The following is a 51,002-nucleotide window of genomic DNA, read 5'->3' as shown; positions in this document are numbered from 1 at the left end:
GAGCGGCGGTTCGCCGCTGCGACTTGCCCGCGAAGAGGCCAGCCTCATCCCAAGCGGAAATGCCCCACCATCCCCTTCAACTCATCTCCCAACTGCGCCAGCTCCACACTCGACCGCGCATTGTCCTGCATCGCCAACGCCGCCTGATCCGCACTGCCGCGAATCTGTGTGACGCTGCGGCTGATCTCCTCGGCCACCGAGCTCTGCTGCTCCGCTGCCGCAGCGATCTGCTGGTTCATCTGCTGGATCAGCGACACCGCCGAGGCGATGCTGCCCAGGGCGCTTTCGGTATGCAGCGCATCGGCCACGGCCATGCGCACCAGCTCGGTACTGCCACGAATCTGCGCCACCGACTGCTGGGCATTGCCGCGCAGGCTGGCCACCAGGCGCTCGATCTCCTCGGTCGACTGCCGGGTACGCCGCGCCAAGGCCCGCACTTCATCAGCCACCACAGCAAAACCACGGCCCTGCTCACCGGCGCGCGCGGCCTCGATCGCCGCGTTGAGCGCCAGCAGGTTGGTCTGCTCGGCGACGCTCTTGATCACTTCCAGTACATCGCCGATGGTGTGGATCTCGGCACTCAGGCTGTCGATGCCGGCGCTGGCGGTTTCCGCAGCCTCGGCCAGCTGTTCGATGCGCTGCATGCTCTGGCGCACCACCTGCTGACCGGACTCGACCTTGTCGTCGGCATCCTGTGCCGCCTGCGCTGCCTCCTCGGCATTGCGCGCCACATCGTGCACGGTCGCGGTCATCTGCTGCATCGCGGTGGCGACCTGTTCGGTCTCCTCCTTCTGGCTGCCCACCTCGCGGTTGGTCTGCTCGGTCACCGCCGACAGCGCCTGGGCGTTGCCGGCCAACTGTTCGATGCCCTGCTGCAATCCGCTGACGATACCTGACAGCCCCGCGGCCATCTGCTGCATGGCCAGGGTGAGTTGCCCCACCTCATCGCGCCCCGCCACTTGCGCCTCGACCACCAGATCGCCGGCCGCGATGCGCTGGGCGCTGTCGATCACCCGTTTGAGCGGCCCTACCACGGCGCGCGTGATCAGCCAGGCGGCAACGATGCCCACCAGCAACGCCAGGGCCGTGGCGATGGCGATGGCCAGCGCGTTGTGCAGCAGCTCCTGGCGCATGGCTTCCTGCTGCGCCGCATAGGCCTGGTCAACCCGGCTGGTGACCTGTTCGGCGCTGGCCTGCAACTGGGTCTTGGTGCCCTGCTCCTTGGCCAGTTCATCGGTGTATTCGTTGAGTTTGTCGGAGAAGGTGGCGATATGCCCGGCCACTTCACCCAGCACGCTCTGGTAACCGGAATCGGTGACGGAGGTCTTGAGCTGATCGACCAGATTCGCCGCCTCGACCGTCTGTGCGATGCGCCCGGCGGACACCGCCTCTTCCCCCTTGCGCCCCTGCTCCAGACGCACCCGCGCCTCGTCCATCGCCTGCAGCATCAGGCGCGAGACCTGGGCCACCTGCGCGGCCTGATCGAGAAACTCGCTGCCCTGCTGGCCCTGAGACTGCTTGAGGGTGTAGGCGCCATCGTCCGCCAGCCCGGCCTGCAGCACATCGAGATTGTTGGCGACGCTGGAAACCGACCAGCCAGCCGTATCCAGCGCCAGCTCCTTGGCCTGCACGGCCTCGACAAAGGCATCGAAGGCCTGGCCATAGGCATTGAGATCCGCCTCGCTCGCCGCCAGTGCCGGCAGGCCACGTACGCGCTCGAGCAACGTCTGCAAGCCCGCACGCAGCGCCTCGGCCTCCTTGATGTCGGAACGCAGGGCGAAGGCCTGCTCATGCTGGCGCAGGCGCAGCAGGTCGGTATTGACCTCGCCCATCTGCCGCAGCCCATCGAAGCGCTGGCCGACATTGTTCAGGGCGTACACTCCGATGGCCGCCACCGCCAGGGTCAACAGCAGCACCAGGGCGAAGCCCAGGCCGAGTTTACGTGCCATGCCCAGATTGGACAGACTACCGCGCTTGGTCGCCCCCATCGCCGCTCCCCCTTGCCCATTCAGGTGTTCCCGAATACCAAGAGTGACAACCGTGCCGGCCGGCTCACAAGGGCTTGACGTCAGAATGGTGTCAAATAGCTATGCCCCTGTCGTTTTCAGCTATCTGCAGGTCGCCCTGCATGTGAGAAGAAGGCCTGGGCGCGGATGTCCTGCCCGTACGCGACATTGATGCGCAGCCAGTCGCTGTCGGCGCCCAGATGATCGAAAGCGCTGCCCGGGGTCAGCAGCACCGAATGCTCCAGCGCCAGGCGATCGAGCCAGGCGAAATCCCGGCCCGGCACCCGCGCCCAGACGAACATGCCGCCATAGGGCTCGCAGAACACCTCCCACCCGAACGCTTCCAGTTGCCCCAGCAACTTGGCCATGTGCTGGGCCAGGCGCAGCCGCAAACGCTGCACGCTCTTGCGGTAGCTGCCGTTGGCTAGCATCTGCCCGACCACTTGCTCGACGAAGCGTGAAGTGCCGATACCGGTCACCATCTTCAACTGTGCCAGTTGACCGATCAGCTCGGCGTCGGCGGCGATGTAGCCGACTCGCAGAGCACTGCTCAGGGTCTTGGAAAAGCTGCCCAGGTAGATCACCCGCTGTTCGCTGTCCAGCGTCGCCAGCCGCGTGGCCGGGCCGTCCTGGAAGTCTGCGTAGATGTCATCCTCGACGATCCGCAGGTCATGCTCGCGTGCCAGCTCCAGCAAGCGATAGGCGGTCTTGGGGCTGAGGCTGGTGCCAGTCGGGTTCTGGTACAGACTGTTGACGAACAGGCAACGCGGGCGATGCTCGACCAGCAGCCGCTCGAGCGCCTGCACATCAGGGCCCGAAGGCGTGCGCGGCAACGGCAGCATGTGCACTTGATGCTGACGCAGCAGGGTGAACAGGTTGTAGTAGCCGGGGCTTTCGACCACCACCGTATCGCCGGGCTTGAGCAGGGTCCGCACCAGCAGGTCAAGGCCATGGCTGCCGCCTTGCGTGGTGAGAATGCGTTCAGGAGCGGTGGGGATATCCAGCTGCGACAGGCGCTTGTGCAACTGCTGGCGCAGGCTGGCCAACCCCAGCGGCGAGCAATAGCGGAACAGGTCTTCGGGGTCGCCACGGCTGACCAGACGTATCGCCTGGGCCAGGGCCTCACGCGCATGCCAGGCGGTGGGCAGCCAGCCACAACCGAGCTTGAGCATGGCATCGTGGCCGTCGCTGAACTGCCGCCAACTGCCATCGATGGCATCGCCCCAGGCCATGGCATCCTCCTGGGCCACCCCCGGCTTGCGCTCGGCGACGAAGAAGCCGGCACCATGGCGCGCCTCGAGCCAGCCAATGGCCACCAGACGGTCATAAGCGTCGATCACACAGGATTGGCTGACGTCTAGAGTGCTGGCCAAGGTGCGAATCGACGGCAGCCGCGCACCGGGGCGCAGACGCTGTGTCTCGATCCAGGCTTGCAGATGCTCGGTAAGTTGTTGCACCAGAGGTGTGCGGCTGAGGCGATCCAGAGGAATGTGCATGGTGAAGTGTTTGTTGTTTTCAAGGGAACAGTTAAGCATAAATCGCGTAAATGTGTGCCTTGTCGCTGCATCGTGATCACGCCAATGTGGCTGCACCACCCTCTTGCCTATGGACTCTCCATGCCCGCCCGCCTGGCCTTCGCCCTGTGCCTGATCACCCTCGCCGTGAATCTGCAGGCACCGCTCTACACCACCTACGCCGACCTGTCCGGATACGGCGCCGCTGCCACTGCCCTGGCATTCTCCAGCTATGTACTGGGTGTGCTTCCCGTGCTGCTGGCCTTCGGCGGCTTGGCGGACCGGATCGGCCGCCGCCCCCTGATCATGGCCGCATTGCTACTGTCGATGCTGGCCACAACCCTCGTCCTGCTCGCACCCGGCCTCGAAACCCTCGCCATGACCCGCCTGCTGATGGGCGTCGGTACGGCCTTGGCGACGACCACCGCGACCGCCTACATGGGAGAACTGCTGGGCGGCGATGACAGTACCCGGGCTGCCAACTGGGTAACCGCCAGCACCTCGTTGGGCTTCGGGCTGGGTGCGGCACTGACCAGTCTGTTCCTGTTGCTTGGCCCGAGCCTGAGCCCGGGTAGCTTCTACCTGCAACTGCTGCTGGCCGCCGTCGCCCTATTGCTGGTGTGGCGCCTGCCTGACCGTCGTCCGACACAACACGGCGCCATGCTGCGCCTGCCCTGCTATCCACCCGGCAGCCTGCCTTTCGGCCTGGCGATCCTGCTGGCCTGGGCCTGCACCGGGCTGGTCATCGCGCTGCTGCCCGGTGTACTGCGCCAGCACGGGCTGAGCGAGTGGTCGGGCTTTTCCACCTTCTGCGTAATCAGTTGCGGCCTGCTGTTCCAGCCGCTGGCTCGGCGCCTGGCAAGCGTGCGCGCCACGCTGCTCGGCCTGGCGATCCTGCCACTGAGCTACGCCCTGTTGGCCTGGGGTGCCGAAAACGGCAGGCTGGCAGCGGTACTGGCAGGCGCAGTGGCCGCCAGCAGCGCCTGCTATGGCTTCATCTATCTTGGTGGGCTGGCGGCGGTAAACACTCTCGCAGGGAACCAGAAGACCCGCGCCAGCGCCGGTTTTTTCCTGCTCGCCTACCTGGGTTTCAGCCTGCCGGTGATCTTCACCGGGCTGCTCAGTGATCGCCTCGGCTCGCGCATGGCGCTGATGCTGTTCGGCGCAGCCCTGCTGCTGGGCTGCGTCGCGGTGGCGCTGGCGTTGCTGATCTCGGCACGCGTCTCGATCAGATGGCCGTGGCACCGCCATCCACGGTCAGGCTATGGCCGGTGGTGAACTTCGCCCCATCGCTGCACAGATAAAGCACCGCGCTGGCGATCTCCTCGACCTTGCCGATGCGCCCGACCGGGTGCATCGCTGCGGCGAACTCGGCCTTGCGCGGATCGGCCTCGTAGGCGCGGCGGAACATGTCGGTGTCGATCACTGCCGGGCACACCGCATTGACCCGAATCCCTTTCTTCGCATACTCGATGGCCGCCGACTTGGTCAGGCCGATCACCGCGTGCTTGGACGCAGCATAGATGCTCATCTTGGGTGCTGCGCCCAGCCCGGCCACCGACGCGGTGTTGACGATCGCGCCACCGCCCTGGGCCAGCAGCAGCGGCAACTGGTATTTCATGCACAACCAGACGCCCTTGACGTTGACCCCCATGATCGCGTCGAACTCGGCCTCGCTACCCTCGGCCAGACGCCCCTTCTCGATCTCGATGCCGGCGTTGTTGTACGCGTAGTCCAGGCGGCCATAGACGTCGATGATCTTCTCGTGCAACTGGCGCACATCGCTGTCGCGGGTCACATCGCAGGTCACGAACAGCGCGTCACCACCGGCTTCGCGAATCAGTGCGACGGTTGCCTCGCCACCGGCCACGTCGAGGTCTGCCACCACCACCTTCAGCCCTTCGGCGGCGAACGCCTGGGCCGTGGCTCGGCCGATACCTGCCGCACCGCCGGTGACCAGGGCGACCTGGCCAGAAAAAGTCATGCTCATCACAGGCTCCTGTTTCACAGAGATCGAGTAGAGACCGAGTCTAGTCAGAGCACCGCCCGGCTGGGCAGCATCATCAGGAGCACGGTTGGACTACCATCGTTTGCAGTGATTGTGCGCTGTCGGCCAGATCATCGAGGTGGATTACCGGGCATTCGCCAACCCGGTCAACCTTGCCTGGCCAGGCTCGACGGTCTATCAACAGGCTTTGCCATCTACAGGGAGAGATACCATGACCCAGACCAACCGCCGCTTCCTGCTCGCCAAACGCCCCGTCGGTGCCGTGCGCCGCGAAGATTTCGACTACCAGCAGGGCCCCGCCGCCGAACCTGCCGACGGCCAGATCCAGGTGCGCAACCTCTACCTGTCGCTGGACCCCGCCATGCGTGGCTGGATGAACGAAGGCAAGTCCTACATCCCGCCGGTGGGCCTGGGTGAGGTGATGCGCGCGCTGGGCGTCGGCGAAGTCGTCGCCTCCAAACATCCGGACTACAAGCCCGGCGACCATGTCAGCGGCGCCCTTGGCGTACAGGACTACTTCACCGGCACGCCCCAGGGCCTGCACAAGATCGACCCGCGCCTGGCACCCCTGCCCCGCTATTTGTCTGCGCTGGGCATGACCGGCATGACCGCCTACTTCGCCCTGCTCGACGTCGGCCAGCCCAAGGCCGGCGAAACCGTTGTCATTTCCGGCGCTGCCGGCGCGGTTGGCAGCATCGCCGGGCAGATTGCCAAGCTCAAGGGCTGCCACGTCGTGGGGATCGCCGGCGGCACGCAGAAATGCCAGTACCTCAAGGATGAACTGGGCTTCGATGGTGTCATCGACTACAAGGCCGAAGACGTGCTCGCCGGCCTCAAGCGCGAATGCCCCAAAGGCGTGGATGTGTATTTCGACAACGTCGGTGGCGACATCCTCGACGCGGTGTTGAGCCGCCTGAATTTCAAGGCCCGGGTGGTGATCTGCGGCGCCATCAGCCAGTACAACAACAAGGAGGCGGTGAAAGGACCAGCCAACTACCTGTCGCTGCTGGTGAACCGCGCGCGCATGGAAGGCTTCGTGGTGATGGACCACGTCAAGGAGTACGGCAAGGCTGCGCAGGAAATGGCTGGCTGGTTGGCCAGTGGCAAGGTCAAGAGCAAGGAGGATGTGGTCGAAGGCCTGGAGACCTTCCCGGAAACGCTGCTCAAGCTGTTCAGCGGGGAGAACTTCGGCAAGCTGGTGCTGAAGGTCTAAAACGGATACAGCTGGCCGCTCCGTGCGGGAGCGGCCTTGTACCGTGATGGGCTGCATGGCAGCCCCTGGATCGAATCAACCGCGAATCTCGGCCACCACCGACGCCAGCGCCTTTGCCGGATCCGCCGCTTGGCTGATCGGGCGGCCGATTACCAAGTAGTCGGAGCCAGCATCCAGCGCCTGGCGCGGCGTAAGGATACGGCGCTGGTCATCCTGGGCGCTGCCCGCCGGCCGAATACCCGGAGTCACCAATTGCAGCGCCGGATGCGCAGCTTTCAATGCCGGCGCTTCCAGCGCCGAGCACACCAGGCCATCCATACCGGCCTTCTGCGCCAACGCCGCCAGACGCAACACCTGCTCCTGTGGATCGATATCCAGGCCGATACCTGCCAGGTCCTCGCGCTCCATGCTGGTCAGCACGGTGACGCCGATCAGCAGCGGCTGCGGCCCGCTGCGCTTGGCCAGCTCTTCACGGCAGGCCGACATCATGCGCAGGCCGCCGGAGCAGTGCACGTTGACCATCCACACGCCCATCTCGGCGGCAGCCTTGACCGCCATTGCCGTGGTGTTGGGGATGTCATGGAATTTCAGGTCGAGGAAGACTTCGAAGCCCTTGGCGCAGAGGGTCTCGACGATGCCCGAGGCGCTGCTGGTGAACAGCTCCTTGCCGACCTTGACCCGGCACAGCGCCGGATCGAGCTGGTCAGCCAGCTTCAGGGCGGCCTCACGGGTAGGGAAATCGAGGGCGACGATCAGGGGCGTCTGGCAGGCGGACATGGTCAGGTCTCTTGGCAAGTCGTAAACGGCGCGCATTGTAAACGAAGTGGGCCACGGTTTGGGGGCCGCAGATCCACTGGCTGGGCAGGCGATGGCCGAAGGCTATAATTGAACGTACAGACTGGGTTGTCGGTCGAATGAAATGACACGCGGCACATTAACGATCACAGGAGAACGACAATGCCCTGGTATGCCTGGCTGATACTCATCATAGCCCTCGGCTCGATCGTCGGTGGGTTGATGATGTTGCGCGATACGGCGAAGAAACTGCCCTTGACCGAGGAGCAATTGCGCAAGGTCCATGAGCGGAATGCGGAAATGGATGCCAAGGAGGCGCAGGACAAATAACCAGGCCAAGCAGCCAGAGCCGACCAGCGCAATGCCGGTCGGCTCTTCATGCTGGCTTACTCCACTTTCAACTTGTCGCGATTGCGCTCCAGCAGCGCGTTGCCGATGCCCTTGATTTCAAGCAACTCATCAACGGATGTGAAAGGCCCATTGGCCTCCCGATAGGCCACGATGGCTTCGGCCTTGGCTTTGCCAATACCGCTTAACCCGGCCTCCAGAACCTGCACATCGGCTTTGTTCAGGTCGAGCCTGGCCGATTGCGCCTGAACGGCGCCAGTAGCCATTGCTGCACGGGGCATCTGCTCTACCGTTTGTGTCACGGCGTGAGCGGACACCGACAGGCAGGCGAACAGAGGAAGGAAAAGATAAGACAGAACACTGTTGCGCATGATGTACATCTCCTTGTGGGTTTATCTTCGGCAGTATTTCCCTCACTGCCGAGGTGACATTACCCGCCGGCCGTTATGCCGTAAAGCAGACGAATCAGGAAAATAGTAACTTGCGCGAAACAATGAAATAGAACATTCAATACATTCAGACGACTCCTACATCAACTCGTCCGAATTAAAACTTGCGATTACACAATAACGATAAAAACAGAAAGGGCTCATGTGAAACACCGACAGTGTTCCACATGAGCCCCTTCCAAGCCTCATGGCTCCAGGCGACGCTGCTGGTACATCAGGTCGACTATATCGCCATCGGGAGCGTAGCCACTCACCGTCTCTCTGAGCAATTGGCGTACCCGTGCGTAATCGTCGTTCTCGACAGCCTTCAGCAGGGCCTCCAGACGCTCCTTGAGTGTGTCCCACGGAAGGTAGTCTTCGCTGGCGCTCATGATCATCGGATGGCGGGTCGCCTCGACGTTGTCGCCTATCAGCAGCTCCTCGTAGAGCTTCTCGCCTGGACGCAACCCCGAGAACTCGATGGCGATATCACCCAGTGGGTTGCGCTCCGAGCGAATACTCAACCCTGACAGGTGAATCATTTTCTCTGCCAGCTCAACGATTTTCACCGGCTCGCCCATATCAAGCACGAACACATCGCCGCCTTGCCCCATGGAGCCAGCCTGAATCACCAACTGGGCGGCTTCGGGAATGGTCATGAAATAGCGCGTGATCTTGGGATGGGTAACGGTCAGTGGCCCACCTGCCTGGATCTGCTTGTGGAACAGCGGAATGACCGAGCCCGAAGAGCCGAGGACGTTACCGAAGCGCACCATGGTGAAACGGGTCTTGTTGACCTGGGCAACATTGCCTGTTTCACCCAGCAGGACAGGCGCCAGCTCCCGGCTCAGCGCCTGCAGGGTCATCTCGGCCAGGCGCTTGGTGCTGCCCATCACGTTGGTCGGCCTGACCGCCTTGTCCGTCGAGATCAGGACAAAATTCGAAACACCTGCCTGGAGCGCCGCCTGGGCGGTGTACAGCGTACCCATCGCGTTGTTCAACACACCTTCGGCAATGTTGTGCTCGACCATGGGCACATGCTTGTAGGCCGCAGCGTGATAGAGCGTATCTACCCGCCAGGCACGCATGATATCGATCAGCTTGCTCTGGTTACGCACCGAACCCAGTATCGGCAACAGCCTGATCGACAGCGATTCACGCGCAATGCGCTTTTCCAGTTCGCTAAGCACGCTGTACAGGTTGAATTCGCTGTGCTCGAAGAGCAGCAGTACTTTCGGCCCCAGGCCCAGAATCTGTCGGCATAGCTCGGAGCCGATGGAACCGCCCGCCCCCGTCACCATGACTACCTGGCCAGAAATGCAGCGCTCCAGCAGGTCAGCCTGTGCCGGTACAGCGTCACGGCCCAGCAGGTCTGCGATATCGACCTCCTGGATGTCATCGACCTTCACCCTGCCACTGGCCAGATCCATGAACCCCGGGATACTGCGAACATGAAGCGGGTAGCCTTCGAGCAGCCCGAGAATTTCCCGACGGCGCGCCCGTGTCGCCGAAGGAATGGCCAGGAGCACCTCCTGCGCACCGGTCCTGTCGATCATGCGTTGCAGATGCTTGGGCTTGAAGACCTGCAGCCCGGAAATCACCCTGTCTGCAATGCTGTCGTCGTCATCGACGAACGCAACGGGCCGCATGACCTTACCCAGACGCAACGCAGCAACCAACTGGTTACCGGCCGAGCCCGCGCCGTAGATCGCGACCTTGGTCAGTCCATCCTCCCGATTGGTGAACGGCACATGCTGCACCGCTGCGAACCAGTCCCCCAGGAAGTATTGACGCATGGCCAGGCGCAGCCCGCCGACCATGATCAGACTCAACCACCAGTAGTTGAAGATGATCGAGCGCGGCACGACGTTCTGATGATTGCTGTACCAGTAGACGATCACACCCAGAATCAGCGAGGACAGGCTGACAGCCTTGATGATAGCGATCAGGGCATCATTGCCGAAATAACGCATGACCGCCCGGTACAGGCCGAAGCGGATGAACAACGGAATCGCCACGGCAGGCGCAGCGGCAAACAGCCAAGGGTGATCCTTGACGGGGTTGGACACCTCGTCGATACCCAGCCGGACGACGAACGCCATCCACAGGGCTACCCAAACCAGCACTATATCGGTAGCGACCTGAAGGAGGCGCTTGTAACGGCGAGGCAATCCCAGCAGAAAGGTCCGCAATCTATCCATAACCCCTTCGAACACCTTTACCGCTCCCCTACGAAGCCTGTCTTGAATGACCACGGCCCGCCGCAGGTGCAGCAGGCCTTTACAACTCACTATTATTCGAGATCGCCAGCTCGGTAACGTACCGCGAGCACGACCAGCGGCACATAGGCGACAACGAGCGCCAACGCACTCTCGAGTTTCAGCAGCATGACGCACAAGGCAATGGGTAACAACCAGAACAGATTGATTGCACCGACCGCGAGCGTGACGGGCAAATGCCGCCCATATTGCCGAGAGGCAAATTGATAAGCGTGGCTGCGATGAGCCTCATAGACCTTGTCACCCCTTGCCAGGCGGCGAATCAGGGTGAAAGTGGCATCGACGATGAACACGCCGAGCAGGATCAGCCAGCACCAGAACAGCGATGGGTCTGTCCAGGCTGCCTGCAGCGAAAGAACGCCCAATGCGATGCCAAGGAAGCCACTGCCGGCATCCCCCATGAATATCCTTGCAGGTGGAAAATTCCAGCAGAGGAAACCCAGCACGGCAGCACTGAGCAGCAAAGGCAGGATCATCAAGTGCTCGAAGCCACCCACCCAATAGACCAGGCAAGCGCCCAGGCAGGCACAGAGTGCTTCGACACTGGCAATGCCGTCGATACCGTCCATGAAGTTGTAAAGGTTCAGCAACCAGACCAGGTAAAACGCCCCGAGCACGGCCCCCACCCATCCCAGATCGATGTCCAGGCCCAATACCCGCACGGCAGGAAACCCGCCAAGCCAGAACAACGCCCAGGCAGCGGCGGCGAAGTGCCCCAAGAGGCGCCAGCGTGCCGCGATATGCCCATGGTCATCCATGAAACCGATGACTGCGATGGCAGCACCTGCGCCCCCCAATGCCACGAGCATCGGATAGTCGGCCAATTGACCAAGTGCCACGGCGGCCAACGACAGCAGGAATGCCACTACGATGGCAACACCTCCGCCACGCGGCGTGGGAACCGCATGGGAACTGCGCGCATTGGGAATGTCGATGATGCTCTTGGCCAGTGCATAGCGGCGCAACACTGCCGTCAACGAAAACGACAGCACCAACACCAGCGGAAGCAACCACGCTTGATTCATTTTCTTGTAGTTTCCTGAAAATCACGCGCTGCTTGGCGCAACGCGTTGTCTACGCTCACCGGGGGAGTCCAGCCCAGCAACGAACGGGTTTTCTCGATATCGACCTGCAACGACCCGCACAGACGTTGAGACAACGCACGCTTGCCCAGCAAGGTCGCCGCCAGCTCCAACAGCGCCGAAGGCACTGGCAGAAGCCGCGCCGGGCGCCCGAGTGCTGCAGCCATGCGCCGCAACAAACCGGTGGTGGAGAGGTCTTCACCATCGCTGACCAGGAAGGTCTGATTGACCGCTGCTGGATGATCCATGCAGGTGGTGATCAGATCGACCAGATTGTCCAGGGCCACCAGGCTGCGCCGGTTGTCGATGGCACCGAAAGGCAGCGGAACGCCTTTGTCGAGCCAACGCATCATGGCCTGGAAGTTGGCCTTCACGCCTGGCCCATAGACCAGCACAGGGCGGATGACCACAACCTCAAGGCCGGTTTCCCGGGCAAGTTGATGCAGTGCATCTTCCGCCTCGCGCTTGGACACACCATAGGGGTCGGCAGGTGCAGGTATGTCGTCGGCCGTGTACGGGCGTCCCTTGGCCGTCCCTTCACCGTTGACCTTGATCGAGCTGACGAAGACAAAGCGGCGCACGCCTGCTGCTGCAGCCTGGCGTGCCAGATTGAGGGTACCTTCGACGTTGATACGTCGAAAGGCGGCCAAAGGATCATGCTCGGTATCGTTCATCACATGGACACGAGCGGCACAGTGAATGACGGTGCCGACATCACGCAGTGCCGGAGTCCAATCCGCTTCGCCATCGAGCTGGGCACAATGGAACGCCTCAACCCCCGAAGCGGGTTCGAAACCTGGCTGGCGAACCGCGATGACAACCGAATCGCCACGTTGGCGCAGCTTCTCCAGCACCGCCTTGCCTACAAAACCGGTTGCACCGGTCAACAGAATCCTGCTCGACATCACTTGCCCGCCTTGCGCTGCGTTGCTGTACGGAAATGAGACACCAGGCGCTCCATGAGCCTGGCCTTGGAGTAATGCGTGAGGTAGTAGTCACGCCCCGCCTTGCCCATGTCAGCACGCTGCTCGGCCGTCAGCCCGGCAAGCTCGGTAATGATTCGTGCAAGGCCTTTTCCATCGCTCGAATCGCACGCAAGCCCGGCACCGGACTCACGGATGACGCGAGCAGCCTCACCATTGATCATGCCCAGCAGCGGTCGACCGGAGGCCAGGTAGGCCTGGACCTTGCCCGGAATGGTCTTCTCGAAGACATCGTTGGTTTTCAACGACACCAGCAAGGCATCCGAACAGGCAAACAGCCCTGGCATTTCCTCCAGCGGATGACGTCCGAGCAGATGGACATTCTCGAGCCCACGCTCGCGCACCTGCTCGGCCACCCATTCGCCCATCCGGCCGTCACCGGCGATGACCCAGCGCACCGCAACTTTGTCGCGCAACAATCGCGCGGCCTCGAGGATCGAGGGGAAGTCCTGGGATTCACCCAGGTTGCCGGCGAACGCAACGGTAAACACCGTCGGATCCGCTTCGATCAGCCGAGTCGGCGGGGCTTCGACGGAAAAGTCATCTTCGGCCCAGCTGGGAAAATACACGAGGCGATCCGAATCGATTGGCCTGGTGCAGTAGTGTCTGACGTTGTCAAAGAAACCATGGGATTGCAGCAACAGGTAATCAGTCCGATTGTAGATCCAGGACACCATGCGGCCGACCAATGACAGCAGCCCCGCATGCTTGATCACACCCACAGCCCGAAGCGTTTCAGGCCAAAGATCGAGCACCCAGACGAATACCGGGGCACGCTTGAGCCGACCAATCACGATCGCCGGTATGGCTGACATGATGGGAGACACGGCGTACACAAACAACGCGTCGAATGCGCGCCCACGCAGTTTGTAGGCTCCGATTGTCGAGGCACTGGTAAAAAACGCCGCATAGTTGATTATCAAGCCCAGGGTGCCTTTACCACGCGCTCGCATGGGCACTCGAACGACCTGCGCGCCATGATAGTTACTGAAACGCGCGGGATCCTTCCGATAAGCCTCGAAGACCACGCCTTCAGGATAATTGGGAAGGCCTGTCAAAACGGTCACGTCGTGGCCCTTCTCGACCAAATCGCGGACCATATCATTGATCCGCATGTTTTCCGGCCAGAAATACTGCGTGACCACCAGCACTTTTAATGGTTTCTCTGACATGCAGGCCACGAATCAGTATCTTTTCCAGACTGTGCGATTCACATAATCCGTGTAGCTGTGGACGATGCGCACGACCTTGTCCGAGACGTTCGGCATACTGTAATCGGCAACCAGGCGCAGGCTGCGATCGGCACCACGGGATTGTTCCTCCAGGATCGCCAGTGCCTGCAGCACTCGCTCGACTTCCAAGCCGACCATCATAGCGGCCGCTTCTTCCATGCCCTCCGGGCGCTCGTGCGCTTCACGGATGTTGAGTGCCGGGAAGTTGAGGATCGACGACTCTTCATTGATCGTGCCGCTGTCCGAAAGCACAGCCTTGGCGGTCAGTTGCAGCTTGTTGTAGTCGGTGAAGCCCAGTGGCTTGAGCAGACGTACGTTGGCGTGGAACTTGACACCCAGCGCATCAACGCGTTTTTGGGTGCGTGGGTGAGTCGACACGATCACCGGCAAGTCGTATTGCTCGGCAACGGTGTTGAGCACCGCAACCAGCTTCATGAAGTTCTTTTCAGAGTCAATGTTCTCTTCGCGGTGCGCGCTGACCACGAAGAACTTCCCGAACGCCAGACCCAGGCGATCAAGCACATCCGACTTTTCGATCGCCGGAAGATAGTGATTGATGACCTCGAACATCGGGCTGCCGGTCTTGATCACGCGGTCCGCAGGCAGGCCTTCCTGCAACAGATAGTCGCGGGCAATGGTGCTGTAAGTCAGGTTGATGTCGGCAGTATGATCGACAATCCGGCGGTTGATCTCTTCAGGCACACGCATGTCGAAACACCGATTACCCGCTTCCATGTGGAATGTCGGGATCTTACGGCGCTTGGCTGGCAATACCGCCATGCAACTGTTGGTATCCCCCAGCACCAGCAGCGCTTCAGGCTGGACTTCGGCCAATACACGATCGACCGCGATGATCACGTTACCGATCGTCTCGGCACCTGTTGCACCAGCCGCATTGAGAAAGTGATCCGGCTTACGAATACCGAGATCATTGAAAAAGATCTCGTTCAATTCATAATCGTAGTTCTGCCCTGTGTGAACAAGCACGTGATCGCAGTGGCGATCCAGCGCTGACATGACGCGAGCCAAGCGGATGATTTCCGGACGCGTACCAACGACAGTGACTATTTTCAGCTTTTTCATATTCTTTATACCCTAAACAAGAATTCAGGCTTGTGTACCCACAGGGCGCGCGTAAGTGTCAGGAAGCTCCCGATCAAAGATCTCGTTGGCCCACAGCATGACGATCATTTCTTCGTCGCCGACATTGGTAATGTCATGGGTCCATCCGGGAACGGTTTCGACGATCTCAGGCTTTTCGCCAGTGGTGAAAAGCTCGTAAAACGAGCCCGATATCACATGACGGAAGCGGAAGCAGGCATGCCCTTTGATGACTAGGAACTTTTCCGTCTTAGAGTGGTGATAATGCCCGCCACGCGTGATTCCTGGATGCGCCGTGAAGTAGGAGAACTGTCCTGAATCCTTGGTTTTGAGCATTTCCACGAAGACACCCCGAGGATCGCCATACTTGGGAACCTCGTAGCTAAACTTTTCGGCAGGAACATAACTCAGATAGGTCGAGTACAGTGCACGCACCAGCCCCGTACCTACCGGCTCGGTGACCATGGTCTGACGACTGTCGCGGAAAGCCCGCAACTGTTCCGCCAACTTGCCAACCGTGATTTGATACTGGGGCTGGACATCTCCGAAAACAGCACCGCTGCCCTTTGCATCCATCACTTCGATGAAGCGATGCACCACATCGTCGACGTAAACCAAGTTGATCCTGGCCTCTGGGTCGTTGATGGTGATCGGCAAATCACGGACGATGTTATGGCAGAACGTGGCGACGGCCGAATTATAATTCGGACGCGCCCACTTACCGAACACGTTAGGCAAGCGGAAGATCTGGACAGGCACGCCCTCGTCGTTGGCAAGCGACCTGAGCGCATCCTCGGCATCACGCTTGCTCTTGCCGTAGGCGTTATCGAGTTCAGCCTGGGTCGAGGAAGTGTAAAGAACCGGAACCTTGCGCCCACTGGCGATGATCGCATCACACAGAAGACGGGTAAGGTCCGCATTCCCGGTATTGAACTCAGCAGGGTCCTGTGGTCGATTGACGCCGGCCAGGTGGAACACGAAGTCAGCGTTCGCTACCTTGCCTTTGAGCGACTCAGGCGCATCGGCTCGAGTGAAGCGATCCACTTCGACATCACTGCGTTCAGCCAGATGCACCAGCAGGTTCTGACCGACAAAGCCATTCGCCCCAGTAATCAAAACACGCATGGATCATTCCTCTGGCGCTGCGTGGTCACCACGCTGGATCGCACGCATGAAGTCGAGCTTCAACAGAAGCTTCTGCATACCTTCAATATTAAGACGCTCGGTATTATGCGAGTTATAATCTTCAGTACGGGAAATCTTGGTCTCGCCCTCCTCAACAAACTTCGCGTAATTAAGATCACGCAAGTCGGGCGGAACACGGAAATAGTCCCCCATATCTTCAGCACAGGCCATTTCTTCACGGCTAAGCAACGCTTCGTAAAGTTTCTCTCCGTGGCGGGTGCCAATAACCTGGATCGGATGCTCGGGTTTACCAACCAGTGCGGTGAGTGCCTGAGCCAAAACCTCCACTGTCGCCGCCGGCGCCTTCTGAACGAACAGATCACCATTGTTACCATGCTCGAACGCATAAAGCACAAGATCAACTGCGTCAGCCAATGTCATCATGAACCGGGTCATGTTCGGATCGGTCAGGGTCAGCGGCTTGTCGTTGCGAATCTGCTCGATGAACAGAGGAATTACTGAACCGCGGGAAGCCATGACATTACCATATCGGGTGCCACAGATGACCGTCTTTGATTCATCGACATTGCGCGACTTGGCAACCATCACCTTTTCCATCATTGCCTTCGAGATACCCATGGCATTGATCGGATACACCGCTTTGTCAGTACTCAAGCAAACGACACGCTTGACTTCGTTCTGTATAGCTGCCTCAAGCACATTTTCTGTACCGAGCACATTAGTTTTAACAGCCTCCAACGGGTGGAACTCGCAAGACGGAACTTGCTTGAGAGCAGCTGCATGGAAAATATAATCGACGCCGCGGGTCGCAACCAAGATACTCTGATAATCGCGCACGTCGCCAATATAAAACTTCAGTTTTTCACTGGCGTATCGCTTACGCATATCATCCTGCTTCTTCTCATCTCGACTGAAGATACGGATTTCACCAATATCAGTATCGAGGAAGCCTTTGAGCACGGCATTACCAAACGAACCAGTACCACCAGTGATCAGGAGGGTTTTTCCTTTAAAATTCATACTTCCTCGCATGCTGCAATAATATTTTGAGTCGCCAACTCTACTTTCATTTCATTCTCATAGTAGCGACGACCATTTGACGCGCAGTCGGACAAAAATACGCTATCTTGACGCATTTCTTCAAGCACTTGTCCCAGCGAGACAGGATCACCCGCCTCAACCCACCGACCTGCTTTCATTTCGTTGACCAGAATTGCGCCGAACTCAGTATACCGATCAATTGAAGCCAGCACAGGCAGCCCCACTTTGAGATAATCGATCGATTTCGATGGGAAGCTTGGCACAGCGTGCTCGCCCGCCAGGGACACGATACCAACATCGCATACCGCGATGATTTTCTCATACTCATCGCGTGGAACATAATTGATAAATCGAACATTGCTCATTTCTTCATCAACGGCGCGAGCGCGCAACCGCGGTAGCTCGGGGCCGCGGCCGATGAACACAAATTGGTATTCGGTTCGTCCCTTCATGCTGGCAGCAAGGTCGAGAATATTGTCCAAGCCCTGCACCACTGACATCGCACCGCCGTATACGGCCACAAAAGCATGCTCGTCAATCCCATACTTGGCGCGTAGGACTTTCTGCTCCGCAGCGCCCACCTCGACCAGAGGCAACTGCTTGGTCCAGAGCGGGAGCTGCCTCACCCGGCGGCAATCAACGGAGTAGTTTTTCTCAAGGAACTCTATACTTCCCTTGGTCATACAGCCAATAGCGTCAAACTTGTTGTACAGTCGGTTTTCCCATTTAACAAAAAAACTGAACAACCTAGCCCTGCCAGAACCCCACAGGTCACGCATATAGTAAGGAAAGAAGTCCCAGAGAATCAGGTATTTCTTCGCCCTGGGTCGTGTCATGAAAAAATCCAACAACCCCCAAATCACAATACAAGGCGTAGTCGCAAGAATCAGGTCAGCATCGAAAATCTTCCGCTTATAACGAAAACGCACAACCAACGAAAACAAGAAGATCTTCAGCATCGCACAAATAAAGTTTTTTCTATAGAAAAACTTCCACAGGCGACTGCGATAGACTTTGACGCCATTGAGCTCAACAACATCGCTATGGCCATCTTCATACTCCCAACTCAAAGCAAGGACAGAGACGCTTTTACCTTCACGAGAAAAGCATTCCGCCAGCTCGTTGGTTAACCAACCCTCACCAGCACCACAAGGATACTTGGTGGTCAACAATAGAACCTTATTCATTCAACACCCCGCCAAAGCCAACGTAACTCTTCATACAGCTCATCCGTCCTCTCCCCCCCCGTACTGAGCGATTCGATGTTTTCTGTAAATATGCTCTGATAGGGGAAATACACCATCGATATATTTGTCATGACAAATTTAGCATAAAGCGCGCCACTGAGACCCAGCACGACGATGCACAATAAAAACCTATTAATAACCCTCTTAAAATCGAATGCTTGAAGCACCCACGCCAAAAGGAAAAACACAAAAAAAGCTTGAAATCTAGACAAGAAAGTAGGGTAAGCCCAGAAAAAGAAACTTATACAAACTGCTAAATATGCGAGACCAAACTTCATTTTCTCGTGAGAATCGTAAAGGCCTGCTCGCACCAAAAAACGCCGACGGTAACAAGCAACAATGAATAGCGAGAGAAACAATGCAACAAATAGTAACTTATACGCCACACTGGCACTTGGAGTATCAAGATCACCATAAATTGCATACTTTTCGAAATAGGGCAATTTGACCAAAGCACTGACAACCACACTTGGCACACTAATGCCCAGCATATAACACAGCGCAAGCCCCCAAACACTGACAACGGCAACCCCATAGGCTGGCCCAAAAAAGCGAACGATAAAAAACGCAACTATAGCGAAAGCACTCGACGCATGAAACATTAAAGCGGCCACAAAAAAAATTACTGCCAAGAACACTCGACGATTCAGATAATAAATTGCACCACACAAAAACAATGACAGAGCCAAACCCTGCCGCATGAGTGAAAAAGAGTTGATTAAGTATAAATCAGGGATTGTGTAATAAACCGCCAACGCAAAAAGAGACAGTCCTCCAAAAAACTTTCGGATGAACAAAGCCGTGAAAAACACTTGCAATGCGCTCACAACACCCTGGAAAAAAGGAAATCCGCTCCCTATTTCCCGGAAAACATTCGCTAAAGCCCTGAAACCCAGTTCAAACTCATACTTGCCCTCCAGCACATCACCAAACAGATAAAACTCTTTGTAAGCAGGCCAGTCATATCCCGTTTCGTAGCGAGTCGCGGAAAATACGATTAATATCAATGCAAGTGCTTTGTATGTGAACCTCTCACATTGAGTATTCTCAGCACCGACGACCCAGATAAATAGCACTCCCGACCACATAGCCAAGAATACAAGACTATATACATCAAAAAAGCGGCTCGCCAGTTCCATCAGGATTCAGTCTTCGTTGTAAACATGCCGGACTTTACCGCCAAACCGATGATAAGGGATGCAAATACGGCGCATGCAACACCCACTACCAGCAGCCGCACCCCACCCGCCCAGTCCCTGATAATATACTGACACACCAACAGTGCGAATACACCCGCAAAAGCAAATCCTGCACGCCGGGCAAAACTAACCTGTAACTTTAGACAGGCCAGATAGAGCATCAGCGAAGTATCAAACAATGCCCTCAAGACCCAAGCATACGCGGCCCCAACCACACCGAAATCTAACGTGAGTTGCCACAGAAGAAGTAGGAACAGCGGTATTTCTAGCACCTGTAGTAACGCCACTGCTCGCGCACTTCCCGCCCCCTGAAGCAAGGTCAACGGTACATGCGCCATACAATTGACCAAGATTGCAAAAGCGAACACGACCAGGATCTGCTGCCCTTCCTGAGCAAACTCTGTACCCACCCAAAACTGCAGTAGCTCAAACGGAAATACCGCTAAAATCAGAGAAAAAGGGGCGATAACTAAGTAAATCAGCGCACTGGAAAAGTCAAACAAATGAATAGCGCCAGCATCTTTACCATCTGGTGTACGGCTTGAAAACAGCGGAAACAGCACCGCGGTCAAGGCACCTGGAAGAATCCAGAGCTTGGTTACCAGTTCGTTGGGGGTTACATAATATGCGACCGCTGATGCAGAGATAATCGTTCCCAGAACGAATCGATCTGCATATCCCATAACGGGACCTACTACGCTTGCAATGGACAGCCATCCTCCAGAAGTACACAAGAGCCCCACGTGCTCTTTCTCCCAACGCAATGCCCGATGTTCCTCTGCACCGACATCCTTGATCACGAACCACAGATAGGCGGCACACATCATCAACCGCCCCAGAACCAGTACAGCAGCGATCACGTCTAGCCGCGGCCCCACCAGGTAAGCAGCAACAACTGGTCCGACAAAGGTATAGACCCCCAAAGGCAGGCGAACGCAGTTGACCTTGGCAAACTCTTGGCGCGCTTCAAGGACTCCACGAAATCCCGATGCCATGATAATGAACGGTACCGAAACCGCCATAACATGAAATGCCATTTCGGTTTCAGTGACATCCGTGACCCCCTTGAAAAGACCAACGATGGCATCCGAAAAAAGGAACATTAAAAGTCCAAGCACGAGGCTGACAGCAAGCATCAGAAGATATGCCGTACCAATAACCCCACCTAGCTTGGATTGCTCGCCTCGGGCATCATGCATGGCAACCTGCTGTGTCAACGCACGCCCAAGTCCCAGATCAAAAATGCCAGCATAGCTGACGACCGCCCAGATCAGCGCCAGCAGACCAAACTTCTCTGCCCCAAGCAACTGGATCAGATAGGGTATCGAAAAGAACGCAACAATCATCGGGAGCCCGAGCCCACCTAGATTTAGAAGCGTTCCTTTTATGACCTGAATATTCGACGTCATACTGATCCTGTTACACCACTCACTGATTACGCCTCGATATGCTAACCGATCACGATGAACTGGAGGGTCCAGCCATCAGCCCAACGCGGGCGTCCGCAGGCAACTGACCTCAACAACACCGCGCTCATATCTTTTTACAGTGAGCCCTCTCAAGAAGCGCTGTCCTTTGAACCAACAGTAGACATCGGACCTTGAGAAATATCTTCTACCTTACGCCCCGCAGCAGAGAAGTGGCCAATCAATATCACCAAGGCCGCTACGAAGCCACCGAACAAGAAGCCCGCAGCAATGATCATGATTTTCTTCGGCTTGATGGGCCCTACGGGCTCAACAGCGGCGCGGTCGACAGAGGCCAGGGAAACCAAGTCCAGATTTTTATTGACACTCAATAAACGCGCCTTCTCCGAGCGAATGGCGTCGACATCTTTAATGAAGAGATCATCATTTTTCCGTTTCTCCAGAAGCTGAACGCGACGGTTTACAGTGAGCAATTGCAGCTCTCGATGAATCGCAGCCACACGAGGATCAGCGAAGTCATCCGACGCGCGCTTGAGCAATACTGCACGCTCTGCCTCCAGCGCATCACTGCCGAGGAAGTAGAGCGGCATCTGTTGATTACTGACAATCGTCTGGACTGAACCGACCGAATGTATGTTTTCCAGGCCGGTTGCGGCAGGCGTAGACGGTTTCTTCAAGCCCAAGCGGCTGGCTATGACAATCGCTTCGTCCAACGAGGCAATACGGCTCTCCCGCGCACTCTTCAACTGCACACGCAATGCCTTCAGCTCATCTTGCAACTGAGCGCGCGTAAGACTGTCCTGCTCCAGAAGACTAGCAATCTCGCTGCTTTTGCCGAGCTGATATGCTTCACGGGCAGCGGCGAATCGCTCGTCGAGGTCATTCTTCCTGTTCTCGATCAGCACTGACAAATCCGTCTGGAGATCCGCGCGTTCGGCAGCCATAGCATAAGCAACAAAACCATTCAGTATCTGCGCCCCGTTAGCACTACCTGAATACACCATGCGCACGCCAATGAAATTATTCAGCTGATCGTTTTTTCGTTGATCCGGTTGGACAATCGATAGAGCGTTATTGCTAAACTCCTGAAACGCCTGATCAGGGGTTTGGCCAACCCTTGAAAAAAGCGCTTGCAGCTCTGGCGTTGAGAAAAAATACCCACGACGGACGTCGTAAGACTCCAACGCTCGCCCCACCCGCCGCAGCGCTTGGTCTGGAGTCAGAGAATTTAGGTCAGCACGGTTGTAGGAGTCGAGTTCTTTGAGGGCAGCAGGGCGCAGAGTAGCGCTCACCTCGTAGACCGGCGTCATTAGTTGAGTGAAGCCAGCGGCAGCGACGGCTGCGATCACAGCTGCCGCTGCGATCTTGTACTTGCCTTTCAACAGTGCCCGCATAGCGGTATAAAGTTCAATTGGGCTTGAATTTTGCAACGAAGGAATGCGCAATACGCTGGTCACAACCGCAGCCTGTCCGAGAAAGTGAGAGAACCTCGCCTACCGCAGAAAAGCAAACCATGTCGTCAACATAATGCCGAACGCGCACCATCTGTCACTCCCTGTCGCCAGACGACCAAGGATGCCATTCTGCCACTTTCCAGAGAGCGTATCCAATAATTCTCCAAACCCCACCAAGCGCCTAGGGAAAAATCTTGATTGTCGACGATAGTGCACTGAGAGTACCCTCGAGCCCCTCACTGCACACCCACCGGCCCGTTTCGTGCATCAGGTTACTACGCCGATGCCACCTCAACACTTCTCGTCCCAACCTACTGATGCAAGACCCTACGCTTAATCCAGGCTTGGCGGCAGATGGCCACCCCCACACCCACTCCCGCGCCGAGCAATAAAGCGATCGCCAGAACGATGACAGATCTCGGCCCAGCTGGTCGATCTGGCAAAGCAAGATCCCCATCCTGCTGATACACTTCAACGGTTGAGGGATCGATTTTCAATGTACGGTAAAATCCTACCTCAATCTCCATCTTACGCAGGTCGTCGATGAAAGGATCATCAGATGCTCGAGCCTCGAGGCTTGAGATCTCCGCTTCAAGCGCATTGCTTCCACGCATGTAAGTGAGCGCGCCGCTCATTTGAGCAGTTAACTCTGCGGATATGATGGGAGGTTTCACCAATCCGACGGAGCGAGCAATCCTCAGCGCTTCCTTCAGGCGGGCAATGCGATCCTCTCGCTCTCGACGAGCCCCCTCCTGCTCCCCCGTGATTTGTTTCTGAAGATTATCAGCCTTGATGCTGGCGTCACTGAGCACATTACTCAGCAGCTCGTGTTTGGCCCTTTCACCAGCGAGCTTTGCATACGCCGTGACCCATTGCGCAGCGACCTCCGGATCTTCGCTCTTGGCAGTAATCAAATAGCGATCCGATTGATCCCTGCCACCCCTCACCACATCCACCGAAGCGTTCAGCTGCCGATAAAGGTCACTACGCAACCCCTTCTTCTGATCCTCCGGCAACGAAGGCAAATAGACATCCTTGAAAAACTGTCGTCGCAACGACTCAGACATTAAGTTTCGCACATAACTGATATAAACCTCTTTAACCGTAACTAAAGGAAGCTCAGCAGAACCACCACGACCGTAGTTAAATTGTGCGATATCATTCTGAGTGGGCGGAATTACGAATAAGTGCGCCTCATAGCGTTGTGGCGCAAAAAAAAGATAGATAGCACCGAAAACCAGACCCAAGACAGCAAACTTTAGAACCAGCAACCTCCCCTCTGAGATCGCACCAAGAATCTCCAAAAAGTCGATTCCCCCCGCCATATCCTGCCGCTCACGTGAAGCGCTCATATTATTTTATTAACCTCTGAAACAAGTGTATTTTAAGATTTCCCTATCACACCTCTCTGACCCATCCAAGCCTAGATCACGTTCAAACAATACCAATAGACGCACTCTTATGATGAAAGTTCCACACCTTCAGCAAAGAGAAAAAATCTAGCCAATACCGCCGATGCCACCCTCCGCAGATGATGGCATATATAAATCATCAGAACGCTGTACGAAAAGCATGGACTCAGAAGGGTAGGCTATAAACCAAGTAATAGCACAAAGCCACAAAACTGCCAGATTCGACCCGTCTACTGCAAATTATAAGCATCAATCAACAGAATCTTCCGTACGCTTTTCCTGCAATAGACACGGAAATCAGTCAAGGCCGCGAGAGCGCGTCACCTACACCGCGCCAAACAAACCTTGAGCGCGGGCCGGCCAAGGAGAAAAGAGCCGAGGGATCGAGATATACTCAAGCACATGAGTATTTCGAGGTTGCTTTCAACGCGTCATGGAGCAACATCAAGGCTTTTGGCCCAAAGCCTAGGATCTAATAATCATACCTTTCGCACGCAAGAGCGCAATCATTAGAGGCGAAATGCTCAACCCGGCAAGCAAGCCTAACAATACTGGCAACGCTAGGGGCACAGAAGGTGATTTCCAACCGAGCATGCGCAAAGATACAGGCTGTTGGTTTTCCAACACGAACACAAGCGCAGATAAAGCCACCAGCAATACAGCCACCAGCAATGCCACTCGTTTAAATAAAACCAAGGATCAACCCTCCCCTACGATGGAGCCTACCGCTGCCTCGTCCTCATTGACCCGATCCCGCAGCTCCTTCCCCGGCTTGAAATGCGGCACATACTTCCCTTCAAGACTCACCGACTGCCCAGTCTTGGGATTACGCCCAACCCGAGGCGCACGATAATGCAGGGAAAAACTGCCAAAGCCACGGATCTCGATGCGATCTCCGGTCGCCAGGCATTGGGACATCTGTTCAAGCATGGTCTTGATGGCCAACTCTACATCCTTGGATGAGAGCAACCCCTGATGGGTGACAATACGTTCGATCAGCTCCGACTTCGTCATATTTTTCCCTTCGTTATCAAGCAGCTAGATCATTGCTTAACCAGTTTGTAGCACGCTTGGAGGGATTTGAACAGGGTGCATCTTGACTTGATAAAAAAATTCAAGATCTGCACATGACACTAACCCTAGGCCACACCGGCAGGAACGCCGCAGCGGCATGGCTGTGGGGAAGGGAGAGAAATCAAAGGCATAAAAAAGGTTCTTCACGGAATCCTGGGAAAGACAGAAACAAAAACGCCGGTTTGAGGGATGATGTTAGCGCGAACAAACACATCCACAAACCGGCGTTCTTGTGCACGATATTAATACGTTTCTGCCCTTTTGGGAGGGCTTTTCTGTCACTGCGATCCGATCTGACGGCGACGACCTGCTGATCGACGTGATCCCACAGTCCACCAGATTTCCCACCTGCAGCGGCTGCAATCAGCCCAGCACCAGCATCCACGAATACTGCCAGCGCTCAATCCGTGACCTGCCCATCCTTGGCCGCGCGGTGCGGTTGAATGTGGAACTGCGGCGCGTCGGTTGCAGTACATGCGGCAAGCGAATGGAGTCAGTCTGTTGGCTTGACCGCTATTCGCGCATGACCAAGCGCTTGGCCGAAGCGGTGATCAAGTCTTGCCAAAGACTGCCCACCCTGCACGTTGCCGAGCTGTTTGGATTGCATTGGGACAGCGTGCGCTTGCTGGAGCGACGCGCGCTACAAGCTGCATTAGAGAAGCTGCCGAAGGCGCAGCCCAGGCGCTTGGTGATGGATGAGTTCGCCCTGTTCAAAGGGCATCGCTACGCCAGCGTGGTGCTGGATGCCGATACCCGCCGGGTGCTATGGATTGGCGAAGGCCGTAGTCGAGTTGCTGTCAGACCCTTTTTTGAAGAGCTGGGGCCGGAGGGCTGTGCGCGGATCGAAGCAGTGGCAATGGACATGAACACCGCATTTGACCTGGAGGTACGCCAACATTGCCCTCAGGCACGCGTGGTCTATGACCTGTTTCATGTGATCGCCAAATATGGTCGAGAGGTGATTGACCGAGTGCGAGTGGATGAGGCCAATCGCCTGCGGCATGACAAGCCTGCACGCAAGGTCATCAAGCAAGCACGGTGGCTCCTGCTGCGTAACCCTGAGAATCTCAAGCGCGAAGACCAGCAAGTGCGTCTGCAGGATCTGCTGGCCGCCAACCAGTCGTTGATGACGGTTTATCTGATGAAGGCCGAACTCAAAGTGCTCTGGTCGCCCACCACCGCCTGGGGCTGGCGGTCAGCCTGGAAGCAGTGGCTTCGCTTGGCTGATGAAAGCGCCATACCGGAGCTGAAGCAGTTTGCTAAACGCCTGAAGGGCTACTGGCGCGGCATCCTAAGCAGGGTGAGATGGCCCATGCACACCGGGCAGTTGGAAGGGATTAACAACCGGATCAAGGTCATCAAACGGATGGCCTACGGCTACCGGGACAGCGAATTCTTTTTCATGAAGATCAAGAATGACTTTCCCGGCAATCCGTGAGGAACCATAAAAAAGGGCGACCCGAGGGTCGCCCTTTTTTACCGATCAAACAGAACTCAGTTCTGCTTGGCCATTGCTTCGCGCAGCAGCGCAGCCATGGTGGTGTCGGCAGCAGCTTCCGGAGCGGTGTTTTTCAGGCTCTGGATTGCTTCGCGCTCTTCAGCGTCGTCCTTCGACTTGATGGACAGGCTGATGACGCGGGACTTGCGGTCAACGCTGATGATCTTGGCTTCGATCTCTTCGCCTTCCTTCAGGACGTTACGCGCGTCTTCAACGCGGTCACGGCTGATTTCGGAAGCTTTCAGAGTAGCTTCGATGTCGTCGGCCAGAGTGACGATGGCGCCCTTGGCGTCAACTTCCTTCACGATGCCCTTGACGATTGCACCCTTGTCGTTGACAGCAACGAAGTTGGAGAACGGATCGTCTTCCAGCTGCTTGATGCCCAGGGAGATGCGCTCGCGCTCTGGGTCAACCGACAGGATGACGGTTTCCAGCTCGTCGCCCTTCTTGAAACGACGCACGGCTTCTTCGCCGGTTTCGTTCCAGGAAATGTCGGACAGGTGAACCAGACCGTCGATGCCGCCGTCCAGGCCGATGAAGATACCGAAGTCGGTGATCGACTTGATGGTACCGGTGATCTTGTCACCCTTGTTGAACTGGCCGGAGAAGTCTTCCCATGGGTTGGATTTGCACTGCTTGATACCCAGGGAGATACGACGACGCTCTTCGTCGATGTCCAGAACCATGACTTCCACTTCGTCGCCAACCTGAACGACTTTCGACGGGTGAATGTTCTTGTTGGTCCAGTCCATTTCGGAAACGTGTACCAGGCCTTCGACACCCTCTTCCAGCTCGGCGAAGCAGCCGTAGTCGGTCAGGTTGGTGACGCGAGCGGTAACACGAGTACCTTCTGGGTAGCGGGAAGTGATAGCAACCCACGGATCTTCGCCCATCTGCTTCAGACCCAGCGAAACGCGGTTGCGCTCACGGTCGAACTTCAGAACGCGAACGTCGACTTCGTCACCAACGTTGACGATTTCCGACGGGTGCTTGATGCGCTTCCAGGCCATGTCGGTGATGTGCAGCAGGCCGTCGATGCCGCCCAGGTCCACGAAGGCGCCGTAGTCGGTGAGGTTCTTGACGATACCTTTGACCTGTTGGCCTTCCTGCAGGGTTTCCAGCAGGGCTTCGCGCTCGGCGCTGTTCTCGGCTTCCAGCACGCTGCGACGGGAAACGACAACGTTGTTGCGCTTCTGGTCCAGCTTGATGACCTTGAATTCCAGCTCTTTGCCTTCCAGGTGGGTGGTGTCGCGCACTGGGCGGACATCAACCAGGGAGCCCGGCAGGAACGCACGGATGCCGTTAACGTCGACAGTGAAGCCGCCCTTAACCTTACCGTTGATAACGCCCTTGACCACTTCTTCGGCAGCGAAAGCAGCTTCCAGAACAATCCAGCACTCGGCGCGCTTGGCTTTTTCACGGGACAGCTTGGTTTCGCCAAAGCCGTCTTCGACCGCGTCCAGCGCAACGTGAACTTCGTCACCGACCTTGATGGTCAGCTCGCCAGCTTCGTTGTAGAACTGCTCGAGCGGGATGACGCCCTCGGACTTCAGACCAGCGTGAACGGTAACCCAGTCGCCGTCGATGTCGACAACGATACCGGTGATGATTGCGCCCGGCTGAAGATTGAGGGTTTTCAGGCTTTCTTCAAAGAGTTCTGCAAAGCTTTCGCTCATTTTAATTCCTGTAAATTCGGGCGAGACAGACGCCCATCGCCACATTCCAGACAATGTGGGTTTCGTTTAAGTAAAGGAAAGCGGGCAGGACGTTGACTGGTGCCCCTGCCTGCTTTCCTGGCGATCAGAGCAGGTCGCGCAATGCGAGCTCGCTTCTGATCCGTTGCAGCACCTGCTCGATGGACAACTCGGTAGAGTCCAGCTGGATTGCATCGGCCGCCGGCTTGAGCGGGGCCACTGCGCGCTGGGTGTCGCGCTCATCGCGCGCACGAATCTCATCTAGCAGACTCGACAGACTAACATCTTCGCCTTTGCCCTTCAACTGCAGGTAACGGCGGCGGGCGCGTTCCTCGGCACTGGCGGTGAGAAACACCTTCAGTGGCGCATCGGGAAACACCACGGTCCCCATGTCGCGACCGTCGGCGATCAGCCCCGGCGCCTCACGGAAGGCACGCTGACGCTGCAGCAGTGCCTCGCGCACCGCTGGCAGAGAAGCGACCATCGAGGCACCCGCCCCTACCGTTTCGGTACGGATGACATTGCTGACATCCTCGCCCTCGAGAATGATCTGCTGCAGCTTGCCCGGCTCGGCAGCGATGAACTGCACGTCCAGATGAGCGGCAAGCGCCTTGAGCAACTCTTCGTTGGTCAGGTCGACACCATGGTTCGAGGCGTTGAACGCCAGCAGGCGATACAGCGCTCCGGAATCCAGCAGCCGCCAGCCAAGCTCGCGTGCCAGCAGGCCAGCGACCGTGCCCTTGCCCGAGCCGCTTGGCCCGTCGATGGTGATGACCGGCGCCTGCGAATTCACGACTTGCCCTCTTGCGCCACGCGAATGCCGACTTCGGCGCAAAGCGCCAGGAAGTTGGGGAAGGAGGTGGCGACGTTGGCGCAGTCGTGAATGCGGATCGGCGCACTGGCACGCAGCGAGGCAATGCTGAACGCCATGGAGATACGGTGATCACCGTGACCATGGACCTCACCGCCGCCGATCTGGCCGCCATCGATGATGATGCCGTCCGGGGTCGGCTCGCACTTGACACCCAGGGCGATCAGGCCATCGGCCATGACCTGGATACGGTCCGACTCCTTGACCCGCAGCTCCTCGGCACCACGCAGCACGGTGCGCCCCTCGGCGCAGGCGGCCGCGACGAACAGCACCGGGAATTCGTCGATGGCCAGCGGCACCAGGTCTTCCGGAATCTCGATACCCTTGAGCTTCGCCCCACGCACGCGCAGGTCGGCAACAGGCTCGCCGCCGACTTCACGCTGGTTCTCCAGGGTGATGTCGCCGCCCATCAGACGCAGGATGTCGATCACGCCGGTGCGGGTCGGGTTGATGCCGACGTGCTCCAGCACCAGCTCCGAACCTTCGGCGATGGACGCTGCGACCAGGAAGAAGGCCGAGGACGAGATATCGGCCGGCACTTCGATCCGAGTAGCGGTCAGCTTGCCGCCGGACTGCAGCGAAGCGACAGGGCCATTGCTCTGCACGCTGTAACCGAAGCCACGCAGCATGCGCTCGGTGTGATCGCGGGTCGGCGCCGGCTCGGTGACGGTGGTAGTGCCTTCGGCGTACAGGCCGGCCAGCAGCAGGCAGGACTTAACCTGGGCACTGGCCATCGGCAGGGTGTAGTTCAGCGCCTTGAGCTTCTGGCCACCGCGAATGGTCAGCGGAGGACGCCCCTCGGGGCCGGTCTCGACCACGGCTCCCATTTCGCGCAACGGATTGGCCACGCGGTTCATCGGGCGCTTGGACAGCGAAGCGTCACCGGTCATGGTCACATCGAACGGCTGTGCGGCCAGCAGGCCCGACAGCAGGCGCATCGAGGTCCCGGAGTTACCCAGGTAGATCGGGCCAGGTGGCGGCTTCAGGCCGTGCAGGCCGACACCATGGATGGTGACGCGGCCGTGGTGCGGCCCCTCGATGACCACACCCATGTCGCGGAAGGCTTGCAAGGTCGCCAGGGCATCTTCGCCCTCGAGGAAGCCTTCGACTTCAGTGGTGCCCTCGGCCAGCGAGCCGAGCATGATCGAGCGGTGGGAAATCGATTTGTCGCCCGGTACGCGAATCCGTCCGGACACGCGGCCACCAGGTTGGGCCAGGAAGATCAGGTCGTTGGCGTTCATAGCGTCCACATAGGCCCGGCGGGCCAGGATTTTACTGAAATGCTCGCGGGCGACCCGAGCGCGGGTGAATACACCCAGCAACTGGTGCCCGTCCCCTGCATCGACCGCGTCGCGCAAGGCGTCGAGATCGCTGCGAAATGTATCCAGCGTGCGCAGGACAGCGTCGCGGTTAGCGAGGAAGATGTCATGCCACATGATCGGGTCGCTGCCGGCGATTCTCGTGAAATCGCGGAACCCTCCCGCAGCGTACCGGAAGATGTCGAGGTTTTCATTGCGTTTGGCCAGCGAATCCACCAGGCCGAACGCCAGCAGGTGCGGAAGGTGGCTGGTGGCCGCCAGGACTTCGTCATGACGCTCGACCGGCATGTGCTCGACGTCGGCCTCCAGCGCGCGCCACAGGCGATCGACTAGGGCCAGGGCTGCCGGGTCGGTCTCGGCGAGCGGCGTGAGGATCACCTTGTGACGACGGAACAGCGCGGCATTGGAAGCTTCCACCCCGCTCTGCTCGGAACCCGCGATCGGATGACCAGGCACGAAACGCGCCAGACGCTCGCCGAACACGGCCCGCGCAGCACGCACCACATTGCCCTTGGCACTGCCGACATCGGTGATCACCGCAGCCCCCAGGTCGAGCGACGCCAGGCGAGCCAGAACCTTTTCCATGGCCAGGATCGGCACCGCCAGCTGGATCACGTCAGCCCCGACACAGGCAACGGCCAGATCCTCTTCGCAGCGATCGACCACACCAAGAGCGACAGCCTGCTTGCGCGACTGGGCATCCAGGTCGACACCGACCACTTCACGGCACAGCCCGCTTTCACGCAGGCCTTTGGCGAAGGAACCACCGATCAGGCCCAGGCCGACGACGACCAGGCGATTGATGAGCGGTGCGGGTTTGTTTACAGCATTAACCACGAGTGCGAACCCTGTTCAGAACAGCAACATGTGCCAAATTACAGCCTACAGATGGGCAGGACGAACCCGAACTATAGGTCCGACGCCACTCTCACGGGCAGCATGAAACCTGTGGGAGCGGGCTGGTCCCGCGATGGAGCGCGAAGCGCTCCCACTCACGGGCAACAATAAGTTCAGAGCACCGCCTTCGGATAAGACCCCAGCACCTTCAACGCCACGGCCTCCTGGCTGATCTTCTCCAGCACTGCCTTGATCAGCGGATCGCGGTGGTGGCCGACGAAGTCGATGAAGAACACGTAGGTCCACTTGCCGCTGCGCGACGGGCGGGTCTCGATGCGGGTCAGGTCGATGCCGTTATCGTGGAATGGCACCAGCAGCTCATGCAGCGCGCCTGGCTTGTTGCTCATCGAAACGATGATCGAGGTCTTGTCGTCGCCGGTCGGCGGCACTTCCTGGTTACCGATCATCAGGAACCGCGTGGAGTTGTCCGGACGGTCTTCGATCTTCTCGGCCAGACGGGTCAAACCATACAGATTGGCTGCCATGTCACCGGCGATCGCCGCCGAATTCCACTCGCCCTTGACCCGCTTGGCCGCCTCGGCATTGCTCGAGACCGCCACGCGCTCGACGTTCGGGTAGTGCGCGTCCAGCCACTTGCGGCACTGAGCCAGCGACTGGGCGTGCGAGTAGATACGGGTGATGCTGTCGGTCTTGGTGTTCTCGCCCACCAACAGGTGGTGGTGGATGCGCAGCTCGACCTCACCACAGATCACCATGTCGTGCTCGAGGAAGCTATCCAGCGTGTGACTGACCGCGCCTTCGGTGGAGTTTTCCACCGGCACCACGCCGAAGTTGACAGCACCGGCCGCCACTTCGCGGAACACTTCATCGATGGCCGCCATCGGACGGCTGATCACCGCATGACCGAAATGCTTCATGGCCGCAGCCTGGGTGAAGGTGCCCTCGGGGCCGAGGTAGGCAATCTTCAACGGCTCTTCCAGGGCCAGGCACGACGACATGATTTCGCGGAACAGACGCGCCATCTCTTCGTTGCCCAGCGGCCCCTTGTTGCGCTCCATGACGCGCTTGAGCACCGCGGCCTCACGCTCGGGGCGGTAGAACACCGGCTTTTCGCCTTCGGCGAGCGACGCGGTCTTGACCCGCGCCACTTCTTCGGCGCAGCGAGCGCGATCGCTGATCAGCTCGAGGATTTTCTCGTCTAGGCTGTCAATGCGAACGCGCAGGGCCTTGAGTTCCTGTTCGGACATCAGCCGTGCTCCTTCTCGAATTCGGCCATGTAGGCCACCAGAGCTTCCACCGCATCCAGCCCCAGCGCGTTGTAGATCGAGGCACGCATGCCACCGACCGAACGATGACCCTTGAGATTGAGCAGGCCACGGGCGTCGGCACCGGCGAGGAATGCCTTGTCCAGGCGCTCGTCGGCGAGACGGAACGGCACGTTCATCCAAGAGCGGGCATTGTGGCTGATCGGGTTGGTGTAGAACTCGCTGGCGTCGATGAAACCGTACAGACGGTCTTTCTTCGCACGGTTGCGCTGCTCCATGGCCTCGACGCCGCCCTGCTCCTTGAGCCACTCGAACACCAGGCCCGACAGATACCAGGAGTAGGTGGCCGGGGTGTTGTACATCGAACCATTATCGGCCGAGATCTTGTAGTCGAGCATGGTCGGGCAGGTGCTGCGCGCGCGACCGAGCAGGTCTTCGCGCACAATGACCACCACCAGGCCGCTCGGGCCGATGTTCTTTTGCGCACCGGCGTAGATCAGGCCGTACTGCGACACGTCGATCGGGCGCGAGAGGATGTCGGACGACATGTCGACCACCAGCGGAACATCACCGGTTTCAGGCACCCAGTCGAACTGCAGGCCGCCGATGGTTTCGTTGGAGGCGTAGTGAACGTATGCAGCCCCTGGGGTCAGCTTCCACTCGTTCTGGCCAGGAATGGCCAGGTAATCGTAAGGCTTGGCGCTGGCAGCGACGTTGATATTGCCGAAACGGCGCCCTTCCTCGATAGCCTTCTTCGACCAGATGCCGGTCTCGATGTAGTCGGCCGTGGCGCCTTCGGGCAGCAGGTTCAGCGGGATCTCGGCGAACTGCTGGCTGGCACCACCCTGCAGGAACAGCACCTTGTAGTTCGAGGGAATGCTCAGCAGGTCACGCAGGTCTTGCTCGGCCTTTTCGGCGATCGCCACGTAGTCATCGCTGCGGTGGCTCATCTCCATCACTGACAAGCCCTTGCCGCGCCAGTCCAGCATTTCGGCCTGGGCACGCTGCAGGACAGCGTCGGGAAGCGCGGCAGGGCCTGCGCAGAAGTTAAAGGCTCGTTTGCTCACATCCACTCTCGCTCTAATAGAACAAAATCTAACCAGCTGGTTCAGCGGTAATCCTGTGGGAGCCGCGAACACCGGCGAAGCCGGTGCCATACATCGCACCGCCTGCTTCGCGGGCAAGCCGCTCCCACAGAAACCAGACGTTGCCGTCGCTAATCAGTCAAACGGGGCGACCTTGGTCGCCCCGCTCGGGTTTACGCTTGCTTATTCCTGCGGAGCCTCTTCGGCGCCTGCAGCTTCGTCATCTGGCGCATCAGCTTCGACGCCCTCCTCGTCCGTCTCGACGATATCGTCGAGCTCGCCCTCGGACGGCTCCTGGATACGCTCCAGGCCTACCAGCGTCTCGTCGCTGGCCAGCTTGATCAGCGTAACGCCCTGGGTGTTACGGCTCAGGCTGGAGACCTCACCGACCCGTGTACGCACCAGCGTACCCTGGTCGGAAATCAGCATGATCTCCTCGCCTTCCTGAACCTGGATGGCACCGATCAGCAAGCCATTGCGCCCTTTTGTGCCCATGGCAATCACACCCTGCCCGCCACGACCACGACGCGGGAACTTGGACAGCGGGGTGCGCTTGCCGAAGCCACGCTCGGAAGCGGTGAGGATCTGCGCGCCCGACTCGGGGATCAGCATGGAAATCACTTCCTGCCCCTTGCCCAGCTTCATGCCACGCACACCGCGCGCGGTACGGCCCATCTCGCGAACCACGCTCTCGGCGAAGCGAATCACCTTGCCAGCGCTGGAGAACATCATGACTTCCTTCGCGCCATCGGTGATGGCTGCGGCGATCAAGGTGTCACCTTCCTTCAGCTTGACCGCGATCAGGCCATTGGAGCGCGGACGCGCGAACTGCACCAACGGGGTCTTCTTGACGGTACCGGAAGCGGTAGCCATGAAGATGTAGGCACCGGTTGGCTCGGCAACCAGCTCCGGAGTGTCGCCGTCTTCTTCGTCGACTTCTTCCGGCTCGATCACCTCGCCCTCGAGCACCGCATCATCCGCCTCGTCGATTTCTTCGTCGAGGTCGGCGCTCTGCTGCAGGGCTTCGAGGTCGATCTGCAGCATCGCAGTGATGCGCTCGCCGTCTTCCAGCGGCAGCAGGTTGACCATCGGGCGACCACGCGCGGCGCGGGAGGCTTCAGGGATGTCGTAGGTCTTGAGCCAGTAAACCTTGCCCTTGCTGGAGAACAGCAGCAGCGTGGCGTGGCTGTTGGCAACCAGCAGGTGCTCGATGTAGTCCTCATCCTTCACGCCGGTCGCCGACTTGCCCTTGCCGCCGCGGCGCTGGGCCTGGTAAGCGGACAATGGCTGAGTCTTGGCATAACCACCATGGGAAATGGTCACCACACGCTCTTCTTCCGGGATCATGTCGCCGTAGTTGAGGTCGTGACGGGCATCGAGGATCTGGGTACGACGGGCATCGCCGTACTCGGCGCGAATCGCTTCAAGCTCTTCGCGGATCACTTCCATCAGGCGCTGGGCACTGTTGAGGATGCGGATCAGCTCGCCGATCTGCTCGAGGATCTCCTGGTACTCGGCCAGCAGCTTCTCATGCTCCAGACCGGTCAGGCGGTGCAGACGCAGGTCGAGGATGGCCTGGGCCTGTTCAGGCGACAGCCAGTACTTGCCATCACGCAGGCCATACTGCTCCGGCAGGTCTTCCGGACGGCACGAGTCGGCGCCAGCGCGCTCGACCATGACCTGCACTGCACTGGACTCCCAAGGCGTACCGACCAGGGCTTCCTTGGCTTCCGACGGCGTTGGCGAGGCCTTGATCAGGGCAATGACCGGATCGATGTTGGACAGCGCAACAGCCTGGCCTTCAAGAATGTGCCCACGCTCACGCGCCTTGCGCAGCTCGAACACGGTGCGACGGGTGACCACTTCGCGACGGTGACGAACGAAGGCCTCGAGCAGGTCTTTCAGGTTCAGCAACCGCGGACGACCGTCGATCAATGCGACAACGTTGATGCCGAACACGCTCTGCAGCTGGGTCTGCTGATAGAGGTTGTTGAGCACCACTTCAGGCACCTCGCCGCGACGCAGCTCGATGACGATGCGCATGCCGTCCTTGTCGGACTCGTCACGCAGCTCGGTGATGCCTTCGATCTTCTTCTCTTTGACCAGCTCGGCGATCTTCTCGATCAGACGCGCCTTGTTCAGCTGATACGGCAGCTCGGTCACGACGATCTGCTGACGACCACCCACCTTGTCGATGTCCTCGACCTCGGAGCGGGCGCGCATATAGATGCGGCCGCGGCCGGTGCGGTAGGCCTCGATGATGCCCTGGCGGCCGTTGATGATGCCGGCGGTCGGGAAGTCCGGGCCAGGGATGAACTGCATCAGCTCATCGACGGTGACCTCGGGGTTGTCGATCAGCGCCAGGCAACCATCGATGACTTCGCCCAGGTTGTGCGGCGGGATGTTGGTGGCCATGCCCACGGCGATGCCGCTGGAACCGTTGACCAGCAGGTTGGGGATCCTGGTCGGCATGACCGCCGGGATCTGCTCGGTGCCGTCGTAGTTGGGCACCCAGTCGACCGTTTCCTTGTGCAGGTCGGCCAGCAGCTCGTGAGCAAGCTTGGTCATGCGCACTTCGGTGTATCGCATGGCCGCAGCGTTGTCGCCGTCCACCGAACCGAAGTTGCCCTGACCGTCGACCAGCAGGTAGCGCAGCGAGAACGGCTGCGCCATGCGCACGATGGTGTCGTACACGGCAGTGTCGCCGTGCGGGTGGTATTTACCGATGACGTCACCGACCACACGGGCGGACTTCTTGTACGGCTTGTTCCAGTCGTTGCCCAGTTCGCTCATCGCGTACAGGACGCGGCGATGCACGGGCTTCAAGCCGTCACGCGCATCGGGCAGCGCTCGCCCGACAATCACGCTCATCGCGTAGTCGAGGTAGGACTGTCTCAGTTCGTCTTCGATATTGACCGGGAGGATTTCTTTGGCCAGTTCGCCCATGAGAAGCCTGATTCCTTTTTCTGGTGAAACTTCGCCATATCCATCGGTGGACGAACGAAGCTCGTCGCCGCAGCGTTCGACAGTGCGACGACATACGACAAATCAATGAGTTGTGCCCAGGATCTGCGCAATGAAGACCGCGGAAAAGAGCGGCCTTGGAAACTGTCGGATGGTATCACAAAGGGTTGGCGGGTGGGAGATAGGGCAGGATGCCGCTGAAGCGGAAAGTCCAGACCGCCATCGCCCCCACGAAAACACTCAATGCAAGCGCTTGCGGCACATCAACTGGGCGATTTTGGCGGCATCCGGTCGCTCGACAATACCCTTCTCGGTCACGATCACGTCGATCAGATCCGCAGGAGTCACATCGAAAACGGTATTGAACACCTCGACATCTGCACCGACTCGCTTCCCAGCCACTTCCAGCAGCTCGTCCGCCTCACGTTCTTCAAGAGGGATGTCATCACCGCTGGCGAGGTTGAGGTCAATGCTGGTGCTCGATGCCACCACCATGAAACGTACGCCATGGTGCATGGCCGAGACGGCCAACTGGTATGTGCCGATCTTGCTCGCCACGTCACCATTGGCCGCGATGCAGTCGGCACCGACCACAACCCAGGTGATGCCTTTGGTCTTCATCAGGTGCGCCAGCGCCGAGTCCGCACACAGCGTGACCGGTATCCCCTCATGGGACAGCTCCCAGGCCGTCAGGCGCGATCCGTGCAACCAGGGACGGGTTTCGGCGGCATAGATGCGCTCGACCATCCCTTCCAGATAAGCGGCATGGATCACCCCCAACGCCGTCCCGAAACCACCGCTGGCCAAGGCACCAGCATTGCCGTAGGTCAGCAAGGTCTGCTCGCTGCCCTGGTGACGACGGATCTGCTCGATACCGTTTTGCGCCATGGTCAGGTTGGCTTCGCGATCGCTGTCGTGGATCGCCACGGCTTCGGCTTCCATGACTGCGAGCACATCCTCGTCGGGGCGCAGCCGCTGCAGGCGCTCGCGCATGCGATTGAGCGCCCAGAACAGGTTGGCAGCTGTCGGGCGCGCCTCGGCCAGCTCGAGGAAGTCCTCTTCCAGCGCCTGCTCCCAGTCATCGTCCTCGGCCAGGCGTTGACGCAACGCAAGCACCAGCCCATAGGCAGCACTGATGCCGATGGCTGCCGCACCGCGCACCGCCATGCCGCGGATCGCCTGAACCACAGAGGCCACATCGGCGCAGGCCAGCCAGTGCTCGCGGGTCGGCAGCAGACGCTGGTCGAGCAGATGCAGGGTGCCATCACGCCACTGGATGCTGGTCACCTTCTCCGCCGCCAAAAGTCGCTCGCGCATCGCCTCTCCCCGCAATTCACTGATCAAAAGCGGACGATTATAGCGAGCCTCGGGCGCAGGCGCTCGGGTATACTGCGCGTTCCATTTAACGGAACCCGGTAGCCTGCCTATGCCTTCAGCCTCCTCGCCGCTCGACCTGCTGCTCGCACCCCGCTGGCTGGTGCCCGTGGAGCCGGCCGGCGTAGTGCTCGAAGGGCATGCCCTGGGCATCCGGGACGGGCTGATTGCCTGGATCGGCCCCCGCGAGCGGGCGCCGCAGGCACTGGAGGTGCGCGAGCTGCCCGACTGCGTGCTCACCCCAGGGCTGGTCAACGCCCACGGGCACGCCGCCATGACCCTGTTCCGCGGCCTGGCCGACGACCTGCCGCTGATGACCTGGCTGCAGGAGCACATCTGGCCGGCCGAAGGGCGCTGGGTCGACGAAGCCTTCGTGCGCGACGGCACCGACCTGGCGATCGCCGAGCAGCTCAAGGGCGGCATCACCTGCTTCGCCGACATGTACTTTTTCCCCCGCGAGGCCTGTGACCGCGTGCACCGCAGCGGCATCCGCGCCCAGGTGGCCGTGCCGTTGCTGGACTTCCCCATCCCCGGTGCGCGCAGCCCCGACGAGGCCCTGCACCTGGCCATCGAGCTGTTCGGCGACCTGCGCCATCACCCGCGCATCAGCGTCGCCCTCGGGCCCCATGCGCCGTATACGGTCAATGACCAGAACCTGGAGAAGATCCGGGTCATCGCCGACCAGCTCGACGCGCCGCTGCACATGCACATCCACGAAACCGCCGCAGAGGTCGAGCGGGCGGTGGCCGAGCACGGCGAACGCCCGCTGGCGCGCCTGGCACGCCTCGGCCTGCTGGGCCCGCGCCTGCAGGCGGTCCACATGACCCAGATCAGCGACGACGACCTGGCCCTGCTGGTAGAAAGCAACACCAGCGTGGTGCACTGCCCGGAGTCCAACCTCAAGCTGGCCAGCGGCTTCTGCCCGGTCGAACGCCTGTGGCAGGCCGGGGTCAACGTCGCCGTAGGCACCGATGGCGCCGCCAGCAACAACGACCTCGACCTGCTTGGCGAAACCCGGACCGCCGCATTGCTGGCCAAGGCCGTCGCAGGTTCGGCCACGGCCCTGGACGCCCACCGCGCCCTGCGCATGGCCACGCTCAACGGCGCACGCGCCCTGGGGCTGGAGGCCAGCATTGGCTCGCTGGAGGCGGGCAAGGCTGCGGACATCACCGCCTTCGACCTCTCGGGCCTGGCCCAGCAACCGGTGCATGACCCGGTTTCGCAACTGATCTACGCCACCGGCCGCGACTGCGTGCGCCACGTCTGGGTCGCGGGCCACCACCTGCTCGACGACGGGCGCCTGACCCAAATGGACGAAGCCGCGCTGATCGACACCGCCCGCACCTGGGGAGCGCGTATTCGCGCTGGCAAAGAATGACCGGCCGGCAGCTGCGGCTGCCGCTTGAGACACCTTTTATCGAAGTTTTCAGAGGATCTGTTCAATGAGCAACGTCGACCGCGCCGAAATCGCCAAGTTCGAGGCCTTGGCCCACCGCTGGTGGGATCGCGAGAGCGAGTTCAAGCCCCTGCACGAGATCAACCCGCTGCGGGTCAACTGGATAGACGAGCGCGCCAGCCTCGCCGGCAAGAAGGTGCTGGACGTCGGCTGCGGCGGCGGCATCCTCAGCGAGGCGATGGCCCAGCGCGGTGCTACCGTGACCGGCATCGACATGGGCGAGGCGCCACTGGCTGTGGCGCGCCTGCACCAACTGGAGTCGGGAGTCGAGGTCGAGTACCGGCAGATCACCGCCGAAGCGCTGGCAGAAGAGCTGCCTGGCCAGTTCGACGTGGTCACCTGCCTGGAAATGCTCGAACACGTGCCCGATCCTTCCTCGGTGATCCGCGCCTGCCATCGCCTGGTCAAGCCCGGCGGCCAGGTGTTCTTCTCCACCATCAACCGCAACCCCAAGGCCTATCTGCTGGCGATCATCGGCGCCGAGTACATCCTCAAGATGCTGCCGCGCGGCACCCACGACTTCAAGAAATTCATCCGGCCCTCCGAGCTCGGCGCCTGGAGCCGTGTGGCCGGCCTCGAAGTGAAGGACATCATCGGCCTCACCTACAACCCGCTGACCAAGCACTACAAGCTGGCCAGCGACGTCGATGTCAACTACATGATCCAGACCCTGCGCGAGGAATGAGCATGCGCCTGCGAGCAGTACTCTTCGACATGGACGGCACCCTGCTGGACACCGCGCCGGACTTCATCGCCATCTGCCAGGCCATGCTCGCCGAGCGCGGCCTGCCGGCCGTGGACGACCAGTTGATCCGCGGCGTGATCTCGGGCGGCGCGCGGGCGATGGTCGCCGCCACTTTCGCCATGGACCCGGACGCCGAAGGCTTCGAGGCCCTGCGCCTGGAATTTCTCGAACGTTACCAACGCGATTGCGCGGTCCACAGCAAGCTGTTCGAGGGCATGGCCGAACTGCTGGACGACATCGAGAAAGGCAACCTGCTGTGGGGTGTGGTCACCAACAAGCCGGTGCGCTTCGCCGAGCCGATCATGCAGCAGCTTGGCCTGGCCGAGCGTTCGGCGCTGCTGATCTGCCCCGATCACGTGAAGAACAGCAAACCCGACCCCGAGCCGCTGATCCTCGCCTGCAAGACGCTTGACCTGGATCCGGCCAGCGTACTGTTCGTCGGCGACGATCTGCGTGACATCGAATCCGGTCGCGATGCCGGCACCCGCACCGCCGCCGTGCGCTACGGTTATATTCATCCAGAGGACAACCCCAACAACTGGGGTGCCGACGTGGTGGTGGACCACCCGCTGGACCTGCGCAAGGTGATCGACAGTGCGTTGTGCGGCTGCTGAGTTGTAAGAGCTGGCGGCACACACAGGGATAAAAAACAGGGAAATTTCAATGTTCGACTACACCGCCCGTCCCGACCTGCTCAAGGGTCGGGTCATTCTTGTCACCGGCGCCGGGCGCGGCATCGGCGCGGCTGCCGCCAAGGCTTACGCAGCACTGGGGGCCACCGTGCTGCTGCTGGGCAAGACCGAGGCCAACCTCAACGAGGTCTACGACCAGATCGAAGCTGCCGGCCACCCACAACCGGTGGTGATTCCGTTCAACCTGGAAACCGCCCTGCCCCATCAGTACGACGAACTGGCGGTGATGGTCGAAGAGCAGTTCGGACGCCTCGACGGCCTGCTCAACAACGCGTCGATCATCGGCCCACGTACGCCGCTGGAGCAGTTGTCGGGCGACAACTTCATGCGCGTGATGCACATCAACGTCAACGCGACATTCATGCTGACCAGCACACTGCTGCCGCTGCTGAAGTTGTCCGAGGACGCCTCGGTGGTGTTCACCTCGTCGAGCGTCGGGCGCAAGGGCCGGGCCTACTGGGGCGCCTATGGCGTGTCGAAATTCGCCACCGAAGGCCTGATGCAGACCCTGGCCGACGAGCTGGAAGGCGTGGCGCCGGTGCGTGCCAACAGCATCAACCCGGGCGCCACGCGCACGGCGATGCGGGCGCTGGCCTATCCCAGCGAGAACCCGCAGGACAATCCGCTGCCCGAAGACATCATGCCGGTGTACCTGTACCTGATGGGCCCGGACAGCAGCGGCGTGAATGGACAGGCGTTCAACGCGCAGTAAAATCACAGGGACACTTCGCAGCGCTGAACAGCCTGGAAGTGTCCCTTACCCGCTACGACTCCATCTTATCCCGCTAGCGCACGAGCATTAGCCCGTTTTTTCACAGGCTGCTCACGCTGCTTTACAGGCTTGTTCAGTTCCACCTGCTCCACCGGCTTGAGCACAGGCTGCTCATGCTCACTCTCGGATCTCAGGCAACGCTCCAGGAACAGGTACATGCAGTCGTAGCTCTTGCAGATGGCCTTGCGCAGTTGCGCCTGCAATTCCTCGGAAGGGCTCTCGCCCACCAGCGTACAAATGATCTCCAGCGCCTCCCACGGGTGCGCATCGTCGTACTCGGCGTGCAGGTCCAGCCACCTCATGGCCGCCTTGGATTCCTTGTCACCCTGCTGGATGAAAGACCGCGCGTAGTCCGTCTCGGGATAGACCTTTGCCGACCACTCGCCCGTTGCCCCTTCGATCGCGTAGTTGGTCGCGGCCATCGCAATGGCCAGCGACTCGGTCGCACAGACACGCCAGCACCAATCGTTCAAGCCGTTCAGCTCGGGGGGGATATCCTGGGCCTGCAAGTCCTTCAAGCTAATGTCGTGCGCCTTGCACCATTTGACCCAATGGTCGGCATGGTTGAGCTCAACGCGGATATTGCGTATCAACCAGCGCCGCGCCATATCCTCGCCCTGGCTGCGGCCGTAGCGGGTCTTGGTGAGGTTTTGGGCCATGTACAACGAAAACTGTTCGACCACCGGCCAACCACCGACCAAGTACTGACGGATGGTCTTCTTGCTCAGTTTGCCGTCGCTCAAGCGCTGGTAGATCTCATGCTCCACCACCCTTCGCTTGCTCTCGGCACAATCCGAGATCATTTTCTGCGCCCAGTCGGGGTAGCTCTTGGGGTCCATCAATGGACCGATCCGAACGAATGCGTCAATCACTGTCAGCTCCTTGATTCCTTGTGATTTTCCGGACGACTACTACTGTCAGCGGAAGGACCCTGGCGCCCGGTGCAACAAGGGCCTTACTGCAATCCGTTGTCGCTGGAGGCTGTCACAGGTGAACACCTGCGGCCGCTCGATCAGATAACCCTGCGCGAAATCTACGCCGATCTCCTGCAGCGCCTGCTCGATCAACGGTGTTTCGACAAACTCGGCGATGGTGCGCTTACCCATGACATGGCCGATATGGTTGATCACCTCCACCATAGCCCTGTTAATGGGATCGTCGAGCATATCCTTGACGAAACTTCCGTCGATCTTCAGGAAGTCTACTGGTAAATGCTTCAAATAGGCGAATGACGACATCCCGGCGCAGAAATCGTCGAGGGAGAACTTGCAACCCAAGCTTTTCAATTCGTTGATGAAGCGAATAGCACTTCCCAAATTGGCGATTGCGCTGGTCTCGGTTATTTCGAAACAAATCATGTGCGGGGGGATCTGGAACTCGGCAAACAACCTCTGCAGGTACTCCAGGAACTTGTCATCGCCAATACTCGTACCCGACAGATTGATCGCGCACATCGCCAGCGGTCGGCTGCGACCTTCATCCAGCGCCTGGCGAATCACCAGGAACACATTGCGTACCACCCAGCGATCGAGCGCGGTCATCAGGCCATAGCGCTCGGCGGCTGGGATGAAGCTGTCAGGCAGGATGGTCCGACCGCTCTCGTCATGCAGGCGCAGGAGAATCTCGAGGTGTCCGGCGCCCATGTCTGGTTTGAGGGGGGCGATTTCCTGGGCATACAGGCAGAAGCGGTTTTCCTCGAGCGCAACGTGCAGGCGCTGGATCCAGGCCATCTCGCCAAAGCGCATCGACAACTCGCTGTCGTCGGCATGGTAGACCTGCACACGGTTGCGCCCCTTCTCCTTGGCCATGTAGCAGGCCATGTCGGCAGCGCGCAGCGAGGTCTCAAGCGTGCCGGGCGAATGGGCAATGTGTACCAGGCCAATACTCACGGTGGTGACGAAGGGCCGTCCCTTCCAGACGAAATGCAGGCTCTGCACGGTCTGGCGCAAGTGCTCGGCAATCCGCTCAGCCTGGTCGGGCGGACAGTTTTCCAGCAATACGCCGAATTCGTCACCGCCCAGCCGGGCCAGGGTGTCACCTTCACGCAGGCCTGCCTGCAGCACAGCGCAGATATGGCGCAGCAACTCATCGCCCGCGGCATGCCCGCAGGTATCGTTGACCAGCTTGAACTGGTCGAGGTCCAGGAACATCAGGGAGTGGCGTCCCGACTGACGGGCCAAGGTGTTGAGCGCCTGCTCCAGGCGATACTCGAACTCACGGCGGTTGGCAAGGCCCGTCAGGGCATCGTGGGTCGCCTGCCATGACAGGTTGGCGATGTACTGCCGCTCCTGGGTCATGTCATGCAGGGCGAGGACGATGCCGCTGATCTGACCGTCGGTGTGGATGGGCGACCCCACCAGGTTGACCGACACCGTACTGCCATCCAGGCGCTGGATCAGCCGGGCATGCTCGGCCCCGCCCTTGAGGCTGCCGCTGAGCACCTGCTCGACCAGAGTCAAGCTGTCCCGCTCGGCATTTTCATCGAGCAGGCTGAACAGCGCCGCCAGCGGCAAGCCATGGGCCTGGGAAGCCTGCCAGTGGGTCAACTGCTCCGCGGCAGGGTTCATGTAGACGATGCACCCCTCGACATCGGTGGTGATCACCGCATCGCCGATCGACTCCAGGGTGGTCTGTGCCCGCTCACGCTCTACCTGCAAAGCGCTGGCAAACGCCTGGCGCTGGGACAGCAACCTTGCAGAACGGCGCCAGGCCAGGGCGATGAGAATCAACGCCGTGAGCAGGTTGGTGACCATCAACACCCGCAGCAGCACCCGCGAGCCTTCGCCCAAGGCATCGCTGAATGCCTTGGCGGCCGGCGTCACGCCCTCGTTGATCGAGACGATACGCGCTTTCCAGTCCGCCACCTCACGCTCACTGGCCAGCCCCCGGACGAAGGCCTCACGCATCTGCTGCGCCAGGACATCCAGTTGCCGCAGGTATTCGTCACCCGTGTTCCAGTAGCCGATGGCATTCTGCATGTAACTGATCTGACGGAAGTTGCGGTAGAACCAGATGATCCGATTGACGTCGTCCGGATGGTTACCGCCCTGCAGGATCCCGCGCCGTGCGGCCTCAAGGTCCGGCACAGGCTGGTCGAGGGCCACCCGTAGCTCACGGTCGCCCTGGGGTATGGCAATGGCCTGGCGATAGCGCTGGAAGATGCGTTCGTCCTGGCTTTCGGCATACAGATTGAGGTAATAGATGGCGTCTTTCTGTGCCTTGGACCACAGGCTTTCGCCGGCCACGTACGCACGCATGGCCGAAAGCGAATAAAGACTGAGGCTGCCCAGCAGCACCTGGAAAACCACCACTGCGACGAAGGGCCAGATGATTCCCAGCAACCTTGGCGCCTCGAGAGTCCGATTTCCCTTCATGTAGTCCCTGTCTCAGAGCGGATATGGCACGAATCGACCCAGACAAGCACAGCGTAGGCCATTTGCCATAATTGCGCGGAGCTTTTTGTCGCAGCCAGTGCGCCTGTTGGCGCGCCGCGCGATCAGGACTGCTGCAGATGCCCGTACAGCTTGGCGTACAAGCCGCCTTCGGCGATCAACTGCTGGTGGCCGCCGTCTTCGGCCACATGCCCACCGTCGAACACCAGCACCCGATCGGCCTGTTTCACCGCCGACAGGCGATGGGCAATGATCAAGGTGGTACGGCCACTGAGGAAACGCGCCAAGGCCTGGTGCAGGTTGTATTCGGTGGCCGCATCGAGGGCCGAGGTGGCCTCGTCGAGGATCACCACCTTCGGCTCGGCCAGGACCATGCGGGCAATCGCCAAACGTTGACGCTGACCGCCGGACAGCCGCACCCCCGAACGCCCGACCACACTGTCCAGCCCCTGAGGCAGCGCGGCGATGGTGGCATCGAGCTGGGCAATGCGCAGCGCCTGCCAGCAGGCGTCGTCACTGCACTCGCGGCCCATGGTCAGGTTGGCGCGCACACTGTCGTTGAACAACGAGGGATGCTGCAGCACCACCGCGACATGCTCACGCAGGGTCTCCAGCCCGATCTCCTGGAGGCTGGCACCGCCAAAACGGATGGTTCCGGCCTGGGCGCTGTACAACCCCAGCAGCAGCTGTACCAGCGTGCTCTTGCCACCGCCGCTGGCTCCAACGATGGCCACCTTCTCGCCCGGTGCGATGGACAGGTCCAGGTGCTCGAGCACCGGCTCATCGGCATAGGCGAAGCGCAGGTCGCGCACCTCGATACCCACTGTCGCGTGCCCAGCGAACGGATCACAGGCGGCCGGATACTGCGGCTCGTCCTCTCGCGACAGCAATTCGTTGAGCCGACTCAGCGCACCACCGGCCGCGTAGTAGGCGTACTGCAGGTTGAGCAATTGCTCCACCGGGCCGATCATGAACCACAGGTAGCTGAACACGGCCAGCATCTGCCCGATCGACAGGTCGGAGAACAGCACGGTGAGCATCGCCGCGGCACGGAAAATGTCGATGCCGAACTGGAACAGCAGGCCGCTGGCCCGACCACTGGCGTCGCTCTTCCACTGCGAGGCCACTGCATAGTCGCGCACTTCCCGGGCACGTACTCCCAGGCGCCCGAGAAAATAGCCCTGGCGGTTACCGGCGCGGATTTCCTGGATGGCGTCGAGGGTTTCGCTCAGCGCCTGGGTGAAACGCCCGGTGCTGTCGTTCTCGAGCTTCTTCAGGTGCTTGACCCGCTTGCCCAGCTGCACGGTGAAATAGATCACCAGCGGGTTGAACAGCAGGATCAGCAGCGCCAGCTTCCAGTGCATCCAGATCAGGATCGCCGCAGTGCCGGTAAGCGTCAGCATGGCCACCAGGAAGCGGCTGAGGGTTTCGCCGACGAACTTGTCCAGGGTATCCAGGTCGGTGACCAGATGCGTGGTCACCGTGCCACTGCCCAGGCTTTCATACTCCTTGAGCGAGATTCGCTTGAGCCGCTCGATCAGGCGGATTCGCAGGCGGTACACGATATCCTTGGCCAATCCGGCGAACTGCCTGGCCTGGATCACGCCGAAGGCCAGCGAGGCCAGGCGCAGGCTGAGGGTCGCAACCAGCATCAAGCCGATGTAACCGGCCGCCACCTGCCAATCGGTCGGCAGGAACTGGTTCATCCATTTCAAGGCGGCATCGCCATGACCCAGCAGCACTTCATCGACCAGCAAGGGCAGCAGCAAGGGAATCGGCACGCTGCAGAGGGCAGCGAGCACGGCAACCAGGTTGGCGGTCCACAAGGCCTTCTTGTGGTGCAGGGCCAGGCGGCGGATTTCCGCCCAGCTCAGACGATCGTGCGCAACGGCAGGCTTCCCCGGCACAGGGTCGCTAGACCCTGGCAGATCAAGCACAGGCGGCCTGCTGCAGCCAGCGGCCCAGCAACGGCTGCAGGCGATCGAGCGACTGATAGCCGTTGGTCAGCAAGGCCAGTTGACCATTGCGCTCAGCCAGCAGGGTCGGGAAGCCGGCGATACCCAGGTCCTGAACCCAGGCAAAGTCGGCTGTCGTGGTCGTGCGGGTCTCGACACTTGCGAACGCTGCAGAAAACCGCTCGCGGTCGAAGCCTGCCTGCTCGGCCAGGTCCACCAGTTGCGGGGCGCGGGTGACATCCAGGCCCTGTTCGTAGAACGCGCCCTGGATCAGCTTGAGCAGCGCCCAACCGCGCCCGGCATCGAGTTCACGCGCCGTGACCAGGGCGCGGCAGGCCGGCTCGGTGTCATAGACGAAGCCGTCAGGCATGGCGCCTTCGAAGCGAAACGTCTGACCAGTGGCCTCGGCGACCGCCTGCCAATGCTCGAGGATGTACTTGCGCGTCGAGGTATCCAGCGCGCTGCTACCGCTGCGCAGGCCACCCACCACCAGGCGCGTCGGCACACCGGCTTCCCGCGCCTGGGCGATCAACGCCTCGGCCACGGGAGCGAAGCCCCAGCACCAGGAACACATCGGGTCCATCACATAGAGCAGGCGTGCAGTCATGCATCAGGCCTCGGCTTTGTAGTTGTAACCGATCGGGTGCGGCAAGTTGCGCGCCTTGGCCAGCTCGATCTGCTTCTGCCGGTCGATGGCGCTGCGCCGGGTCTTTTCGCTAAGAGTGTCCCAGCAGTGCGGGCAGCTCACCCCGGGCGAATAGTGCTCGGACGCACGGTCATCCGCGTTGATCGGATGGCGGCAGGCATGGCACTGGTCGTAATCGCCCTCGGACAGGTCGTGACGCACGGTGACCCGGTTGTCGAAGACGAAGCAGTCGCCGTCCCAGAGGCTTTCTTCCTGAGCCACTTCCTCGAAGTATTTCAGGACCCCGCCCTTAAGATGATAGACCTCCTCGAAGCCTTCACCGAGCATGTAGCTGGACGCTTTTTCACAGCGAATGCCGCCGGTGCAGAACATCGCGACCTTCTTGTGCTTGCTCGGGTCGAAGTTGGCCTTGATGTAGTCGGGGAACTCGCGGAAGGTCTCGGTCTTCGGATCGATGGCGCCCTTGAAGGTGCCGATCGCCACTTCATAGTCATTGCGGGTGTCGATCAGCAGCACTTCGGGGTCGCTGATCAGCGCGTTCCAGTCCTTGGGCTCGACGTAGGTGCCGACCTGCTTGTTGGGATCGACGCCCGGCACACCGAGGGTGACGATCTCTTTCTTGAGCTTGACCTTGGTGCGGTAGAACGGCTGCTCGTCGCAGTACGATTCTTTATGGTCGACATCCGCCAGGCGCGGGTCGTTGCGCAGCCAGGCCAGCAGGCCGTCGATACCTTCGCGGGTACCGGAGACCGTGCCGTTGATGCCCTCGAGGGCCAGCAGCAACGTGCCTTTGACGTCGTTTTCCAGCAGGGTCTTGAGCAATGGCTCGCGCAGGTCGAGGTAGTCTTCGAGGGTGACGAACTTGTAGAGCGCCGCCACGACGATCGGTTGGGACATGAAACAGAATCTCCTGGTGGTTGCCCTCGTAAGGGGCGGACCGGGTTTGACGAAAAGCGAGGGGGCCGCAAAAGCGGCCCCCGGATGACGCGGATTCTACCAGAACGACGGAAAGGTTTCAGTGCCCGCCGCCGGCACACACCGGCGAAGCAGGCGCCGCCCCTACCTGCGCCCATTCTTCAGGCGTGTAGGTATGAATGGCCAGGGCATGAATCTCGCCCATCAGCTCGCCCATGGTGGCGTAGACCTTCTGGTGACGCTTGACGCTGTTCAGGCCGGCGAACTGCTCGCTGACCAGCACCGCCTTGTAATGCGTCTCCTGCCCGCGACTGTGCATGTGGCTTTCGTTCAGCACCTGCAGGTGCTGATCGCCAAGCGGTGCCAGTTGCTGCTCGATGCGTTGCTGCATGCTCATCGATTCAGGCTCACTTCTTCGCCGGGGCCGCGGCCTTGCCAGCGTTCGGGTCCAGCTCTTTGGTCATGTCGTCCAGCAGCTTGTTCACCACCGGCACTGCAGGCTCCAGGCTCTGCTGGGTCAGCTGGGCCGACTGCTGGGTGACCTTGGGCATTTCGCGCAGGACTTTCTTGCCCAGCGGCGACTCGTAGAACTTGACCAGATCGTTGAGCTCCTGCTCGGTGAAGGTCGCGGTGTACAGGTTGACCATCTGCGGCTTGAGCTTCTTCCAGCCGATGGCATTGTCCAGGGCCGCGTTGGCCTTGGCCTGATAGCTGTCGAGCACGGATTTCTTCGCGGCCGGGGCCTTGGTCTGCTCGAAGCGCTGGGCGAACATCTGCTGGACCTGCATGTACACCGGGGTGCCCAGCTTGTCGGCATTGGCCAGGGTCAGGAATTTCTCGGCGGCGGCGTTGTGGCTCGGGGTGGCAGCGAGGACCTGGCCGCTGGCACAGGCCAGGGCGACAGCGGCAAAAAGGACACGGAGGCGGGTCATTGCAATTCCTTCATGAGAGGGTGAGGCGGATACCTCAGAGTAGAGCATTCTGCGCCGCAGAGGGCACTGTGCTCAAGTGACAAGACGAGCGATTGACCGCCCGGGTGGATCAGGGCCTAAACTGCGATTTCTGACTGAACAAAGGAGTGAGCGCAGCATGAGCCGTATCGAGACAGACAGCCTGGGCCCGGTCGAAGTTCCAGAGGACGCTTACTGGGGCGCACAGACCCAGCGTTCGCTGATCAACTTCGCCATCGGCAAGGAGCGCATGCCCCTGGCTGTCCTGCACGCCCTGGCGCTGGTCAAGAAAGCTGCGGCGCGGGTCAACGACCGCAACGGCGACCTGCCAGCCGACATTGCCCGACTGATCGAACAGGCCGCCGACGAAGTGCTCGACGGCAAACACGACGATCAGTTCCCGCTGGTGGTCTGGCAGACCGGTAGCGGCACCCAGAGCAACATGAACGTCAACGAGGTGATCGCCGGCCGCGCCAACGAACTGGCCGGCAAGGGCCGTGGCGGCAAACTGCCTGTACACCCGAACGATCACGTCAACCGCTCGCAGAGCTCCAACGACTGCTTCCCCACGGCCATGAGCATCGCCGCCGCCCAGGCCGTGCATGGCAAGTTGCTGCCGGCCATCGCCGAGCTCTCGTCGGGCTTGGCAGAACTGTCGGCGCGCCACTCGAACCTGGTCAAGACTGGCCGCACGCACATGATGGACGCTACGCCCATCACCTTCGGCCAGGAAGTCTCGGCCTTCGTTGCACAGCTCGACTACGCCCAGGGGGCAATCCGCGCCACCCTTCCGGCAGTCTGCGAGCTGGCCCAGGGCGGCACTGCCGTGGGCACCGGCCTCAACGCCCCGCACGGTTTTGCCGAAGCCATCGCCGCGGAGCTGGCAGCGCTGTCCGGCCTGCCGTTCGTCACCGCACCGAACAAATTCGCCGCCCTCGCCGGCCATGAGCCGCTGACCAGCCTGGCGGGCGCGCTCAAGACCCTGGCCGTGGCTCTGATGAAGATCGCCAACGACCTGCGTCTGCTGGGTTCCGGCCCGCGTGCAGGGCTTGCCGAAGTGCGCCTGCCGGCCAACGAGCCAGGCAGCTCGATCATGCCGGGCAAGGTCAACCCTACTCAATGCGAAGCGCTGTCGATGCTGGCCTGCCAGGTACTGGGCAACGATGCGGCGATCGGCTTCGCGGCCAGCCAGGGGCACCTGCAGTTGAACGTGTTCAAGCCGGTGATCATCCACAACCTGCTGCAGTCGATCGAACTGCTGGCCGATGGCTGTCGCAACTTCCAGGAGCACTGCGTGGCCGGCATCGAGCCGGACGCCGAGCAGATGGCCGCCCACCTGGAGCGCGGGCTGATGCTGGTGACGGCGCTGAACCCGCACATCGGCTACGACAAGGCGGCGGAAATCGCCAAGAAGGCCTACAGCGAGGGCAAGACCCTGCGCGAGGCAGCGCTGGAGCTCAAGTACCTGACCAACGAGCAGTTCGACCAGTGGGTACGCCCGGAAAACATGCTGGCACCTGGGGCCAAAGGCTGATCCTGGGCCGATAGTCCTTCGCGGGGAA

General features: G+C 60.0%; 41 protein-coding genes and 1 pseudogene. 9 read left to right on the top strand and 33 right to left on the bottom strand.

What is annotated here, in order from left to right; translation table 11 throughout:
- Nucleotides 1-44: 44 nt before the first annotated feature.
- The 3 genes and pseudogenes from ACPZMI_RS19840 to ACPZMI_RS19830 all read right to left on the bottom strand — a co-directional run bounded on the left by ACPZMI_RS19840 (nt 45) and on the right by ACPZMI_RS19830 (nt 3,502).
- Complete coding sequence (locus ACPZMI_RS19840) at nt 45-752, bottom strand: methyl-accepting chemotaxis protein (RefSeq protein ID WP_426352895.1); 708 nt, start codon at nt 750-752, stop codon at nt 45-47.
- A 204-nt stretch (nt 753-956) separates the two neighbouring features.
- Nucleotides 957-1,133, bottom strand: a pseudogene (locus tag ACPZMI_RS19835) (hypothetical protein); the annotation flags it as partial.
- 971 nt (nt 1,134-2,104) lie between these two features.
- Complete coding sequence (locus ACPZMI_RS19830) at nt 2,105-3,502, bottom strand: aminotransferase-like domain-containing protein (RefSeq protein WP_186666572.1); 1,398 nt, start codon at nt 3,500-3,502, stop codon at nt 2,105-2,107.
- Nucleotides 3,503-3,622: 120 nt separating this feature from the next.
- On the opposite strand from ACPZMI_RS19830, the gene ACPZMI_RS19825 reads away from it, so the two are divergent.
- Complete coding sequence (locus ACPZMI_RS19825; protein ID WP_426352894.1) at nt 3,623-4,798, top strand: MFS transporter; 1,176 nt, start codon at nt 3,623-3,625, stop codon at nt 4,796-4,798.
- On the opposite strand, the gene ACPZMI_RS19820 is transcribed toward ACPZMI_RS19825, so the two are convergent.
- Complete coding sequence (locus ACPZMI_RS19820; RefSeq protein ID WP_125931674.1) at nt 4,749-5,510, bottom strand: SDR family oxidoreductase; 762 nt, start codon at nt 5,508-5,510, stop codon at nt 4,749-4,751. The genes ACPZMI_RS19825 and ACPZMI_RS19820 overlap by 50 nt on opposite strands.
- 229 nt (nt 5,511-5,739) lie before the next feature.
- Between ACPZMI_RS19820 and ACPZMI_RS19815 the strand changes: the two genes are divergently transcribed.
- On the top strand, nt 5,740-6,741 hold the full coding sequence (locus ACPZMI_RS19815) for an NADP-dependent oxidoreductase (RefSeq protein ID WP_426352893.1): 1,002 nt from the start codon (nt 5,740-5,742) through the stop codon (nt 6,739-6,741).
- 75 nt (nt 6,742-6,816) lie between these two features.
- On the opposite strand, the gene pyrF is transcribed toward ACPZMI_RS19815, so the two are convergent.
- A complete protein-coding gene (gene pyrF / locus ACPZMI_RS19810; RefSeq protein ID WP_063545755.1) occupies nt 6,817-7,518 on the bottom strand; it encodes an orotidine-5'-phosphate decarboxylase in 702 nt (233 codons plus the stop codon).
- A 180-nt stretch (nt 7,519-7,698) separates the two neighbouring features.
- Here pyrF and ACPZMI_RS19805 point away from each other — a divergent pair, with 180 nt between their 5' ends.
- Nucleotides 7,699-7,866, top strand: a complete 168-nt coding sequence (locus ACPZMI_RS19805; protein ID WP_186666580.1) for a DUF2897 family protein — start codon at nt 7,699-7,701, stop codon at nt 7,864-7,866.
- A gap of 56 nt (nt 7,867-7,922) precedes the next feature.
- Here ACPZMI_RS19805 and ACPZMI_RS19800 read toward each other — a convergent pair whose 3' ends face one another.
- The 14 genes from ACPZMI_RS19800 to ihfB all read right to left on the bottom strand — a co-directional run bounded on the left by ACPZMI_RS19800 (nt 7,923) and on the right by ihfB (nt 24,929).
- Complete coding sequence (locus ACPZMI_RS19800; protein WP_426352892.1) at nt 7,923-8,255, bottom strand: ComEA family DNA-binding protein; 333 nt, start codon at nt 8,253-8,255, stop codon at nt 7,923-7,925.
- Between the two features lie 263 nt (nt 8,256-8,518).
- Nucleotides 8,519-10,513, bottom strand: coding sequence for a polysaccharide biosynthesis protein (locus ACPZMI_RS19795; RefSeq protein ID WP_426352891.1), 1,995 nt, complete (start codon nt 10,511-10,513; stop codon nt 8,519-8,521).
- Nucleotides 10,514-10,605: 92 nt separating this feature from the next.
- A complete protein-coding gene (locus ACPZMI_RS19790; protein ID WP_426352890.1) occupies nt 10,606-11,616 on the bottom strand; it encodes an MraY family glycosyltransferase in 1,011 nt (336 codons plus the stop codon).
- Entirely contained in the window at nt 11,613-12,578 is a 966-nt protein-coding gene (locus ACPZMI_RS19785) for a UDP-glucose 4-epimerase family protein (protein WP_426352889.1), read from the bottom strand. Before ACPZMI_RS19785 ends, ACPZMI_RS19790 begins: the two co-directional genes overlap by 4 nt.
- The gene (locus ACPZMI_RS19780) at nt 12,578-13,828 is read right to left on the bottom strand and encodes a glycosyltransferase family 4 protein (RefSeq protein WP_426352888.1); all 1,251 of its coding nucleotides are present in this window, start codon (nt 13,826-13,828) and stop codon (nt 12,578-12,580) included. Before ACPZMI_RS19780 ends, ACPZMI_RS19785 begins: the two co-directional genes overlap by 1 nt.
- Before the next feature lie 12 nt (nt 13,829-13,840).
- The gene (gene wecB, locus ACPZMI_RS19775; RefSeq protein WP_426352887.1) at nt 13,841-14,971 is read right to left on the bottom strand and encodes a non-hydrolyzing UDP-N-acetylglucosamine 2-epimerase; all 1,131 of its coding nucleotides are present in this window, start codon (nt 14,969-14,971) and stop codon (nt 13,841-13,843) included.
- Between the two features lie 24 nt (nt 14,972-14,995).
- Nucleotides 14,996-16,114 carry a UDP-2-acetamido-2,6-beta-L-arabino-hexul-4-ose reductase gene (gene wbjC, locus ACPZMI_RS19770; protein WP_426352886.1) on the bottom strand — a complete coding sequence of 373 codons (1,119 nt, stop codon included), beginning with the start codon at nt 16,112-16,114 and terminating at the stop codon, nt 14,996-14,998.
- 3 nt (nt 16,115-16,117) lie between these two features.
- On the bottom strand, nt 16,118-17,155 hold the full coding sequence (locus tag ACPZMI_RS19765) for a polysaccharide biosynthesis protein (RefSeq protein WP_426352885.1): 1,038 nt from the start codon (nt 17,153-17,155) through the stop codon (nt 16,118-16,120).
- On the bottom strand, nt 17,152-18,363 hold the full coding sequence (locus tag ACPZMI_RS19760) for a glycosyltransferase family 4 protein (protein ID WP_426352884.1): 1,212 nt from the start codon (nt 18,361-18,363) through the stop codon (nt 17,152-17,154). Before ACPZMI_RS19760 ends, ACPZMI_RS19765 begins: the two co-directional genes overlap by 4 nt.
- A complete protein-coding gene (locus ACPZMI_RS19755) occupies nt 18,360-19,562 on the bottom strand; it encodes an EpsG family protein (RefSeq protein WP_426352883.1) in 1,203 nt (400 codons plus the stop codon). Before ACPZMI_RS19755 ends, ACPZMI_RS19760 begins: the two co-directional genes overlap by 4 nt.
- Nucleotides 19,562-21,031, bottom strand: a complete 1,470-nt coding sequence (locus ACPZMI_RS19750; protein ID WP_426352882.1) for a flippase — start codon at nt 21,029-21,031, stop codon at nt 19,562-19,564. Before ACPZMI_RS19750 ends, ACPZMI_RS19755 begins: the two co-directional genes overlap by 1 nt.
- 149 nt (nt 21,032-21,180) lie before the next feature.
- The gene (locus ACPZMI_RS19745; protein ID WP_426352881.1) at nt 21,181-22,506 is read right to left on the bottom strand and encodes a chain-length determining protein; all 1,326 of its coding nucleotides are present in this window, start codon (nt 22,504-22,506) and stop codon (nt 21,181-21,183) included.
- A 308-nt stretch (nt 22,507-22,814) separates the two neighbouring features.
- Nucleotides 22,815-23,855 carry a Wzz/FepE/Etk N-terminal domain-containing protein gene (locus tag ACPZMI_RS19740; protein ID WP_426352880.1) on the bottom strand — a complete coding sequence of 347 codons (1,041 nt, stop codon included), beginning with the start codon at nt 23,853-23,855 and terminating at the stop codon, nt 22,815-22,817.
- A 759-nt stretch (nt 23,856-24,614) separates the two neighbouring features.
- A complete protein-coding gene (gene ihfB, locus ACPZMI_RS19735; RefSeq protein ID WP_426352879.1) occupies nt 24,615-24,929 on the bottom strand; it encodes an integration host factor subunit beta in 315 nt (104 codons plus the stop codon).
- 292 nt (nt 24,930-25,221) lie between these two features.
- Between ihfB and ACPZMI_RS19730 the strand changes: the two genes are divergently transcribed.
- Nucleotides 25,222-26,427 (top strand): ISL3 family transposase, encoded by a 1,206-nt coding sequence (locus tag ACPZMI_RS19730; protein WP_426352878.1) that lies wholly within the window; start codon nt 25,222-25,224, stop codon nt 26,425-26,427.
- A gap of 56 nt (nt 26,428-26,483) precedes the next feature.
- On the opposite strand, the gene rpsA is transcribed toward ACPZMI_RS19730, so the two are convergent.
- From rpsA to mtnA, 7 genes are all read right to left on the bottom strand, one after another.
- A complete protein-coding gene (rpsA, locus tag ACPZMI_RS19725) occupies nt 26,484-28,163 on the bottom strand; it encodes a 30S ribosomal protein S1 (RefSeq protein WP_054893880.1) in 1,680 nt (559 codons plus the stop codon).
- A gap of 124 nt (nt 28,164-28,287) precedes the next feature.
- Nucleotides 28,288-28,974, bottom strand: coding sequence for a (d)CMP kinase (gene cmk, locus ACPZMI_RS19720; protein ID WP_054893879.1), 687 nt, complete (start codon nt 28,972-28,974; stop codon nt 28,288-28,290).
- Complete coding sequence (locus ACPZMI_RS19715; protein ID WP_186719037.1) at nt 28,971-31,208, bottom strand: bifunctional prephenate dehydrogenase/3-phosphoshikimate 1-carboxyvinyltransferase; 2,238 nt, start codon at nt 31,206-31,208, stop codon at nt 28,971-28,973. Before ACPZMI_RS19715 ends, cmk begins: the two co-directional genes overlap by 4 nt.
- 173 nt (nt 31,209-31,381) lie before the next feature.
- Nucleotides 31,382-32,476, bottom strand: coding sequence for a prephenate dehydratase (pheA, locus tag ACPZMI_RS19710; RefSeq protein WP_054893877.1), 1,095 nt, complete (start codon nt 32,474-32,476; stop codon nt 31,382-31,384).
- Nucleotides 32,476-33,561 (bottom strand): 3-phosphoserine/phosphohydroxythreonine transaminase, encoded by a 1,086-nt coding sequence (gene serC, locus ACPZMI_RS19705; protein ID WP_186666643.1) that lies wholly within the window; start codon nt 33,559-33,561, stop codon nt 32,476-32,478. The genes pheA and serC overlap by 1 nt, the downstream gene beginning before the upstream one ends.
- Before the next feature lie 201 nt (nt 33,562-33,762).
- Entirely contained in the window at nt 33,763-36,525 is a 2,763-nt protein-coding gene (gyrA, locus tag ACPZMI_RS19700) for a DNA gyrase subunit A (RefSeq protein ID WP_426352877.1), read from the bottom strand.
- A gap of 258 nt (nt 36,526-36,783) precedes the next feature.
- Nucleotides 36,784-37,860, bottom strand: coding sequence for an S-methyl-5-thioribose-1-phosphate isomerase (gene mtnA, locus ACPZMI_RS19695; protein WP_186711138.1), 1,077 nt, complete (start codon nt 37,858-37,860; stop codon nt 36,784-36,786).
- A gap of 109 nt (nt 37,861-37,969) precedes the next feature.
- Here mtnA and ACPZMI_RS19690 point away from each other — a divergent pair, with 109 nt between their 5' ends.
- The 4 genes from ACPZMI_RS19690 to ACPZMI_RS19675 all read left to right on the top strand — a co-directional run bounded on the left by ACPZMI_RS19690 (nt 37,970) and on the right by ACPZMI_RS19675 (nt 41,522).
- Nucleotides 37,970-39,295: a TRZ/ATZ family hydrolase gene (locus ACPZMI_RS19690; RefSeq protein ID WP_186719036.1), complete on the top strand. Its 1,326-nt coding sequence runs from the start codon at nt 37,970-37,972 to the stop codon at nt 39,293-39,295.
- 64 nt (nt 39,296-39,359) lie between these two features.
- Nucleotides 39,360-40,058 carry a bifunctional 2-polyprenyl-6-hydroxyphenol methylase/3-demethylubiquinol 3-O-methyltransferase UbiG gene (gene ubiG, locus ACPZMI_RS19685; protein WP_112898930.1) on the top strand — a complete coding sequence of 233 codons (699 nt, stop codon included), beginning with the start codon at nt 39,360-39,362 and terminating at the stop codon, nt 40,056-40,058.
- 2 nt (nt 40,059-40,060) lie between these two features.
- Complete coding sequence (gene mupP, locus ACPZMI_RS19680) at nt 40,061-40,732, top strand: N-acetylmuramic acid 6-phosphate phosphatase MupP (RefSeq protein ID WP_186711140.1); 672 nt, start codon at nt 40,061-40,063, stop codon at nt 40,730-40,732.
- Between the two features lie 49 nt (nt 40,733-40,781).
- Nucleotides 40,782-41,522: a YciK family oxidoreductase gene (locus ACPZMI_RS19675; protein WP_186666652.1), complete on the top strand. Its 741-nt coding sequence runs from the start codon at nt 40,782-40,784 to the stop codon at nt 41,520-41,522.
- Between the two features lie 65 nt (nt 41,523-41,587).
- Here ACPZMI_RS19675 and ACPZMI_RS19670 read toward each other — a convergent pair whose 3' ends face one another.
- The 7 genes from ACPZMI_RS19670 to ACPZMI_RS19640 form a co-directional block, all read right to left on the bottom strand.
- Nucleotides 41,588-42,454: an iron-containing redox enzyme family protein gene (locus tag ACPZMI_RS19670; protein WP_426352876.1), complete on the bottom strand. Its 867-nt coding sequence runs from the start codon at nt 42,452-42,454 to the stop codon at nt 41,588-41,590.
- A 45-nt stretch (nt 42,455-42,499) separates the two neighbouring features.
- A complete protein-coding gene (locus tag ACPZMI_RS19665; protein ID WP_426352875.1) occupies nt 42,500-44,956 on the bottom strand; it encodes an EAL domain-containing protein in 2,457 nt (818 codons plus the stop codon).
- A 122-nt stretch (nt 44,957-45,078) separates the two neighbouring features.
- Entirely contained in the window at nt 45,079-46,911 is a 1,833-nt protein-coding gene (locus tag ACPZMI_RS19660; protein ID WP_426352874.1) for an ABC transporter ATP-binding protein, read from the bottom strand.
- Nucleotides 46,904-47,536: a DsbA family protein gene (locus ACPZMI_RS19655; RefSeq protein ID WP_426352873.1), complete on the bottom strand. Its 633-nt coding sequence runs from the start codon at nt 47,534-47,536 to the stop codon at nt 46,904-46,906. Before ACPZMI_RS19655 ends, ACPZMI_RS19660 begins: the two co-directional genes overlap by 8 nt.
- A 3-nt stretch (nt 47,537-47,539) precedes the next feature.
- Complete coding sequence (gene trhO / locus ACPZMI_RS19650; RefSeq protein WP_186666658.1) at nt 47,540-48,472, bottom strand: oxygen-dependent tRNA uridine(34) hydroxylase TrhO; 933 nt, start codon at nt 48,470-48,472, stop codon at nt 47,540-47,542.
- 118 nt (nt 48,473-48,590) lie between these two features.
- Nucleotides 48,591-48,887: a BolA family protein gene (locus tag ACPZMI_RS19645; RefSeq protein ID WP_153772849.1), complete on the bottom strand. Its 297-nt coding sequence runs from the start codon at nt 48,885-48,887 to the stop codon at nt 48,591-48,593.
- A gap of 10 nt (nt 48,888-48,897) precedes the next feature.
- Entirely contained in the window at nt 48,898-49,422 is a 525-nt protein-coding gene (locus ACPZMI_RS19640; protein ID WP_151926280.1) for a DUF2059 domain-containing protein, read from the bottom strand.
- Nucleotides 49,423-49,579: 157 nt separating this feature from the next.
- Between ACPZMI_RS19640 and ACPZMI_RS19635 the strand changes: the two genes are divergently transcribed.
- A complete protein-coding gene (locus ACPZMI_RS19635; RefSeq protein WP_426352872.1) occupies nt 49,580-50,974 on the top strand; it encodes a class II fumarate hydratase in 1,395 nt (464 codons plus the stop codon).
- The last annotated feature ends 28 nt before the right edge of the window (nt 50,975-51,002 follow it).

Origin of the sequence: Pseudomonas wayambapalatensis, from assembly GCF_049942315.1 — a bacterium.
Lineage (GTDB): Bacteria > Pseudomonadota > Gammaproteobacteria > Pseudomonadales > Pseudomonadaceae > Aquipseudomonas > Aquipseudomonas wayambapalatensis.
This window is presented reverse-complemented; position numbering and strand designations above follow the sequence as displayed.

What these genes read in the sequence shown, in the direction of transcription:
- ACPZMI_RS19665 (WP_426352875.1), bottom strand. Translation starts at nt 44,956, where the DNA reads ATGAAGGGAAATCGGACTCTCGAGGCGCCAAGGTTGCTGGGAATCATC.
- ACPZMI_RS19690 (WP_186719036.1), top strand. Translation starts at nt 37,970, where the DNA reads ATGCCTTCAGCCTCCTCGCCGCTCGACCTGCTGCTCGCACCCCGCTGG.
- ACPZMI_RS19840 (WP_426352895.1), bottom strand. Translation starts at nt 752, where the DNA reads ATGACCGCGACCGTGCACGATGTGGCGCGCAATGCCGAGGAGGCAGCG.
- mtnA (WP_186711138.1), bottom strand. Translation starts at nt 37,860, where the DNA reads ATGCGCGAGCGACTTTTGGCGGCGGAGAAGGTGACCAGCATCCAGTGG.
- ACPZMI_RS19800 (WP_426352892.1), bottom strand. Translation starts at nt 8,255, where the DNA reads ATGCGCAACAGTGTTCTGTCTTATCTTTTCCTTCCTCTGTTCGCCTGC.
- ACPZMI_RS19740 (WP_426352880.1), bottom strand. Translation starts at nt 23,855, where the DNA reads ATGAGCGCTTCACGTGAGCGGCAGGATATGGCGGGGGGAATCGACTTT.
- wecB (WP_426352887.1), bottom strand. Translation starts at nt 14,971, where the DNA reads ATGAAAAAGCTGAAAATAGTCACTGTCGTTGGTACGCGTCCGGAAATC.
- ACPZMI_RS19825 (WP_426352894.1), top strand. Translation starts at nt 3,623, where the DNA reads ATGCCCGCCCGCCTGGCCTTCGCCCTGTGCCTGATCACCCTCGCCGTG.
- gyrA (WP_426352877.1), bottom strand. Translation starts at nt 36,525, where the DNA reads ATGGGCGAACTGGCCAAAGAAATCCTCCCGGTCAATATCGAAGACGAA.
- ACPZMI_RS19640 (WP_151926280.1), bottom strand. Translation starts at nt 49,422, where the DNA reads ATGACCCGCCTCCGTGTCCTTTTTGCCGCTGTCGCCCTGGCCTGTGCC.
- ACPZMI_RS19645 (WP_153772849.1), bottom strand. Translation starts at nt 48,887, where the DNA reads ATGAGCATGCAGCAACGCATCGAGCAGCAACTGGCACCGCTTGGCGAT.
- ACPZMI_RS19820 (WP_125931674.1), bottom strand. Translation starts at nt 5,510, where the DNA reads ATGAGCATGACTTTTTCTGGCCAGGTCGCCCTGGTCACCGGCGGTGCG.
- ACPZMI_RS19765 (WP_426352885.1), bottom strand. Translation starts at nt 17,155, where the DNA reads ATGAATTTTAAAGGAAAAACCCTCCTGATCACTGGTGGTACTGGTTCG.
- ACPZMI_RS19805 (WP_186666580.1), top strand. Translation starts at nt 7,699, where the DNA reads ATGCCCTGGTATGCCTGGCTGATACTCATCATAGCCCTCGGCTCGATC.
- trhO (WP_186666658.1), bottom strand. Translation starts at nt 48,472, where the DNA reads ATGTCCCAACCGATCGTCGTGGCGGCGCTCTACAAGTTCGTCACCCTC.
- ACPZMI_RS19790 (WP_426352890.1), bottom strand. Translation starts at nt 11,616, where the DNA reads ATGAATCAAGCGTGGTTGCTTCCGCTGGTGTTGGTGCTGTCGTTTTCG.
- wbjC (WP_426352886.1), bottom strand. Translation starts at nt 16,114, where the DNA reads ATGCGTGTTTTGATTACTGGGGCGAATGGCTTTGTCGGTCAGAACCTG.
- ACPZMI_RS19675 (WP_186666652.1), top strand. Translation starts at nt 40,782, where the DNA reads ATGTTCGACTACACCGCCCGTCCCGACCTGCTCAAGGGTCGGGTCATT.
- pyrF (WP_063545755.1), bottom strand. Translation starts at nt 7,518, where the DNA reads ATGTCCGCCTGCCAGACGCCCCTGATCGTCGCCCTCGATTTCCCTACC.
- ACPZMI_RS19750 (WP_426352882.1), bottom strand. Translation starts at nt 21,031, where the DNA reads ATGACGTCGAATATTCAGGTCATAAAAGGAACGCTTCTAAATCTAGGT.
- ACPZMI_RS19795 (WP_426352891.1), bottom strand. Translation starts at nt 10,513, where the DNA reads ATGGATAGATTGCGGACCTTTCTGCTGGGATTGCCTCGCCGTTACAAG.
- ACPZMI_RS19815 (WP_426352893.1), top strand. Translation starts at nt 5,740, where the DNA reads ATGACCCAGACCAACCGCCGCTTCCTGCTCGCCAAACGCCCCGTCGGT.
- rpsA (WP_054893880.1), bottom strand. Translation starts at nt 28,163, where the DNA reads ATGAGCGAAAGCTTTGCAGAACTCTTTGAAGAAAGCCTGAAAACCCTC.
- ubiG (WP_112898930.1), top strand. Translation starts at nt 39,360, where the DNA reads ATGAGCAACGTCGACCGCGCCGAAATCGCCAAGTTCGAGGCCTTGGCC.
- ACPZMI_RS19830 (WP_186666572.1), bottom strand. Translation starts at nt 3,502, where the DNA reads ATGCACATTCCTCTGGATCGCCTCAGCCGCACACCTCTGGTGCAACAA.
- ACPZMI_RS19760 (WP_426352884.1), bottom strand. Translation starts at nt 18,363, where the DNA reads ATGAATAAGGTTCTATTGTTGACCACCAAGTATCCTTGTGGTGCTGGT.
- ACPZMI_RS19635 (WP_426352872.1), top strand. Translation starts at nt 49,580, where the DNA reads ATGAGCCGTATCGAGACAGACAGCCTGGGCCCGGTCGAAGTTCCAGAG.
- ACPZMI_RS19780 (WP_426352888.1), bottom strand. Translation starts at nt 13,828, where the DNA reads ATGTCAGAGAAACCATTAAAAGTGCTGGTGGTCACGCAGTATTTCTGG.
- ihfB (WP_426352879.1), bottom strand. Translation starts at nt 24,929, where the DNA reads ATGACGAAGTCGGAGCTGATCGAACGTATTGTCACCCATCAGGGGTTG.
- pheA (WP_054893877.1), bottom strand. Translation starts at nt 32,476, where the DNA reads ATGTCCGAACAGGAACTCAAGGCCCTGCGCGTTCGCATTGACAGCCTA.
- ACPZMI_RS19755 (WP_426352883.1), bottom strand. Translation starts at nt 19,562, where the DNA reads ATGGAACTGGCGAGCCGCTTTTTTGATGTATATAGTCTTGTATTCTTG.
- ACPZMI_RS19785 (WP_426352889.1), bottom strand. Translation starts at nt 12,578, where the DNA reads ATGTCGAGCAGGATTCTGTTGACCGGTGCAACCGGTTTTGTAGGCAAG.
- mupP (WP_186711140.1), top strand. Translation starts at nt 40,061, where the DNA reads ATGCGCCTGCGAGCAGTACTCTTCGACATGGACGGCACCCTGCTGGAC.
- ACPZMI_RS19655 (WP_426352873.1), bottom strand. Translation starts at nt 47,536, where the DNA reads ATGACTGCACGCCTGCTCTATGTGATGGACCCGATGTGTTCCTGGTGC.